This window comes from Arthrobacter sp. ZGTC212 (assembly GCF_002929255.1).
In the GTDB taxonomy this organism is placed as follows: domain Bacteria; phylum Actinomycetota; class Actinomycetes; order Actinomycetales; family Micrococcaceae; genus Arthrobacter_B; species Arthrobacter_B sunyaminii.
Genome location: NZ_PJIJ01000003.1, coordinates 657,240 through 713,670, shown reverse-complemented (window position 1 = coordinate 713,670; position 56,431 = coordinate 657,240). Strand labels below are relative to the sequence as shown.

Genomic DNA, 56,431 nt, shown 5'->3' with positions numbered 1-56,431 from the left:
GCCCTGCGGGGAGATGGTGGTGGCCATCGCGCCGATGACTTCATCCGTGGCCAGGCGCAGCGACACGTCACCGGCCAGATCCGCCAGTTCGGGCAGCCGGTCAAGGCACGTTTGGGTGGCGAAGACTTCTAGCACGACGCCGGCGCCGCCGCTTTCGACGTCGGCCCGGTGGGACAGCAGCGCCTCGCGGACGGCCTGCGGTCCTTCGGCGACAAAGCGGCCGGTCTTTAAACGCGCTGGGCGCCCGGCCAGCTTCGCAACATCCCTGACCCGATCTGCTCGGGGGTTGGACATTAACGGAGCCGGCGGGCGCCCATCGATACTCATGATCGGCTAATAACCGATTTCTAGCCCTGGAACTTCTGGCGGGATTCTCCGCCAGCAGGCTCCAGGCCGGCAGCCTTAGCTGCTTCCACGGAGTTGAACCAGTACTCAGCAACGGTCTGCTCGTACCAGGTGGAACCCGGAACGTGGTACTTGCCGGAGCCCAGGTTGCCCTTGATGACAAAGCCCTCGGGAGCGTCGCCCTCGGAAGCCTTGAAGCCACCCTGAGCGTCGGCAACAGCAGCGGCCGGCTTGGCAGCCTTGGCCGGAGCGGCCTTGGCGGCGGGAGCCGAAGCAGCGGCAACGGCCGGAGCCGAGGTGTCGGACGGCAGAGCGTTCTTGGCGATCTGGACCAGCGTGGCGAACGCGGCGGCGTCGTTGACGGCCAGTTCGGCCAGCATGCGGCGGTCAACCTGGATCTCAGCGGCCTTCAGGCCCTGGATCAGACGGTTGTAGGTCAGGCCGTTGGCGCGGGATGCAGCATTGATGCGCTGGATCCACAGGCGGCGGAAGTCACCCTTGCGCTTGCGGCGGTCGCCGTAGCTGTACACAAACGAGTGCAGCAGCTGCTCTTTGGCCTTGCGGACCAGGCGTGAACGCTGTCCGCGGTAGCCCTTGGCGCGCTCGAGAATAACCCGGCGCTTCTTGTGGGCGTTTACCGCCCGCTTCACACGTGCCACGTGCGTACTCCTTCAGATAAATCTTCCGTGCACCGCGAGGTGCTCTTGCCTGGTACTCAGGCCCGGAAAAGCTTGGTGGGGTGACGGCGGCCCGGACGGGCCGCCTGTCGAGGGGGAAAGACTAGATGCCCAGCATCTTCTTGATGACCTTGGCATCTGCCGGGGCAACAAGCTTGTCACTGGCGAGGCGGCGCGTCAGCGTGGACGGCTTGTGCTCGAGGTAGTGGCGGCGGTTGGCCTGCTGGCGCTTGAGCTTGCCGGTTCCGGTCAGCTTGAAGCGCTTCTTGGCGCCACTGTGGGTCTTCATCTTCGGCATGACTACCGATCTCCTTTAGGTTTCCGCGGGCCTGGACCCGCGGGGCTTTGGGCACCTTTACAGATGCCAGGGGTTGTTACTGGACGCCGGGACGTCCTGCAGGAAAAGCTGAGACTTACTCGGCAGTTCCGGGCTTGTTCTGGCTTGCTGCACCCCGTGAAGGAGCAGCCTTGCCAGCAGGTTTGGGCGCAGCAGCCGGCTTGGGCCGGGCAGCGGGCTTCGGTGCAGGCTTCATTGCCGTGGGCTTGGGCACTGCGGCCGGCTTCGGGGCGGCCGCAGGCTTAGCTTCAGCGGGTGCGGCCGGAGCTGCCGGCGTTTCAGCGGCCGGCTGCGGAGCCGGAGCCTTGGCAGCCTGAGCTGCGCGGCGTGCGTCGGATGCGGCCTTCTCAACTGCTGCCTGTGCCCGCTTCTCGGCCATTTCCTTGTCAGCTTTTTCCTTCTCTGCGCGCGCCTTATCGGCCTCCGCAGCGGAGGAACCCAGCCGCAGGCCGTCCGGCAGAAGATCTGCCAGGCTCTGCGTCAGGGGCGCCTTGTTCTCGGCGGAAGTATCCACCCGAGCAGGAGCCTCGCCGTTCTTGGCGGCCTCGTTGGCGGCCTTGGCGTCAGCGCGCTGCGTTGCACGGCGTGCTTCGGCTTTGGCCTCGGCCTTGTTCTTCAGCGGGCCGATAACCATGACCATGTTGCGGCCGTCGATGCGCGGAGTGGACTCAACCACACCCACCTCGGCGACGTCGGCTGCGAACTTGTTCAGCAGCTTCATGCCCATTTCCGGACGCTGCTGTTCGCGGCCGCGGAACTGGATCATGGCCTTGACCTTGTCACCTGCTGCGAGGAAGCGCATCGCGTGCCCGCGCTTGGTTTCGTAGTCGTGGGTGTCAATCTTCAGACGGAACCGGATTTCCTTCAGGACGGTGTTCGTCTGGTTCTTGCGTGCCTCACGGGCCTTGACGGCGGCTTCGTACTTGTACTTGCCGAAGTCCATTAGTTTGCACACCGGAGGCTTAGCCTGCGGTGCCACCTCAACAAGATCCAGGTCGGATTCGGCAGCGAGACGCAGGGCGTCTTCGATACGGACAACCCCAACTTGCTCTCCAGCCGGTCCTACCAGCCGCACCTCAGGGACGCGGATTCGATCATTGATTCTTGGCTCGCTAATGTTGCAGCTCCTGTTTTATTCAAAACGGCTACCGCCTGCAACTGAAGAAGGCCCCCAATTGCACGCGCAATCGGAGGCCTCGAGGGGTCGGCGGGTGCCGCATCAGCAGCAACCTCCCGGGTTGGTTGGCCAGGCAATGCCTGGCCCCCACCGGGGGCCGACCATACCCGGCAACTCTGCTTCTGCACAGGCGCCCTAGGGCACGTGGACTGAAGATTCAGGCTGACGCGGGTGGGAGGAGTCTCCGCTTGCATACTGGTTGATGTGAGACTCTCAACATCCGCTCGGTGAAGGGCGGTGCCTGCAAAAGGCGCTGAAAGTAACGACAACCAGTCGGTCTGTGACAAGCTTACCAGTATGAGTACCCCACAGAGCAACCCGGCGGGCGAGCACACCCGCCATTCTTTCCCCGGAACCACGGAAGAGGTGCACGCCCCGTCCGCTGAAGAGCAGGAAGTGGCGGCCCAGATGCGCGATATCGCCGAGGTTCCCGCTATCGAAGTTATCACCACCGCTGCCGTTCACCTGATGAGCGCTGCGGCCGTCAAGTGCGGTTTGGCCGACGGCGAGGACGCCGAGGAGCTGAAGGACCTGGATGAGGCCCGCAAGCTGATTACGGCCCTGGCCGGTTTCGTGACTGCGGCCGCACCTGAGATTGGCAGCCAGCACGCCGGACCGTTGCGTGACGGACTGCGTTCGCTCCAGCTGGCTTTCCGCGAGGCCTCCGAAATTCAGGACGCTCCGGGCAAGGGTCCGGGCGAGAAGTTCACCGGTCCCGTCAACTAGTTCCTCCGTTTTCCCCTGAGCCCGGTGGGCCCGCCGTTTCCGGCAGGCCCGCCGGGCTTTTCTGTGCCCGTGCCGGTTGAGTAACCTGAACGGGACGTTCATTGGGACGCATAACGGGAGGCGGTGACGCGCAATGGCCGGCGGCGGTGCGGCAGGTTACCGGAAGCGATTGGAACAGGCGGCACGGCTCAAAGCCGCCGGAACAGCCGAAGCAGCCGGATACAAGCTGCCCGAGGGCCTAGGCGCCTCGGAATCCGGGGAAGCACTCGAGAAACGCCGGAAGTTCAGTGAGGCACAGAAGGCGGATTACCTCATCAGGGACGCCATGGGGCGCGGCGAGTTCGACAATCTGCAGTACGCCGGCAAGCCGATTCCCGGCCTTGATGATCCCGACCCGGATTGGTGGATCAAGCGGCTGATCAAACGCGAGAATATCAGCGGGCTGGGGCCGCCGGCTCTGCTGCTGCGCGTGGAGGACGAGAAATTCGAGGAGCGGCTGGATCAGCTGCCGTCCGAACGCCAGGTGCGCGACGCCGTAGAGGACTTCAACGTCCGCGTCATCGAGGCACGCCGCCAGTTGCAGGGCGGGCCTCCCGTCATCACCAAGCTCCGGAACCTTGACGAAGAGATGCTCGGCTGGCGGGCACGGCGCGGACTGCGGGCAGGCTCGGCCGAGGAGGGCCCCGTAGCCCGATTTGTAGAACCCGGCGGAAGCGGAGTCGCGGGCAAGGCGCAGCAGCCCGGCTTCCGCGGCTGGGTGCACCGTATGGGCGGACGGTTGCGCGGCCGGTTGCGCGGCCCGCAGGGCAATGCCTGACCTCTGAACGCACCGGTACGGGCACGGCTGGATTCGCTCAAGCCGGCGGTGGACACGCCAGGGGAATGTCCACCGCTCCGTCCGCCGGCAGACACGGCAGGATGTACCTCATGCAATTTATCCATGACATCGGCGGCGGCTTTTCGCTAGGACTGCGGACCCTGGACACGGCCGAGGAGATGCATCAGCTGACGCTTCGAAACCTGGACCGGCTCCAACCCTGGGAACACTGGGCTCATGAGGAACAGACCCTGTCAGGGTCGGTGGATTTCACCCGCGCACAGCTTGCGGACTTCGTTGCCGGAACCGTACTTCCCGCCGTAATTATTTGTGGGGACTCGCTGATCGGCGCCGCGTCCGTGCGGCTGAACTCCTACCTGAAAACCGCGGAGCTGGGCTATTGGATCGACGCGGACCATGAAGGCAGGGGCGCCGTGACCCGTTCCTGCCGGGCATTGCTGGAGCACGCCCGGAAAGCCGGCATGCTCCGGGTGGAAATCCGAACGGTTGCCGACAACCAGCGGAGTACGGCAGTGGCCAAGCGGCTGGGCTTCGCTCTGGACGGTGTCCTGCGCGCCGCGCTGCCGGTGGGGAATCGGCGCATGGACGTGGCTGTCTATTCGCGTCTGAACACCGGCGGTTAACTGCGCCCGCCCGAAAGTTTGATGACCCGCCGGGTACTGGGGATTTGCTTCCGGGGCTGCCGTGCAGCTCCCCCGAAGGTCACACCGTTGAGAGCCGCTCGCCGCGCCGGCTGAACTTTCGTACGGTCAGGGTGACCAGCACCAGCAGCGACGCAGAGACCCCGGCGAAGGCAAAGCCTGCCCACGGACCCACAATGTCAATCGCCGCGCCGGCCAGCGGGGCGCCGAGAGCCGTGCCGGACGTCAGGGCGGATCCATACCAGCCCATGGCTTCACCCCGGCGCTCTTCAGAAACCAGGTCGGCCACACGTTCGGACGCGGAGGACAGCACCGGAGCGCAGAGCAGCCCGGCCGGAATGGACAGCAGCGCCAAACTGATCGTGTCCGTGGCCAGGGCCATGGGAAGAGTCAGAACGGCCATCGCCAGCAGGAGCAGCATCGGCGAGATCCGCCGGCGCATTCCCCCGTAGATCAGCCCGCCCACCACGGATGCGGCGCACCAGGCGGCAAAGACGATTCCCACTTCCTGCGGGTTGCCGGAGGATTCCACCAGGGCCACGATGCCGACGTCGGAGCTGGACAGCAGCAGTCCCGCGCCCACCGCCACGGCAAAAACAACGGCCACGCTGAGCGTGAACCAGGAGAAACCCGAGCGCAGCCGCGCCCGCCGGCTCAGCACCGCAAGCGGCTGAAGCTCCGAAGATGCCTCTGCCAGGTGCGCGGGAGCGGCAGCCACGACGGCAGCGTTGGCGGCTTCCCGCTCCTGGACCTCGGTGGCGGCCTTCTGCGGATTCTCGGACCGGGTGGGCGGGTTGAACCAGATCAGGAGCAGGCCGGCGAGCGACGTCGAAATTCCCACCAGGGTAAGTCCCACCACGGAGGAGAGCGAGGTGGCCAGGATGGCGCCCAGCGCCGGTCCGCCCATGAAGACAAGCTCGGTGGCGATGGAGTCCAGGGCAAAGGCCGTTCGGCGCTGCTCTCCCGTTGCCATCACGCCCAGGGACTGCCGCACCACGCTGAAGACCGGAAGCGTGAAGACGCCGCCGATCAGTGCCAGCACCAGCAGCCACTCATAGCTGGCGTGCGGAGCGATGGACCAGATGACCGCCTCGGAAATGACGGAGGGAATCAGGGCCCGGCGCAGGCCCACATTGTCCACCCGGCGGCCGCGCCACGGGGCGCCGAAGGCGATGCCCACCGTGACCACGGCAGCTACGGCGCCGGCCTTGGCATATCCCATGTCCATGGTCATGACCACGTGCAGGGTCAGCAGCACTCCGGCCGCCGAGTGCGGGAACCGGGCAATCATTCCAACCAGCAGCAGCCGGCGGATCGGGGCGACACGGAGCAGCTCCCCGTAGGAGGCAAAATTCACAGCACTTCTCTTCCGGCGGTCCCCCGCCCAACGGGTCAGCGCGTGATCTTGAGTTCCAGGGAATCTACGCGCTCAACAATCAAAGGATCGGCAGCGAGGCGTTGCTGCAGCAATCCGGCGATGCCCTGCACCGCCTGCGCATCCAGTCCCGGTGCCAGGTGAAGAACCATTCTAAGCTCAGGACCGGCACCGCCTCCGGCGATGACCGTTCCGCGCGCCGACCGGGTCGCCGTCCCCGGTCCCTGGACCAGCTCCACACTGGTAACGGACGGTTCGACGTCGACCGCAGCGGACACGGCCCGGGCGACTTCCTGGTCCGCGTAGGACGGAGTCCAGTCCCGCTGCCGGGCCAGGGCCCACATGGCCGGGCGGCGCACCACGAAGGTAATGTCCGCGCCGGGGTCCACCACCAGCAGCTGCGCCTCTTCCGATACGGCTGAGAGCGCCGCACGTGCGGCATACACAGCAACCGGACGGGCCTTCGGATGCCAGTTCTGCAGCGCAGGAACGGACGTGAACACCGGCAGGGCCTTGCGTCCGTCCGGCGCCGTCAGCGTGACCAAAGCCATGTCTGCTTCCTTGTCCGCAACCAGGCCGTGATCGGATTCCGCTTCCTCGGCCAGGCTGGCGACAATGGGGACAAACACCCGGGCGGTGGCCAGCGTGGCCACCACCTGTGCTTCGGTGCCGCTGCCATCCTCCAGCGCAGCCAGCGCTGCTAGGTAGCCGGCATCGGCGCTGCCGTCGTCGGCATCGAAATTATGGAGCGGGTTGCCGTCGCCGGAGAGGTCCCGGCCGGCCCAGGACTGCCCGGCGGAATCGGCCGGACCGCCTGCCCCGGCGAGGGCGGCGGCAATGTGGCCGGGAAGGGCGCGCTCAGCCATGGGTCCTAGCGCTCCGGATGGCCGGCGATGTCGAAGGCCTGCGGCAGGGTGAACGCGCCGGCATAGAGGGCCTTGCCCACAATCGTGCCTTCCAGGCCCAGGGGAACAAGTTCGCGCAGAGCGGCCAGGTCATCCAGGGACGAGATGCCGCCGGAGGCGACCACGGGGCGGTCGGTGCGCTGCAGCACCTCGCGCAGGAGTTCAAGGTTCGGTCCGCGCAGGGTTCCGTCTTTGGTGACGTCGGTGACTACGTAGCGCGGGCAGCCGGCGTCTTCCAGACGGGCCAGGACCTCCCACAGATCGCCGCCTTCCTTGGTCCAGCCGCGGGCTGCCAGGGTGGTGCCGCGGACATCGAGGCCGACGGCGATGGCCTCGCCGTAGCGGGCGATGGCGCTGGCGGTCCACTCCGGGTTTTCCAGTGCGGCGGTGCCCAGATTCACGCGGCTGGCGCCCAGTTCCAGGGCCATGTCCAGGGACGCGTCATCGCGGATGCCGCCGGACAGCTCCACCTTGATGTCCAGCTGGTCAACAACGCGTTTGAGCAGGGGCAGGTTGGAGCCGCGGCCGAAGGCTGCGTCGAGGTCAACCAAATGAACCCAGGCGGCGCCGTCGTTCTGCCAGGCCATGGCCGCATCGAGCGGATCGCCGTAGCTGGTTTCGCTGCCGGCTTCACCCTGAACCAGGCGGACGGCCTGGCCGTCAGCTACGTCAACGGCGGGCAGAAGTTCAAGGACGGGTGTTTCAACAAGTGACATGTTTTGCTTTCCGTGGGAATTCCGGCAGCGGCGATTGGTCAGACGCTGCTGTCGATCAGGAGATAGGCGCCGAGCAGGGACATTCCCGCAAGGACCCAGAAACTAATGGTGATGATTTTGGACATGCCCTGGCGGCGGAAGGAAATGGCGCCGCCGATCAGAATTCCGGCAAGGCCCATCAGGATGACGCTCCACATAGCCCTAACCCAGCGTCTTCAGCCAGTTTTCCAGCAGCGCCGCACCGGCGTCACCGGACTTTTCCGGATGGAACTGTGTTGCGGTCAGCGGACCGTTCTCCACAGCGGCAATGAAGCGGCTGCCGTGCTCGGCCCAGGTGACCTGGGGTGCGCGCATGGCGGGCTGGGTCACGTCAAAGTCCCACTTCTGCACGCCGTAGCTGTGCACAAAGTAGAAACGCTCATCCTCGATGCCGGCGAAAAGCTCGGAACCAGCCGGCGGCTCCACGGTGTTCCACCCCATGTGCGGCACCACTTCGGCGTCCAGGCGCTCCACCACTCCGGGCCACTCCCCCATTCCGGGAGTCCGCACGCCGTGCTCCACGCCCTCGTCGAAGAGGACCTGGAGGCCTACACAGATGCCCATCACGGGACGTCCGCCGGCAATGCGGCGACCAATCAGGCGCAGCGCGTCAACCTCTTTCAGGCCCTGCATCACCGCGGCAAAGGCGCCGACGCCGGGCACCAGCAGCCCGTCGGCGTTCAGGACGTCGGCGGATTTGGAGCTCAGGGTGACATTGGCTCCGACATGTTCCAGGGCGCGGACAGCTGACCGGATGTTTCCGGAGCCATAGTCCAGGACTGTGACATTGCGGCTCACAGGGCACCCTTGGTGGAGGGGATGCCTTCGACGCGGGGATCCGATTCCACGGCAGCACGCAGCGCCCGGGCGAAGGCCTTGAACTGGGCCTCCACGATGTGGTGGGGGTCGCGTCCTCCGAGGACGGTCATGTGCAGGCAGATCTGGGCGTGCAGGGTGATCGCTTCAAAGACATGGCGGGTAAGCGAGCCGGTGAAGTGCCCGCCGATCAGGTGGTATTCCTGTCCTGCCGGCTCCCCCGTGTGCACGAGATAAGGCCTACCGGAGATGTCCACCACTGCATTGGCCAGTGCCTCATCCAGCGGAACCGTTGCTTCGCCGAAGCGTCGGATCCCAGCCTTGTTGCCCAGCGCCGTCTTCAGCGCCTCGCCGATGCTGATGGCGATGTCCTCGACGGTGTGGTGGACATCGATGTGGGTGTCCCCGGTCGCCTGGACCGTGAGATCCATCAGGGAATGCTTGGCCAGGGCTGTCAGCATGTGGTCATAGAAGGGCACGGACGTGCTGATGTTGGACTGGCCGGTTCCATCCAGGTCCAGCTCCACTACCACTGACGATTCACTGGTAACCCGTTCGAGGCGGGCTGTGCGGCCGGTGGTGGTTTCCACGGTCATGGTTTTCCTTTGAAAGAAGATGGTCTCTGCTAACAGTTTAGTGTCTGCCGGCCGGTGCTGTTCCGGCCGCGGCAGCGCGGGCGCCCGGCGCAGCTACCGGATGCCGGCGGCCAGCAGTTCGCGGAGGCGGGCGAGGAAGGCGCTGGTCTCGGGCTCCGTGCCGGCGGTGACACGCAGATGGCCGGGGATCCCGACGTCGCGCACCAGGACGCCTGCCTCCAGCAGGCCTTCCCAGACGGCCCGGGGATCCTCCATTCCGCCGAAAAAGACGAAGTTCGCGTCTGAGGGGGCGGGCTTCAGACCCAGATCCTGCAGCTCGGAGACAATGCGGTCGCGCTGAACCTTGATGTCCTCAACGTTGGCCAGCAAAGCATCTGCGTATTCCAGCGCAGCGTTGGCGGTGGCCTGCGTGATGGCGGACAGGTGGTACGGCAGCCGCACCAGGCGGAGGGCATCGGTAACCTCGGGGGCGGCTGCCATGTAGCCGATCCGGGCTCCGGCGAGCGCAAAGGCTTTACTCATGGTGCGTGAGACGATCAGTCGCTCGCGTCCCGGCAGCAGTTCCAGGGCGCTCGGAGTGCCGGCATGGAAGAACTCGCCGTAGGCCTCATCCACGATCACGATGGCCTCTGACGCGGCCCCCGCCTCGTAGACCGCCTCCACAACATCCAGTGAAAGCGCTGTGCCGGTGGGGTTGTTCGGGGTGCAAAGGAAGACGATGTTTGGCGCCTCGGCGCGAACCTGTTCTGCAGCTGACTCAGCCGTAAGCCCGAAGTCGTCGCTTCGGTGTCCCGTGACGTAGCGGGTGCCGGTGCCGCTGGCGAGCAGCGGATACATGGAATAAGTGGGCGGGAAACTCATGGCCGTCCGTCCGGGACCGCCGAACGCCTGGAGAATCTGCTGCAGGACCTCGTTCGAGCCGTTCCCGGCCCAGATATTTTCGGAGGTCAGTCCGTGGCCGAGGTAAGCGGCAAGCCGGTCCCGCAGTTCCGTGAATTCCCGGTCCGGGTAGCGGTTAAGTCCGGCCACGGCCCGCTCCACGGAGATCGCAATCGCGTCCCGCACGGATTTCGGCAGGCCATGCGTATTCTCGTTGACATTCAGCAGGATGGGCACATCCAGCTGGGGTGCGCCATAGGGCGTCAGTCCTCGGAGGTCATCGCGCAGAGGAAGTCGGTTGAGTCTCGCCAGCTGTTCAGTCACCTGTACAGCTTAAGACTCGAAGGCGGAGCGGGAAGAATCTGCGGGCTGCACGCCCTGCCTTGTTACGTCCCGCGTTGTTGAGCACTGATTTGTTTGGCTCTGGGTGTTTCGTCCTGAGGTGTTGCGGCTCAGCATTGTTGCGGGCTCAGCATTGTTGCGGGCTCAGCGTTTTTGCAGGCTCAGCGTTGTTGCGGGCTCAGCGTTGTTGCAGGCTCAGCGTTGTTGCGGACTCAGCGTTCAACGGGGATGTAAAGCTGAGCACCAACGATGAGGCGGGATTCAGTCAGGTTGTTGAGTTCCATGATGTCTTCCATGACATCCCGCGGGTCACGCTCAGGAGCGAACTCCTGTGCCAGGCCCCACAGGGACTCACCCGCAGCCACACTGACCTGGACGGTTCTTGTCACGTCCGGCCCCCCGCTGGAGGCCATGGCGGGAGCGGTGAAGAAGCCCAGCACAATGAGCGCAGCCGCCGCGGCGAGCATCAGCGGGAGGCCGATGAAAACCAAACGGCCCCTGCGGGTCAGGTGCAGCGAGTTCGTCTTGACCGGCAGGGAAGGATTTGAAGGCCGGGAATCGAGGTGCTGTGAGGGAGATGTGCTTGACGCAACTGTGTCTGAAGCAGCTGTCTGGATTGAAGCAGCTGGATGACTTGAATCAGCTGTTCGAGCTGTCGGGACTGTTTGGGTTGTCATTGCAACGCCTTTCCGGTTCGATGGCTGCGGGAAAATACCCGAAGCCATATTCGAACGATTGGAAGCTGATCGACTTACCCGAACCTCCGCTGAGGGCGGCTGTCGAAAGTATGTTCGATTTCTGCTGAGTTATTTCTAGCACCTATCTACTAATAAAGTCGAGACTCGCTCGAACAAATGTTTGAAAACACCGCACTGCTCGCTTAACGTTGAGGACAAGAGGGAACCTTCAACGGGTTCTGCGGATCGACTCGAAGCCCAGGCGTCGGAGCGGTTCCCCAGGATCACTGAATCAGCTGCCTCTGACATAACCGCCGGAACGGCTTGCACGGCCAATACGTCCCGGCTTGTACCGATTAGACATTTACCGACCAGCCCCGGCATTGCCGGGACCAGCTGACCCGAAGGGAACCCGACGTGGCCCGCAGGACTGCTTCCGAAGACAGCACCAACAAACCAGCTGCCACAGGCACCCGTGCGCGCGCCAAGGGGCTCACCCCCAGGCAGAAGACCGTCCTGGAGATGATTCAGCGGTCCGTGAGCACCAACGGCTATCCGCCCACCATGCGCGAAATCGGCGACACGGTTGGCCTGGCCAGCCTGTCCAGCGTGACCCACCAGCTCATGCAGCTGGAGAAGCTCGGCTACATCCGCCGTGATCCGAAGCGCCCCCGCGCCATGGAAATCCTCATTCCCCTGATGCTCCGTGACGGATCCTCCGGTACGGCAGCCGAAGAGGCGCCGGGACGCCCCGGCTCCGGCACGGACAACAGCCCTTCAGCCGGCGCTTCGGGGCACACCGCAGACCAGCGTGAAGAGGGCGCAGGCTCAACCCCGGCACTGGCCTCGGTAACCGAGCTTGCCACCTCCGTTGATACAGCCATGGTGCCGCTGGTCGGCCGCATCGCTGCCGGCGGACCCATCCTTGCGGAGCAGGTGGTGGAGGACATCATGCCGCTGCCCCGTCAGCTGGTGGGACACGGTGACCTTTTCATGCTGAAGGTTTCGGGAGACTCCATGGTTGATGCCGCCATCTGCGACGGTGACTGGGTGGTTGTGCGCCGCCAGCCGACAGCTGAGAACGGTGACATTGTGGCTGCCCTCCTCGACGATGAAGCCACGGTCAAGACCTTCCGGCAGCGCAACGGCCACACCTGGCTGTTGCCGCAGAACACGCGGTACGAGCCCATTGTGGGCGATCACGCCGTCATCATGGGCAAAGTTGTCTCGGTGATGCGCGCTCTTTAGCCCACGTCCCGGCGGGATCCCTGCAACGGAAAGCACGCAAATGGCGGCCGGAAATCTTCCGGCCGCCATTTGCCTGTCCATGTCTTTGCTGCCCGGCCTCACTGGGCCGCAGAGTGCCGCGGGTTACGTCCGCAGCCCGCCTACCCCGCCGACAGCTCCTCGGCTGCCGACTGCTCTGCGAGCCGGCCCAAAACCGAGAGCACCACGGAGCGGTCCGTGGTGGACCAGAACGGCGGCAGCGCTGCGCGCAGGAAGCCCCCATACCGGGCCGTGGCCAGCCGGGAGTCCAGGACAGCCACCACACCGCGGTCCCCCGCCGCACGAATCAGGCGCCCGGCGCCCTGTGCCAGACGCACGGCGGCATGGGTCGCCGCCACGGACATGAACCCGTTGCCTCCGGCCTTGGCCACTGCTCGGGTGCGGGCGGTCATCAGCGGGTCATCGGGACGGGGAAACGGGATGCGGTCGATGAGGACAAGCCGGCACGCGGCTCCGGGAACGTCCACGCCCTGCCATAGCGACATGGTGCCGAAGAGGCAGGTATCCGGCTCTTCAGAGAACTGCTTGACCAGTGAAGACATGGAAGATTCCCCCTGGCACAGGATGGGGAAATCCACCCGGGTGCGCATGGCATCGGCGGCATCTTCAGCCGCCCGCCGGGAGGAGAATAAGCCCAGCGCGCCGCCGTTGGAGGCCTTAAGCAGCGCTTCGATTTCATCCAGCTGAGCCTCGGAGGTGCCCCGCTCCGGCTTGGGCAGGTCCTTGGCCACATACAGAATCCCCTGGCGCGGATAATCGAAGGGACTGCCGACGTCGGTTCCGGTCCAGGACGGTGCACCCGGACCCAGCAGGCCCAGGGCACCGGCCACCGGCCCGAACTCGGAGCCGATCGCCAGGGTTGCCGAGGTCAGGACAACGGTGTGCCCGTCAAACAATCCTTCACGCAGCCGTCCCGCCACTGACAGCGGGGCAACGTTCAGGGTGGCGGGGGCGGTCTCGTCGGGCGGTGAAAAACCTCCCGACGGGGAGAAGGAACTGGGCCGGGACGCCCAAATCACCTCGCCGGCCGCCGGTGCCGAGATCAGCCGCTCGCAGACAGTCAGCACTGCCATAAGCCGTGAACGGGCCGTCTGCCGGCCGCCGTCTGCGGTTTCCCCGGGCTCGGGCTTGGAATCAGAGAGCGCCACTCGGCACGCCTCGCGAACGCGCCCCACGGCCTGTTCCTGCTCTTCGTTCAGCCCGCTGGCCAGCAGGCCGGAGGGAACACCCTCCATGGACTGCTCAAAGGCACGTGCCGCCTGCGCCAGCTCCTCCACGCTGGCAGAGGTGTGTTTGCGCGCTGCGGTAACAGCGGCAGTAATCACCGTGCCGGAGAGCTGGCCGGTGACAGCACCGGTGACGCGGTCCTGCAGTTCGTGCGCCTCGTCAATGACCACCACGTCATAGTCCGGCAGCACGGCCAGGCCTTCGAAGGCAGCAATCGCCAGCATGGCATGGTTGGTGATCACGACGTCGGCCACCGCGGCCTGTGCACGGGCACGCTCGCTGAAGCACTCAGCGGCGACCGGACACTTCTGTGCTCCCAGGCACTCCATGGAAGTCACCGATACCTGCCGCCAGGCCCGGTCACTCACACCCGGGACCAGATCATCCCGGTCGCCGGTGTCCGTTTCGTCCGCCCATTCACGCAGCCGCACCACTTCCCGGCCCATGGCCGAGGTGGGAGCCGGTGAAGGGTGGGCGACGCCATGGTCATCTCCCAGCGTGAACAGGGCACCGGCGGGATCTTCCTCTTCAGGAAATCCCCCGCCGGTCTTGTGCAGGCAGACGTAATTGCTGCGGCCCTTGAGCAGTGCCACGTCCACTTCGCGGGGGAGCTGCGGCTGAAGGGTCTTGAGCAGCCGAGGCAGGTCCCGGCCCACAATCTGGGACTGCAGCGCCAGCGTTGCAGTGGACACCAGTGTCGGCTTGGTGCTCTCCAGCGAGTGATGGATCAGCGGCACCAGATAGGCCAGCGATTTGCCGGTTCCGGTGCCCGCCTGAACCAGCAGGTGCTTTCCTTCGTCTATGGCCTGCGTGACCTGTCGGGCCATTTCATGCTGGCCCGGGCGGTTTTGTCCGCCCATGCCGGCAACGGCGGTGTCCAGAAGTTCCAGGACTTCGCCGGTGGTGTCTTTACTCATGGGTGACGAACGGCTCCAGTTCAGCAGCAAGGCCTTCGCGGACCATGACATGCAGCCGGGTTCCGGTTTCGGAGTGGTCCACGGACAGGATTTCAGTGTCCGGGCTGTGCAGCCGGGAGACCACGTCTCCGCGGTCGTAGGGAACCATCAGCGTCAGGTCCACCGCGGGGCGGGGAATCCCTTCGGAGATGGCCTGCAGCAGCTCTTCGATGCCTTCACCGGTACGGGCGGAGACCACCACGTGGCGGCGTTCCTTCTGCCGGAGGCGTTCCAGGACAAACGGATCGGCGGCATCGGCCTTGTTCAGGACGATGATTTCCGGAATCTTGCGGGCATCAACATCCGTCAGCACAGTGCGGACGGCGGCTATCTGGCCCTCCGGGTCAGGATGGGAGGCATCCACGACGTGCAGGATCAGGTCAGCGTCCGCCACTTCCTCCAGCGTGGAGCGGAAGGCTTCCACCAGCTGGGTCGGCAGCGACCGGACAAACCCGACGGTGTCCGCCAAGGTGTAGCCGATCCCGTCTTCGGTCTGGGCCTTGCGGATAGTGGGGTCCAGGGTGGCGAACAGCGCATTCTCGACGAGGACACCGGCATCCGTCAGCCGGTTCAGGAGCGACGACTTGCCCGCATTCGTGTACCCGGCGATAGCCACCGAAGGAACCTGGTTGCGCTGCCGGTTGGCCCGCTTGGTTTCGCGTGCAGGTTTCATGCCCGCGATTTCCCGGCGGAGTTTCGCCATCCGGGTGCGGATCTTCCGCCGGTCCAGCTCAATCTTGGTTTCACCGGGTCCGCGCGAACCCATACCGGCACCGGCGCTGCCCACCTGGCCACCGGCCTGCCGGGACATGGATTCGCCCCAGCCGCGCAGTCGCGGCAGCAGGTATTCGAGCTGGGCCAGTTCCACTTGGGCCTTACCTTCGCGGGACTTGGCATGCTGGGCGAAGATGTCCAGGATCAGCGCCGTACGGTCAATGACCTTGACCTTGACGATGTCCTCCAGGCCGCGCCGCTGGGACGGCGAGAGTTCGCTGTCCACAATGACCGTGTCCGCGCCCGTGGCAGCCACAATATCCTTGAGCTCCTGTGCCTTGCCCGAGCCCAGGAACGTTCCCGGATCCGGCTTCAGGCGGCGCTGGATGACGCCGTCGAGCACCTCGGAGCCTGCCGTTTCGGCGAGGGCTGCCAGTTCCTGCAGGGAATTCTCGGCGTCGGCCGCCGTCCCTTCGCTCCACAGTCCGGCCAGTACCACACGCTCCAGGCGAAGCTGGCGGTACTCGACTTCGGTTACGTCTTCGAGTTCGGTGGACAGGCCGGCCACGCGCCGCAGTGCGTGCCGCTCGCGAAGGTCTTCCTGGTCGCCGTCGTGCACTGAATGCCCGGCGTCCTCGGAAGAGAGAGCCTGGGCTCTGCCGCGCGGGACGTCCCGGCCGGGGGCTTTGGCCTCCGCAGCGCTTTCCTTGGCGAGGATCCTGTCAATGACCCCCTGGATGTCTTCGGGGCTCAGCTCCGGTGTGGGCTGAGCGGAACCGGACGTGCCAGGACGGGAATTGTTGATCGTCATATTCTCCTTATAAGCCGTGTTCTCCATGGTAAGTCAGGGCACGGACATTTGGGGGCGTGATTTGCCCGCCGCTGAATCCGGTTTCCGCTGCCTGCCGCAGACCCACTAATCTGGTTTGTTATGGGTTCAGACCATTACTTCAGTTCACAGCCGTCCGGGCCCGAGGTCCGCCGGCCGCTCCGTGTCACGCTCGATGGCCGGGAGCGTACCCTCGTTACCTCCGGCGGCATCTTCAGCCCCGACGGCATCGACAAAGGCACGGTAATTCTGCTGGACGAAGTTCCGTCCCCCTCCCCGGAGGGGAATTTGCTGGACATTGGCTGCGGCTGGGGGCCGGTGGCGCTGACCATGGCCCTGAAATCCCCGGCAGCCCGCGTGTACGCCGTGGATGTGAACGAGCGGTGCCTGGCCCTGACCCGTGACAATGCCGCCGCACTGGGCCTGGACAATGTCACTGCCAGCCGGCCCGAGGACGTCGATCCGCAGCTGCGGTTCGACACCATCTGGTCCAATCCGCCCATCCGCATCGGCAAGGACGAGTTGCATGCGCTCCTGCTTCTGTGGCTGCCGCGGCTGGCACCGGAAGGAACCGCGTGGCTGGTGGTGCAGAAAAACCTGGGAGCGGATTCACTGCAGAAATGGCTGACCGAGCAGTTGGGGTCCGGATACTCGGTGTCCCGGCACAGCACCGCCAAATCCTTCCGGATCCTCAAAATTACCCGCAGTCCCGAAGACAGCTGACTGCTCAGCGGCGGGCCGCACTTACACCGGTCTTGAATTCCATGACAGCTTCAACCGCCCATCGCAGGGGTTTATTCCGGCCGTTCCTAGAGTAGGGTTCCGCGCGCCACAATGACGGCGGGGCCGCTGAGTTCCACGTGCTCGCGGCCGTCTTCAGCAGTCAGGAAACGGACCCCGACGACGCCGCCGGGCACCGTGACCGCCCAGTCGTTCGGGGCATCCCGGCCGGCCCAGAAACGGATGGCAACGGCTGCTGCGCAGGCGCCGGTGCCGCAGGAAAGGGTCTCCCCCACACCGCGCTCATGCACGCGCATGGTCAGCAGACCCACGCCGTTTTCGACCAGAGGCTCGGCGGGGACCACAAATTCCACGTTGGTGCCGTTCTCCGGCTCCGGCTGCACGGTGGGCGGAGTCGTCAGTTGAGTGGCTGCGAGTTCGGACAGCTCGGCCAGGGCCACCACGGTGTGCGGGTTTCCCATGCTGACGGACAGTCCGGGGCGCGGAACTTCCAGGCCTTCGGCGTTGACGACGGCGTCCATGGCCTTCGCGGCGGCATGGTCGGGGTAGATGAACTCCCAGGGACCCATGTCCACGGCGTAGCCGCTGTCCACCCGGGTGATTGTTTTGATGCCGGCGCGGGTGCCGATGGTCAGGGTTTCCCCTTCGGCCAGGTTCACCAGCCCCTCGGCGAGCAGGAAGTGCACGAAGACCCGCACCCCGTTGCCGCACATCTCGGAGATGCTGCCGTCCGCATTGCGGTAGTCCATGAACCACTCCGCAGCGGGATCACTTTGCAGCAGGGCCTGGCCTTCAGGCAGGTGCTCGGAACGCACGGCCCTGATGAATCCGTCTGCGCCAATGCCGCGGTGCCGGTCGCATACCGCCGCCACTTCGGCAGGCGTCACTTCGCGTCCCCCATCGGGGTCGGCCACCAGCACAAAGTCGTTGCCGGTGCCGTGGCCTTTGGCGAAGGGCAAACCGGCAAGAGAAGCGGGTAAGCCGGAAGCGGACAGAGCAGAGGAGAGAGTTGTGTTCACTGTTCAAGGATAGCGGCGGCAGCCTTGCCGGTCAGTTCGGGGTCGTCCCAGTCCAGCCAAGTGATCCGCGGATCTGCGCGGAACCAGGTGAGCTGGCGGCGCGCGAACTGCCGGGTAGCCACCACTGTCTGTTCGACTGCCTCGGCCACTGACGATTCGCCGTCCAGCACGCGCAGGAACTGGGAATACCCCAGGGCGCGGCCGGCAGTCCGGCCCTCGCGCAGGCCGCGGCCGGCGAGGTCTTCCACTTCGGCGAGCAGGCCTCGGTCCACCATCCGGTCCACGCGTGCTGCCAGCCGCTGATGCAGCAGGCTGCGCTCCATGCTCAGGCCGATCTGGACTGCCGGCTGGAAGTACTCCCGGACGGGCATGAAGGAACTGAACGGCCTGCCCGTCAGCTGGTGGACTTCCAGGGCCCGCACCACCCGGCGGCCGTCGCCAAGCCGGTCCGCGGACACCGGGTCCACTGCACGCAGCCTTTCACGCATCTTTTCCAGACCCGTTTCCTCCAGCTCACGTTCCAAGCCCGCCCGCACCTGCGGATCGGTGCCCGGGAAGTCCAGGACATCAAGGGCCGCACGGACGTAAAGCCCGGATCCGCCCACGAGGATCGGATACTTTCCCCGTCCCTGGATCTCGGTGATGAGACTGCGGGCGGATGCCTGGAACGCCGAAACGCTGGCTTCCTCCCGGACATCCATGATGTCCAGCAGGTGGTGTGGAACGCCGCGCCGCTCCGCGACGCTGATCTTCGCGGTACCGATGTCCATGCCCCGGTAGAACTGCATAGCGTCGGCATTGATGACTTCCCCGCCCAGCTGCAGGGCCAGTGACACGCCCAGATCCGATTTGCCGGAGCCGGTGGGGCCGACGACGGCGATGACCGGGCGGGCGCGCGCAGCCTCGGCGGCAGTCACCGGACGCACCCGGGAGACGGGGACAGCACTAGGAGCGCGGGGGCAGTGCCGGCATGCCCAGGGAGACACCGGCTTTGCCGCCGGAAGCACCCGGAGCGGGGACTCCGCACGATTCCGCCTGTGACCGGTCCCAGGCGTCACCGGCGCGTGAACGGCGCAGCGAGTAATCCGCTGCGCTCGCGGGGTCCGAGACGAGGTGGAAAGCAGCTGCGGACGTTACGGGCACGGTGACGAGGTCTCCGGGCCGGGGTACCTCGCAGCCCTCGGGCACCGAGAAGTGCACCAGGCGCTGATCACGGGAACGGCCGGAAAGGCGACCTGTTTCTTCGGACTTGCGGCCGGAACCGGCGGTAACCAGAACTTCCACTGTGGTGCCCACCTGTTTGGCATTCTCTTCGGCCGCGATGCGGTCCTGCAGGGCGGTGAGGCGTTCAAAGCGTTCCTGGACCACTGCCTTGGGCAGCTGGTCCGGCAGCTCTGCGGCGGGGGTGCCCGGGCGCTTGGAGTACTGGAAGGTGAAGGCCGTGGCGAAACGGGACTTCTCCACGACGTCGAGCGTGGCGGCGAAGTCCTCTTCGGTCTCGCCCGGGAAACCCACAATGATGTCAGTGGAGATGGCGGCGTGCGGCATCCGCTCACGGACACTGTCCAGGATGCCGAGGAACTTCTTGGACCGGTAGGACCGGCGCATGTCTTTGAGGACCTTGTCGGAACCGGACTGCAGCGGCATGTGCAGCTGCGGCATCACGTTGGGGGTTTCCGCCATGGCGTCGATGACGTCCTGGGTGAACGCAGCCGGATGCGGGCTGGTGAAGCGCACCCGCTCCAGGCCTTCGATGGTGCCACAGGCCCGCAGCAGCTTGGCGAACGCGCCCCGGTCTCCAAACTCCACGCCGTACGAGTTAACGTTCTGGCCCAGCAGCGTAACCTCAATCGCGCCGTCGTCCACCAGCGCCTGGATTTCGGCGAGGATCTCGCCCGGGCGGCGGTCCCGTTCCTTGCCGCGCAGGGAAGGGACAATGCAGAACGTGCAGGTGTTGTTACAGCCCACGGAAATGGAGACCCAGCCTGCGTAGACGGAGTCGCGCTTGGTGGGCAGTGTGGAGGGGAAAACATCCAGGGATTCCAGGATTTCCAGCTGCGCTTCATCGTTGTGCCGGGCGCGGTCCAGCAGGGCCGGCAATGAGCCGATGTTGTGCGTGCCAAACACGGCATCCACCCACGGCGCCTTGCGCTGGATGGTGTCGCGGTCCTTCTGCGCCAGGCACCCGCCCACGGCAATCTGCATGCCCGGACGAGTTTCCTTGACGTGGGCGAGCATGCCCAGGTTCCCGTACAGCTTGTTGTCCGCGTTCTCCCGCACCGCGCAGGTGTTGAAGACGACGACGTCGGCCTCGTCGCCTTCCGCGGGAACATAACCGGCATTCTCCAGCAGGCCGGAAATGCGCTCGGAATCGTGGACGTTCATTTGGCACCCGAAGGTCCGCACCTGATAGGTGCGGTGATGCTGCTCGGACGGGCTCGGGGAAGATGTCGGGGAAGATACTGTCAAACTCACAGTCCTAGGGTACCTGCCGCGGACCGCCGGAGGAGGCGCCGGCTGATAGCCGGGTTTAGTACCAGTTGTTGGCGTAGTGGAAGTTCAGTGCCGAGCAGGGGCTGCCGTACCGGGATTCGATATAGCCCAGGCCCCAGTTGATCTGGGTCTTGGGATTGGTGAGGTAATCAGCTCCCGATGATGCCATTTTTTCGGCGGGCAGTGACTGGACAATGCCGTAGGCGCCGCTGCTGGCGTTGGTGGCGCTGGTCATCCAGTTGGATTCCTTTTCCCACAGGGTGTTCAGGCAGGTCATTTCCGAGGCTGCCCATCCATGGCCGGCCAGGGCAGAGGCGGCGTACGCTTTCGCCCCGGCGGGATCATCCATGGGAACAGACGCTGCTGCGGCGGCGGCCTCTTCCGCGGCGCGGTCCGCGGCAGCCTGGGCTTCAGCTGCTGCCTTGGCTGCAGCTTCCTGCTCGGCTGCAACCCTGGCCTGCTCGGCCGCGGCAGCCTGAGCTGCTTCTTCGGCTTTCAGCTCTTCGGCAGCTCTAGCTTCCTCCGCTGACTTTTCTTCAGCAGCCTTTTGTTCAGCAGCCTTTTGTTCAGCAGCCCTGGCCTCCTCTGCTTTGGCGTCGGCCGCCTTCTTGGCATCATCGGCGGCAGCGGTGTCAGCTGCCTTCTGCTGCTCGTCGCCGTCGGTATCTCCCGCGGCGCCGGCCTCATCAGCCGGACCGCTCTCAGCGGTGTCCGGGGCGGCGGTGGGAGAAGTCAGACTGACGAGGCTGGCCCGCAGTTGGTCATTTTGTACGGAGGCGCCGGCGATTCCGAAGAAGGCCAGTCCGCCGGCAACCGCCACGGCCCCGATGCGGAGCTTGCGGGTCCGACTGGCCTGCCGGCGTTCCTGGGTAAGGCCGCGCCGGCCGGGAACATCGTTGGATTTGTGGCTGTCGCTCTGGGTGTCTTCGTTGCCGAGGGCATCTTTTTGGAGGGAAGTCATAGAACCGAGACGGTAACGACCGTCCCTGAGCAGCTATCTCAATTGCATAACGATCCACTTGACATGCGTGTCGCTAACGGGTTCAATACCACCCTTTGTCTTCGGAATGCTGCCAAGCGGCACAGGGGCTGCCGTACCGGGAGCTGATGTACCCCAGACCCCACTCGATCTGGGTCCGATAGTTGGTGCGCCAGTCTGCACCAACGCTGGCCATCTTGTCTCCGGGCAGTGACTGGGGAATCCCGTAAGCCCCGCTGTAGGGGTTATTTGCGCTGGTCCGCCAGCCGGACTCCCGCTGCCACAGGTTCACCAGACACCGAAACTGATCCTGTCCCCAGCCATAGCCAGGCAGCCGTCCGGCGGCGTAGGCCTGGGCGGCGGCCGGGTCGTCAACCGGCCCGGGAGAGGGCACGGGCAGCGGATCCGGTGCGGGAGCAGGCTGTGGGACTGGAGGAGCAGATGGTGCAGGAGGTGGCAGCGGTGCTGGTTGGGGTGCTGGGACCTGGGGCAGCGGAGTGGGATTAATCACCGGATCGGGCTCAGTTTTACCGGGCGGCGGAGCCGGATTCCTGCCGCTGCTGTCTCCGGCGTCGTTTTCTTCAGCCTCCCTGGCGGCTTCTTCGGCGGCCCGCGCTTCCTGTTGCGCTCGATAGGTCTCTTCGGCCTGAAGCCCCCTTAGCCGCTGCGCTTCGGCCTGCACACTGCTGTCCCGCAGCTCGGCGAGCTGCTCGAGCAGCACGGTGCTGCGCTCCTGGGCATCTTGTACTGCTTTGTCAGCTGCAGCCGCAGCTGTTTGCGCCTCAGCAGCCAACTGCAGGGACGCGGCAACTGATTCTTCCCGACTGTCCAGGGCGGCAGCTTCACGCTCTTCAAGGCTGCCCAGCACCTGCGCAGCCGAGGCGGCCTGCAGCTGGAGGCTGTCAGTGCGGCCGGAAATGCTCTGCAGCGTGGTGAGCCGGTCCATGGCCCCCACCGCGGCATCGGCATCCAGCAGCAAGAGCAGGCTGGAATCCATTCCGCCCGTCTTGTACGTCTGCGCCGCCAGTGCGCCCATCTGTCCGGTCAGCTCCGAAGCAGTCCGGGACGCTTCCAGCCGCTGGGCAGAAAGTACTTCGACGGCCCGGCTGTTGATCTCTGCCTCGTCCACGGCACGCTGATGATTTGCCGAGGCCTGTACGGCTTTGGTTCCCAGGCTTCCCGCCTCGGCCGACAGTTTGCCCAGGAGAGCTTCAATTTCAGCGGCCTGCGCTGCTTTGGATTCAACGCTGCGCTTGGCCTGCTCCACCTGCTCCCACGAGGGAAACTCTGTACCGGAGGCAGGCACAGCACTGAAGGCCGAGGCGGCAAGCACCCCGACCAGCACGGCGGAACCCAGGGAAAGACGAGTGAACTTCTTGCCCGGCAGCAACAGAGTCAACATCGTGGCCCAGCATACGGCACCGCCTCAGGATTCCCGCAGGTTTCCTACCACTCGTCCTCGGGGCGCTCTTCAAGGACGTCACCGATGATCTCGTTGACCACGCGGTACCCCACCGACGGCGAGTACCCCTTGCGGGCGAGCATGGAGACCAGCCGCTTTGCCTGCTTGTCCCGGGCTGCCCGATCCGTCAGGTCCACTGACGGCTGCAGCTTCCTGCGCGCCAGCGTCCGGGCAGCTTCCAACTCATCCTCATCGCTGACCTGCTCCAGGGCTTCTGCTGCCAGCTCCCCCGAAATGCCCTTCTCGGCAAGTTCACGCTTCAGCGCACCACGTGCGAGGGACTTGGAACGCGACCGGCTGTCCACCCACATGCGGGCAAACTCAGCATCGTCCACGAGCCGAACTTCCTCAAAACGGTCCAGTACCGCCTGTGCAACGTCCTGGGGGATGTCCTTTTCGGCCAGCTTCACCGCCAGCTGGTGCCGGCTCTTCGGGGCACTGGTCAGCTGCCGCAGGACAATGGTGCGCGCAGCACCGTACGGGTCACGCGCTTGCTCCCGCGGCGCCGCGGCAGGCTCCCCCGGCGAACCGCCTGCCGGGGGAAATCCACTGGTTTGCTGCTGCATGACTGCCTAGGAGTTCTTCGGAACGGCCTTGAGCTTCGCTTCCGCTGCAGGAGCTTCCTCGGTAGCCGGTCCGTCAATGCCCAGCTTTTCACGCAGGCGGCGCTCCAGCTCATCGGTCAGTTCCGGGTTGTCGCGCAGGAACTTGCGGGCATTTTCCTTGCCCTGGCCCAGCTGATCACCGTCGTACGTGAACCAGGCGCCGGACTTCTTCACGAAGCCGTGCTCCACGCCCATGTCGATCAGTCCACCCTCACGGGAGATTCCCGTGCCGTAGATGATGTCGAACTCAGCCTGTTTGAACGGCGGGGCCATTTTGTTCTTGACGATCTTGGCGCGGGTTCGATTGCCCACCGGAACCGTACCTTCCTTGAGCGTCTCGATGCGCCGGACATCGATGCGCACGGAGGCATAGAACTTCAGCGCCTTACCACCCGTGGTGGTTTCCGGGCTGCCGAACATGACACCGATTTTTTCGCGGAGCTGGTTGATGAAGATGGCCGTGGTGTTGGTGTGGCTCAACCGTCCGGCGATCTTGCGCAGTGCCTGGCTCATGAGCCGGGCCTGCAGGCCCACATGGCTGTCGCCCATGTCGCCCTCAATTTCCGCACGCGGAACCAGTGCGGCCACGGAGTCGATAACCACCACGTCAACCGAACCGGAACCGATCAGCATGTCCATGATTTCCAGTGCCTGCTCACCGGTGTCCGGCTGGGACACCAGCAGCGAGTCCGTATCCACGCCGAGCCGTGCAGCGTAGATGGGATCCAGGGCATGCTCGGCATCGATGAACGCGGCAATGCCGCCGTTCTTCTGTGCGTTGGCAACAACGTGCAGCGCCAGGGTTGTCTTACCCGAGGATTCCGGGCCGTAGATCTCCACGACGCGGCCGCGGGGAAGCCCGCCTATGCCAAGTGCCAGGTCCAAGGCGATCGAACTGGTGGAGATGGTCTCTGCCGGAGCGCGGACCTCGTCTCCAAGCCGCATGATCGAGCCCTTGCCGTACTGCTTATCGATTTGGGCCAGCGCTGCTTCAAGTGCCTTTGCGCGGTCGACTGCTGCTGCCATTCTTCACCTCGGTTGTTGTGGTTTTACGTGGCCCGGAGGCCGGTTGTCCTGCTCACCTACGACCATAAGCGGCGGCACTGACAAAACAGCGGAGCGGACTGCCGTGGGGATATCAGGGGCGGTTTTGCGGTCGTGTCGCCCCTGTGTAGGAGCTTATCCTCATCCGAACAGGTATTCGAATATCCGCTTCGGCGTGTCCCGCCTTTAACGCGGCCAGCCTCATTTCTTGGGCTGGATGTCCCGCCCCAGGCGTCGGTCCGCCGGGACATCCTGGACATCACAGACCGCCAGCCAGACGGCCTTCGGTTCGATACCCCCGCTGAGGGCTTCCGTTGCCGTCCTGCCGCCAAGGGAGCCGAGCACGAGGTCCGCGGCAAGCACCCTGGAGTAAGCCGGCCCAAACTCATCATCCATGAGCCGCCAGAAATCACTGAGTCGCATCGCTTAATCTTCTCACGTCCATGCGCCTCTAGAATGGAGACCATGACCGAGCAGGAATCTTCCCCAGAAGCACGGCACCATGAAGCGGCCATCGACACCTTGGAGCAAGCCCTCTCGGTGTTGTGGCGCCGGGCGCGGTCCAACTCCTACAAGGTGGCCCGCGAGGTGCATCCGGATATGGAACCGGCAGCCTACGGGCTGTTGGTCCTGCTGCAGAAGCAGCAGGACATGCGGCTAACGGACATTGCCGCCAGCATCGGCATCGGCAAGCCGTCCGTGAGCCGCCAGATTGTCATGCTGGAATCGCTTGGCCTGGTCCAGAAGCACGCTGACCCGCTGGACGGCCGCGCCCAGTCCATCTCCCTCACGCCTGCAGGCTCAGAGGCGCTGGCCAAGACGCAGGCGGCCCGCAAAGAGTTGTTCCGGACACTGCTGGAGGATTGGGATGATGAGGAGCTGGAGCAGCTGGGGTCACTGCTGACCAAGCTCAACCACTCCTACGCCCGCGAACGGTAATGGCTGCCCGGAAACCGAGCCAGTGCAGGCTAAACGGCAAAAAAGACCCCGCCGAAACGGCGGGGTCTTTTTCTTGGCACCGGGCAGGCTGCCCGATGGAGCGGCAGCACTGCGGATGTAGGTCTACGGAGTGCGGGCCAGGTCCCGAGCCATGTCCTCCGGGAAATCGCGGGCAAACTCGCGCGAGAATTCCGACGGCACGGTATCGGGTATGGCGACGCCTTCTGCAGTCGCCACCCGGTCACTGACCTCACGAAGCATCAGGGACAAGGGCACATCAAGCGCGGTGCAAATAGAGGACAGAAGTTCTGATGATGCTTCCTTTTGGCCTCGCTCCACCTCGCTGAGGTAACCAAGTGAAACGCGTGCGCTGTGTGACACCTCGCGCAGGGTACGGCCCTGACGCTGGCGGACATCGCGCAGTACGTCGCCAATTTCATGACGAAGAACAACCATTTTGCGCTCCTTTGGTTCCCGGTGTGCATCTTCCGCCAACCCTACATCCCGCCAGCGAATAACGCCGTTCACGGATACGGGTTGCTTAACCATCTGTATCGTCCTGCTCCCTATGTGTGGTCCGACTGCGGGTGTACCGCAGATATCTAAAGATCGTAATCGGGAAACCTTGGTGGTTCCTGATACTAACAACTCAGCTCCCCCGGGTTTTGTTCCCGGCACCGATTGCCCTGTGTCAGATCCCCATCATGGCCGGTCCGACAGAACCCGGGCAAGCAGTAACAGTGCTTCGTCACGTGTTTGCCGTCGGATGGCTGCTCTGTCGCCTAAAAACAAATATTCTTCGACCAGGGTCCGTTCAGCGGATACGACGGCGATGAACACACAGCCCACAGGCTTCCCGTCGTGCGGTTCGGGCCCCGCAACTCCAGTGGTGGACACTGCCACGTCCGCCTCCAGGGCGCGGCGCACGCCGTCGGCCATTTGGCGGGCAACCTCGGCGTCGACCGAACCTGCGGCAGCCAAAAGCTCAGCGTCGACCCCCAGGGCCTTGTGCTTCACGGCGTTCGAGTAAGCCACCACTCCGCCGGCCAGAACGGCGGACACCCCGGGGACGGTGCCGAGTTCGGCGGCCACCATGCCGGCAGTCAGTGACTCGGCGGTGGCCAGGGTCAGTCCTGCCGCCGAGGCGGCGCGCACCACCGCTGCAGCATCGGCGGTTCCAGCCGTGCCGGCGGGCAGCGTCACCGGCCGCCCGGGTTCTGCAGTGCGCTCCGGCGCAACTGGATGGCCTTGATGACGTAATCGATGCCCGTGACCACTGTGACCACCAGAGCGGCGGCCATCACGACGGCGCTGATCCACCAGGCCCAGCTGCCGAGCCACGTTGTCAGCGGCAGCAGGTACAGGAAGATCGCGAGAGTCTGGATCACGGTTTTCAGCTTGCCTCCGCGCGACGCCGCCATGACGCCGTAACGGATCACCACGAACCGCATCAGCGTGATGCCGATTTCGCGGACCAGGATCACAATGGTGACCCACCACCAGAGCTCACCCAGCGCCGACAGCATGACCAGGGCCGAGCCGATCAGCAGTTTGTCCGCAATCGGGTCTGCGATCTTGCCGAAGTCGGTGATCAGGCCCCGGCTGCGGGCGAGATCGCCGTCCAGCTTGTCGGTGTAGATGGCGACGGCGAATGTGGCCACCGCCAGCCAGCGGTACAGACCATGGCGGCCGTCATCCGCCAGCAGCAGCCAGATGAAAAGCGGAACCATCAGGATCCGCACGACCGTCAGTACGTTGGCGATGTTCAGAAGGGGGGCGTTCCCGGTAGAAGAGTTGCTCACGCTTCCAGCCTAGCGGGGATTCAGCGCCCGGTCAGACTCCACGCGTCCTCGGATCCGCCGTCTTCGTCGCCGCCTTCGCCGTCGTAATACTCGGTGGCCTGCTGCCGGCCCTCCAGATCCTGGGCCACCAGGTCAACCGGGCCGTCCGGAGAGCCGGGTTCGAAGCCGTGGTTGACGTTGGCGTTTTCCGCCAGCGCTGCGGTTTCAGCGGCCCCGGGGCCGCCGGCGGCCTCTCCCCCGCTGATGGCTGCCAGCGTGGCGGCCAGATCATCGGGCTTGACCAGCACGTCGCGGGCCTTGGAGCCCTCGGAGGGCCCGACGACGCCGCGCGACTCCAGCAGGTCCATCAGGCGCCCGGCCTTGGCGAAACCGACACGCAGCTTGCGCTGAAGCATGGAGGTTGAACCGAACTGCGTGGTGACCACCAGTTCCGTGGCCTGCAGCAGCACATCCATGTCGTCGCCAATGTCGTCTTCGATCTGCTTTTTGGGCGCGCTGACGGTGACGTCTTCGCGGTAGACCGCGCCCAGCTGACCCTTGACATGCTCCACCACCCGGTGGATTTCCGATTCGGTGACCCAGGCACCCTGGACGCGGATGGGCTTGTTGGCGCCCATGGGCAGGAACAGGGCGTCACCCTGGCCCAGCAGCTTTTCAGCACCGGGCTGGTCCAGGACCACGCGGGAGTCGGTGACCGACGACGTGGCAAAGGCCATGCGCGAAGGTACGTTCGCCTTGATCAGTCCGGTGACCACGTCCACGGACGGGCGCTGCGTTGCGAGCACCAGGTGGATGCCGGCTGCACGGGCAAGCTGGGTGATGCGCACGATGGAATCTTCAACGTCGCGCGGGGCAACCATCATCAGGTCAGCGAGCTCGTCCACGATCACCAGCAGGTACGGGTAAGCCTTGACCACACGCTTGGACCCGGCCGGCGGAATGACCTTCCCGAGCTTGACGGCCTTGTTGAAGTCATCAATGTGCTTGAAGCCGAAGTTGGCAAGGTCGTCATAACGGGTGTCCATTTCCCGGACCACCCATTGCAGTGCCTCGGCGGCCTTCTTGGGATTGGTGATGATCGGAGTGATCAGGTGCGGCACGCCCTCGTAGGCGGTCAGTTCCACGCGCTTGGGGTCCACCATCACCATGCGCACTTCGTCCGGGGTGGAGCGCATGAGAATGGAGGTGATCATGGAGTTCACGAAGGAGGACTTGCCGGCACCGGTGGCACCGGCCACCAGCAGGTGCGGCATCTTCGCGAGGTTGGCAACCACGAAGCCGCCCTCCACGTCCTTGCCCACACCCATGACCATCGGGTGTTCGGTCTTGCGGGCGGCATTGGAGCGCAGCACGTCGCCCAGGGCCACCACTTCCTTGTCCGCGTTCGGAATTTCGATGCCGATGGCGGACTTGCCGGGAATCGGAGACAGGATGCGCACGTCCGAAGAGGCGACGGCGTAGGAAATATTCTTGGACAGGGCGGTGACCCGCTCCACCTTGGTGCCCGGGGACAGCTCGATTTCGTAGCGGGTGACCGTGGGTCCGCGGCTGAAACCGGTAACGTGCGCTTCGACCTTGAACTGGTCCAGCGTGTTGGTCAGGGCGTCGACGACGGCGTCATTGGCTTCGGAGCGCTCCTTCGCCGGCGGACCGGCCGGCAGGAACTCGGACGGCGGAAGCGTGTAGGTCACGTCACCCGAGAGCTGCAGCTGCTCAGTGCGCTGCGGGATGGGCGTGGCCGGGGTAAGGTTCCGGACCGTGCGTGCCGGAACCGGCGGCACCGCGGGCAGTACGGGGGCGGCAAGGGTCTCGGCAGCTTCGGGGACCATGGCAATGGCTTCGGTGGGCGGCTCGGCGCCGTCGAACACGTTGTCCACGGGGAGTCCCTGCTCGCGGCGGATCTTCTGCGTGGCCAGTTCGGACCGGGTGGGGCGGCGGACTCCCGGCGGGACGGCAGGCTCGGCTTTGGCCGCTGCTGCCGCTTCCTCGTCTTCGTCGGCCAGGACGGCACGTTCGAATGCCTCGTCCCCGGCGAAGCCTTCCACGGGGATCTCTTCACCGGCTTCGGCATTGCGGCCGAACATCCGTGACTTCTTTTTCGGTGCCTTCGCCGGGCGGCGGTCCCGTTCGTAGAGGTAGCTCTGGTCGTGCGCCTCGGGATCATCCGGGGCGAGGTCCTGACCCATGAGGTGCTCATACAGGCCCCGCAGGCGCAGCGGAATATGCCGGAAGGGCGTGGCGGTGATGATGAGCAGGCCCACGAACACCAGGAAGCCGAGCAGGATCGCCACCGGCCAGGCAGTCAGCGCGGCAGAGAGCGGTCCGGCCACCAGGAAGCCGACAATGCCGCCCGAAGCCCACAGCCGGTCAAATCCGTCCGAAAGCGCGGGAGAACCGCCCACAATGTGAGTGATGCCGGAGCCGGCGAAAAGAATAAGGGTCAAACCGATGCTGATCCGGCTGTTGGCGCGGTGGCGTTCCGGGTAGCGGAAGAGCCTGACGGCACCGGTAAGGAGCAGAAAGGGCACGACGACGGCCATCCAGCCGAAGGTGCCGGCCGCGCCGGCATGGATGATGTCGGCCACCGGACCGCGCAGGGCCCACCACTCAACCGTGGCAACGGCCAGCGCCGTGAGGATCAGGAAGAATCCGGTGCCGTCGCGGCGGATGTCGCGGTCAGGACTGACGTCGGCACCGAGTTTGCGGATGCCCGCACCGGCGAGCCTGGCCACTGCCATCCAGGCGCCCTGAACGGCGCGCAGCGGAAGCGGCACCTGTTCGGCGTCGGCCTGCGCTTTGCCGGCGGTACCGGAGCGGCCGGTCGCCTTGCCCCGGGGCTGGGTTTTGCCGGAGCTTTTTCCTGAGGTGCCCCCGGCGTTCCGGCTGGTGGTCCGGCCGGAAGCACCGCCGCGCGCGGCAGGGGAAGTACGAGTGGCCATACGCTCCACCGTACCCGATGGGGCCGGGCAATCCGCGGATTTGCGCGTCTGCCCGACCCCGTCGAAGTTGATCCCGGCTGCATTCCGGGACGATTCGGAGCTAGGCTTCCAGGACCACCGGAACGATCATCGGGCGCCGGCGCAGGCGCCGGTTGACCCAGGTGCCCACCACACGGCGGACCACCTGCTGCAGCTGGTACGTGGTGTGGTCCTTGTTGGAGGTCACCGCTTCTTCCAGCGCCTGGCTGATCTTGGGCTTGATTTCGTCGAACACCGCGTCGCCTTCCGCGAAGCCCCGGGCGTGGATCTCCGGACCCGAGACAATGGTGCCGGTGCTGCGGTTGACCACGGTGATAACGGAGATGAAGCCTTCCTCGCCCAGGATGACACGGTCCTTGATGTCGGTGTCGGTGATCTCGCCGACGCTGGAGCCGTCCACATAGACGAAGCCGCACTCCACGGCGCCCACCACGCTGGCTTTCCCGTCGCGCAGGTCCACCACTGTTCCGTCATCGGCCAGGATTACGTTCTCCGCCGGCACGCCCGTTGCTTCGGCGAGCTTGCCGTTGGCGATCAGGTGCCGGGTCTCCCCGTGGACGGGCATGGCGTTTTTCGGCTTGAGAATGTTGTAGGTGTACAGCAGTTCGCCGGCCGAGGCGTGTCCTGAAACGTGGATCTTGGCGTTGCCCTTGTGCACCACGTCGGCGCCGAGCTTCATCAGGCCGTTGATGACCCGGAAGACGGCATTCTCATTGCCGGGTATCAGGGACGAGGCCAGGATGACGGTGTCTCCCCTTCCCACCCGGATCCGGTGATCGCCGTTGGCCATGCGGGACAGGGCCGCCATGGGCTCCCCCTGGGATCCGGTGGACATCAGCACGAGCCGGTCATCGGGCAAGTCATCAACATTCTTAAGATCCACCAGGATGCCGTCCGGGACGTTGAGGTACCCGAGTTTCTCGGCGATGGCCATGTTGCGCACCATGGACCGGCCCACGAAGCAGACTTTGCGGTTATGCACGGCTGCCGCGTCCAGGACCTGCTGGACCCGGTGGATATGCGAAGAGAAGGACGCAACAATGATGCGTTTCTTCACCTTGCCGAACAGGGCCTCGAGCACCGGGCCGATTTCCCGCTCAGCCGTGGTGAACCCCGGAACATCGGCGTTGGTGGAGTCCGCCATGTAAAGGTCCACGCCCTCCTGTCCCAGCCGGGCAAAGGCCCGCAGGTCAGTGATCCGGCCGTCCAGCGGCAGCTGGTCCATCTTGAAGTCGCCGGTGTGCAGGACCGTTCCGCCGGCGGTGCGGATGAACACGGCCAGGGCATCCGGAATGGAGTGGTTCACGGCCACGAATTCGCACTCGAACGGCCCGAACTGTTCCACCTGCCCCTCGGTAACGGTGAAGCTGAACGGCTTGATGCGGTGTTCCTGCAGCTTTGCCTCCACCAGGGCCAGGGTCAGCTGGGAACCAATGAGCGGAATGTCCTGCTTCAGCCGCAGCAGGTACGGAACCGCTCCGATGTGGTCCTCGTGGCCGTGGGTAAGAACCACGCCCACGACGTCGTCCAGCCGGTCTTCTATGTAGGAGAAGTCCGGCAGGATCAGGTCCACGCCCGGCTGGTTCTCTTCCGGAAAGAGGACGCCGCAGTCCACGATCAGCAGCTTGCCGTTGATCTCAAAGACGGCCATGTTGCGGCCGATCTCGCCAAGGCCGCCCAGCGGAACGATCCGCAGTGTGTCCTCTGCCAGGGCCGGCGGGGTTCTCAGGACGGAATCCGCTGTTTCGATCATGGTGCCCTACGCCTTGCTCTCGGAGCGGGCACGGGAGAAGTCCCAGCCGGCTTCGGCCAGGTCTGTCAGGATCGTCTCCATTTCGACGGCGTCCGGGCCCACGAGCGGCAGCCGGACGGTTGCATTGGGAATGACTCCCTGCATTTTCAGGATCTGCTTGGCGGACACGGCGCCGGGAATGTGGGTCATGACAGCGCGGATCACGGGATCCAGTTCGAAATGGATCCGCCGGGCGGTGGCGAAATCCCCCGCGGCGGCGGCATCCACGAGTGCGCGGAACTGGGCGGTGGCCACGTGGGCGCTCACGCTGACCACGCCCACGGCGCCGGCGGCCATCCACGGCAGGGTCAGGCCGTCGTCGCCGGCGTAGACATCGAGGGTGGTGTTGGCCAGGACGCGGGTGACGGCGGCGAAGTCCGCCTTTGCGTCCTTCAGTGCCAGGACCGAGGGAATGTTGGCGAGCCGGACCAGGGTATCCGTGGAAAGCGCGATGCCGGCACGGCCGGGAATGTCGTAGATCATGATCGGCAGGTCGGTGGCGGCGGCAACCGCTTCAAAATGCGCGACGACACCGGCCTGGGTGGGCTTGTTGTAATACGGCGTCACGACAAGCTGGCCGTCGGCCCCTGCCCGGAGCGCCCGCTGGGCCATTTCCACGGAGTGGGACGTGTGGTTGGTTCCGGTTCCGGCAATAACCTTCGCGCGGCCGCCCACGGTTTCGGCGACGACCCGGAACAGGTCTTCCTTTTCGCTGTCCTCCAGGGTGGAGGTTTCACCCGTGGTTCCGGAAACCACCAGGCCGTCACAGCCGTCTTCCACCAGCTTGTTGGCAAGTTGGGCCGTGGCGTCGAAGTCCACGGCTCCGTCCTCGGTGAACGGTGTCACCATTGCGGTGACGAGGGTTCCAAACGGAAGTGCACGAATATCAGAGTCAGCCATGGGTAAAACGTTACCCGGTGCACGCATCCTTGGGACAATGCGCACCCTGTTCGCGGCGCCCGTGAAGCCATCCCGGCGGCGCTGCGGAAGTTGAGGGCCGTTGTGAGACGATCGGATCATGATCGGACGGCGCCTTACGGGTATCGACGCGGCCCGGGGCGTTGCGCTTCTGGGCATGATGGCGACGCATATCTTTTCCCTGTACAACGAGCAGACCGGCGAGCCGAGCTGGACGGGACTGGTGTTTTCCGGCCGTTCCTCGGCCCTGTTTGCGGTAGTGGCCGGGATTGGCCTGGCGCTGCTCACCGGGGGCAGCCAGCCGCGCTCCGGCCGGGCATTGTCAGCGGACCGCCGCGGCATCGCTATGCGTGCCCTGATCATCGCCCTGGTCGGATTGACACTCGGCGGGCTGGACACCTCCATCGCCGTCATCCTGTTCCATTACGGTGTCCTGTTCCTGCTGGCCCTGCCCTTTGTAGGCATGCGCGCCCCAAAGCTGGCGCTGTGGGCCGGCGGCTGGCTGCTGCTCTCCCCCGCCGTCGCCTATCTGGCCCGGCCCTGGATCTACACCCATGTTTCTCCCGCCACGCTGGGCAGCAATATCGGCTGGGAGGCGTTCCTGGAGCCGGGAACGCTGGCCGCGGATGTCTTCTTCACCGGTTTTTATCCGGTGTTCCAGTGGTTGAGCTACCTGTTGATCGGACTGCTCATCGGCCGGTTGAAGCTGGCGGAACTGACGGTTCAGGCGGGTCTGGTTGCGGCCGGGATTGTTGCCGCCGCCGGAGCGAAGTTCCTCAGCTATTACCTGCTGCTGGAGCAGGGCGGGCTGGACGCCATCCTGGACACCAATTCCGGACGCATCTGGCCCCTGGCGCGGATGATGGAAGTCAACCTGGCGGGTGTGGAACAGACCGGATCCTGGTGGTGGCTCGCGGTCAGCGGCCCCCACTCGGGAACTCCGCTGGATCTGCTGCACACAGCCGGGACCTCGGCCGCCGTCGTCGGCGTCTGCCTGCTGCTGACCCGGGCCCGGCCCAACCTGCTGCTGCCGCTGTCCGCCGCCGGGGCCATGACGCTGACCCTGTACAGCCTGCATGTGTGGGTCATGTCCGTCACCGACGCCTCCCCAACGCCGCCGGATCCGGTGCTGCTGTTCTGGCTTTCAGCCGTCGCGGCTGCCGGCATCGGTATCGGTTTTCTCAAACTCGGTTCCCGCGGACCCCTGGAACTGGTGACCCACGGTGCCTCACAGCTGGTCCGGCAGGGCTCCCGGACCGGCACGTAGCTCTATCCCCGTGCCGGAGGAAGCGTTCCGGAACCGCTATTTATACAGGCTTCCGGCGCGGCGCATGGCGCTGCGGGCGCGTTTGCGGTCCCCGGCGGCGTCGTACGCGCAGGACAGCCGGAACCACGCGCGCCAGGAGGCGGGCTGAGCCTCAACCTCGGCCTGGTACTTCGGGAATTCGGCGTCGGCAGCCTCCCGGATGATCCGGCCGCCGGGCGTGCGCGGAAGATTGTCCACCGGCAACCCGCCCTCGTCAGCGAGAATGTGCGCCATTTTTTCGGTCTTGGCACCGAACTGGAGTTCGCGGATCAGTGCCCAGGCTCCCACGATGGGGAGCACCAAATAGGCTGCACCGAGTGCCTTGGCACTGAGTTCGTCAGCGGTCAGCAGCGTCCAGCCGCGCTGGAACGCGACCACCATGTAAAACACCAGCAGGAGGGTGACCAGCAAAACGCCGATCTTGGCTTTGTTCGTGAAAAGCCCGGAGAAGAAAGACAACGTGTTCCTTAAGCGATCAGGGGTGCGGCGTTCAGGAGTTGGACGCGCTGAGATTGAGATAACCGTCAAGGCCGACGGTCAGTCCCGGGTGGGCTGCGGCTTCGCGAACCCCCAGCAGGACTCCGGGCATGAAGGATGCCCGGTCGAAGGAATCGTGGCGGATGGTGAGCTGCTCCCCTGCGCCTCCAAAGAGCACTTCCTGGTGTGCCACCAGTCCGCGCAGCCGGACGGAGTGCACACGGACGCCGTCAATGTCCGCGCCGCGCGCGCCGGGAACCTCCTTGGTGGTGGCATCCGGTGACGGTTCCACTCCGGCTTCGGCACGGGCCTGCGCAATCAGTGCTGCGGTGCGCACCGCTGTTCCGGACGGCGCGTCGATCTTGTCCGGGTGATGCAGCTCAATGACTTCCACCGACTCGAAGTACCGGGCAGCCTGGGCTGCAAACGCCGTGGCCAGGACTGAGCCAAGGGCAAAGTTCGGAGCAATCAGGACGGCAGTGCCGGGATGCTCCTCCAGGAGAGCGGAGAGGCGTTCCAGCCGGTCCGCGTCCCAGCCGGTGGTGCCGACCACGGCATGCATGCCGTGCTCGACGGCGAAGCGGACGTTGGCTTCGGTGCTGTCCGGAACAGTGAGGTCAATGACGTACTGCGCACCGGAAGAGACGAGGGTGTCCAGCGAATCCCCGCGGCCCAGTGCCGCCACCAGCTTGAGGTCCGGCGCAGCTTCAACGGCTTTCACGGCTTCGGATCCCATGCGGCCGGCGGCCCCGAGGACGGCTACGGCTAGTTGCTCAGTCATGCCTCCAGATTACCGGTCACAGCGAAGCCCCGTGACACCGGCCGGGTCAGCCGCTGACGCCCACCCACTCGGTTGTTCCGTCCTGGAATCCCTGCTCCTTCCAGATAGGCACCCGTTCCTTCACGGTGTCCACCAGTTCGGAGCAGGCGGCGAACGCCACGCCCCGGTGCGCGGAGGCGACGGCGGCCACCAGGGCGGCGTCGCCGATCTGCAGCGGACCGGTCCGGTGCCCCACCCAAATCCGGACGCCGTCATATTTCGCCGCAATGTCGGCTGCCACCGCGGCAATGACCTCTTCGGCGCTGGGATGCGCGCTGTAGGACAGGCTGGCGACGCCTCGGCCGCCGTCGTGGTTGCGGACAATTCCGCTGAACCCCACCACGGCGCCACAGGCCGGCGACCAGGCTGCGCCGTTTGCATGCTCGGCGTTCAGGGGCAGGTCCGAGACCGTGGCGTTGACGACCTCGGAGGCGCTTTCCGTCCCGTTGCCGCCTGTGCTGTCAGTGCTCATTGTGTCCTTCCAACTGTCCGCAGATATGTCCGATGACCGGTTCCAGCACGGCCAGGCCGTCCGCCACGGCCCCGGGCGAGCCGGGCAGGTTCACGATGAGCGTCCGTCCGGCGGTTCCGGCGTGGCCGCGGCTGATGGCGGCCATGGGGGTTTTGGTGCGGCCGTCCGCACGCAGCGCTTCCATGATCCCGGGTACTTCCCGGTCCAGCAGCGGGAGCGTCTGTTCAGGGGTGCGGTCGTCGGGGCTGAGCCCGGTCCCGCCGCTGGTAAGGATCACTGCCGGCTCCAGTGCGAGCATCCGCTGCAGCGCCTCCCCCACCGCGTCGCCGTCGGGCACCACCTCGGCGAGCACAACATCGAACCCGAGGGCATAGAGCCAGTCCGCGGCCAGGGGACCGCATTCATCCTCATAGATGCCGCGGGCGGCGCGGGTGGAAGCAATGAGAACGGCCGCGGTGCGGCGCGGCTGCTGATGCGGGTGCTGCGGGACGTTGGGCAGGGTGCTCACAGGCTCCAGTCTCCGCTCTTGCCGCCGGATTTGGCGAGCACCCGGATGTCGCTGATGGAGGCGTGCTTGTCCACCGCTTTGATCATGTCGTAGAGGGTCAGGGCCGCCACCGTCGCGGCGGTCAGCGCTTCCATTTCCACGCCGGTGAGGGCCTTGGTCTTCGCTGTGGCACGGATGACGACGTCGGCTTCCCCGGCTTCGAAGTCCACCGTCACCTTGGTCAGGGGCAGCGGATGGCACAGCGGGATCAGGGTGGAGGTCTGTTTGGCGCCCATGATTCCGGCGATGCGGGACACGGCCAGGGCGTCCCCCTTGGGCAGTCCGCCCTCGGACACCAGCTGCACCACCTCGGCGGTGGTGCGCAGCCGGGCCTGCGCCGTGGCCTCGCGCGTGGTTTCGGACTTGGCGGAGACATCCACCATGTGGGCGGAGCCGTCTTCGCGGACATGGGTGAGCCCGAGCTGCTGCTCGTCGCTGCCGGCCATGAGTATTTCCCTTCGTGTGTGAAGCTGGGCTCCACGCCTGGTTTTGGTGCTGGTTTATACAGTCTTGGTTGGTCTTGGTGCCGGGTCGGAATCCGGGTTTGGGCTAGCGGTCCAACAGCCATACTGTCACTTCGGTGCCGGCGGGGAAGGAATCCCGCCCCGCGGGCAGATGGACGAGGGCATTGGATGAGGCCAGGGCGTGGACGAGATGGGAGCTGGTTCCGCCCAGCAGTTCCACCTGCCCGGTGCCGCCGGGTTCGGCGGGGGGCCGGTACCGGCCGCGCCGGACCTGGTGCTTGCCTGCGGGGCTGTGAACGTCGCCGGTCAGCAGCGCGGGCAGTTCCGGGCGCGGACGGGGCAGCCCGGTCACCGAGCCCAGCGCCGGGCGCAGGAACATTTCAAAGGACACCACACAGCTGACCGGGTTGCCGGGAAACGCCAGAAACGGAATGCCGGCAACCCGGCCGATCCCCTGCGGGCCGCCGGGCTGCATCGCCACCGACAGGAACCGCACATCCTGATCGGCCAGCCCCTGCTTGACCACTTCGTAGGCACCCTTGCTGATGCCGCCGGAGGTGATGACGAGATCAGGCTGCAGGGAGGTGAGGTCCGTCTGGAGCCGGGTCCGGAACTCCTCCGGCGAGTCGGCCAGTACCCGGGTGAGCAGCACTGTGGTTCCGGCTTCCTCCAGCAGGGCCCGCAGCAGGGTGGTGTTGGCATCGTGGATCTGTCCAGGCTGCAGCGGCCGGCCCGGTTCCACCACCTCGTCGCCTGTGGTCAGCAGCAGGATCCGGGGCCGGGTCCTCACCGCCACCCGCGCCAGCCCCAGCGCTGCCAGCAGGCCCAGCTGCCCGGGACCCAGGACTGTTCCGGCCGGCAGGGCCTCAGCTCCGGCGCGGATGTCGCTGCCGGCGCCGCGCACATACTGTCCGGCGGGAACTTCGGCCGGGAGCGCAACGGTGGGCCGGGCCGCCGCTCCGGCCGTGGTCTCGACCGCAGGGCTCGATGCTGCGGGCGGAAACGAGTCCGGTACCGCCTGCTCAATGGGCACGACGGCGTCCGCTCCGGACGGGAGCATGGCCCCGGTCATGATGGGCGCGGCTGTGCCCGGTGCCAGGGCAGCCGGCTCGGAGCCGGCAGGAATGGCTGCCGCCACCGCCAGTTCAACGCGCTTCCCCGGCCCGGCCAGATCCGCGGAGGAAACGGCGTAGCCGTCCATCTGCGAGTTCGCGAAGGGCGGCAGGTTTCCGGGGGCAGCGACGTCAGCTGCCAGGATCCGTCCCCGGGCGCTGATCAGGTCAGTGTCTTCCTGACCCGGCGGGCGCTCGCGGAATCCGGCCGCGAGCAGATCAAGCACGGCCTCCTGGTGCCCGGCCACGCTGCGCGGCGCGCCCGGACCGGCTGGACGAGCCCCCGGCTCATCGGCTGGCGTGGTGGTGGGTGTGGACACCGGACTCCTAGGGGCGGGCGGATTTAGCGAGACGGGGACAGCGGGTGTTACTTGGCATTCACTCGAATTGTATGCAGGCCGGTGGCACCGTCGGGTACAACCGGCCGCTGTGTTTCATCCTGTTCGGTGCCGTTGGAGTCGATGGCCCGGACGGTGACTGTGTGTTCGCCCGGGCTCAGATCAACGCCGGCGGACCACTGCACCCAGGTGTCGGCAGAGATCGCGGGAGCCAGGTCAGCGTCCTGCCAGCCGCCGTCGTCGACCCTTACCTGCACCCCGCGGATGCCGGTGTGCTGAGCCCAGGCCATGCCGGCCACGGTGGTTTTTCCGGCGTCCGGCGAAGCACCCCGGGAGGGTGTGTCGATGCGGGAGGACAGCTTGACCGGCCCGCGTTCGGTCCAGCCGCGCTGGGTCCAGTAGGCCACTTCGTCGCTGAACCGGGTGACCTTCAGTTCCGTGACCCACTTGGTCGCCGACACGTACCCGTACAGGCCCGGCACCACCAGGCGCACCGGAAAGCCGTGTTCCAGCGGCAGCGGTTCACCGTTCATGCCGACGGCCAACAGAGCGTCACGGTTGTCCGTCAGGGCTTCGAGCGGAGTGGAAGCTGTCCACCCGTCCCGGCTGGTGGACAGCACCATGTCGGCGCCGTTCTGAACACCGGCTTCGGCAAGCAGGTTCCGGACCGGCCAGCCCAGCCATTTGGCGTTGCCGACCAGGCTGCCGCCCACTTCGTTGGAAACGCACGCGAGCGTGACATGGCTTTCCTGCAGCGGCTTGGCGAGCAACTCGGCAAAGCTGATCTCCACCTCCCGGTCCACCAGGCCCGTGACCTTGAGGGTCCATTCGCCGGCATCGACCAGCGGAACGCTCAGCGCGGTGTCGATGCGGTAAAAATCTGCGGCCGGTGTAATCACGGGGTCCAGCCCGGTGATCCCGAGATCCGCTCCGGCGGGGACCGGCGCTGCCGGGGTCACCGCAGCGGGCAGGACCACACCGTCGCGCAGAGCCACCGCGTTCACCTGTCCCGCGCGTGAACCGCCGGCCAGTGCGCCCGCCACCACGCCCACCGCTGCCCCTCCGCCGATGGTCATTAGAACATCGCGCCGCCTGGCACCGGCTTCTTCGGGGAGCGAATCGCGCCACCGCCCGAGTCGGGTGGTCAGCGCCCGCAGCACCAGGATTCCCACCGCGGCGGCCAGGAGCGGGGGCAGCAGGGACAGCACGCTCATCTGTGCCCTGGTCAGTACGGCGGCCAGGCCGGCCGCACCCAAAAGACCGATCACGACGGCGCCCGCCGGCGGGCGGCGCAGCTGCAGGACACCGGCAGCCGCACCGCACAGCGCGATGACCGCAGACATGGCCACCAGGAACGCCGCCTTGTCCGCCGTTCCGAACAGGCCGATGGCCCAGTCCTTCACCGGTCCGGGCATCCCGTCGATGACCACGGAACCCACCGCGCTCACCGGCGAAAGCGACGGGCTCATCAGCGCTGCCGAAAGCTCCCCGGCAACCACGCCAAGGCCCGCCGCCACGATGCCCCCAGCGGCGGCCCACAGGGAGAGTTTCGAGGCCGTGCGTATCATGCCGCTCGCTTCTGTTGATGTTCCGCCGCCGACGGGTTGTCCATCGCGGTTTTGTTTTCCCGCTGGTCTCCTGCTGGTCTGTTCTATCGGTACCGGCTGGGCGGATGCTGAGAAGCCCGGTGCGGCCGGTCAGCGCGGCAGCAGCAGTGCCACCCCGAAGCGTGCCAGCGCCAGCAGCACCAGATAGAGCGAGATCAGGATCAGGCAGATCCCCAGCGCGATTTCCGGCTGGTTGGAGTTGAGGCTGAGCTCGATCTGCAGCGGCAGGGTCCGGGTGCGGCCCTCGATGCTGCCGGCGAAGGTGATGGTGGCGCCGTACTCGCCCAGGGAACGGGCGAAAGCGAGCAGCGCTCCGACAATGATGCCGGGCAGTGCCAGCGGCACGGTGATGTAGCGCAGGATTGCGGTGGGCCCGGCTCCGGAGGTGGCGGCGGCCATTTCCAGGTCATGGTCAACGGCCCGCAGGCTGCTCAGCGATGCCACCACAAAGAACGGAAGCGAGACAAACACCTGCACAATCAGGACCGCGGCCGGCGAGTAACCCACGCCCAGGCCAGCGGATTCCAGCAGCCGGCCGGCGATTCCCTGCCGTCCCCAGAAGTACAGCAGGGCAATGCCGGACACCACCGGGGACAGCACCAGCGGAATGAGCAGGATGCCGCGCAGCAACTGCATCCACGGCCCGGACAGCTTGCTGAAGAGCACCGCGAGCGGCAGGCCCAGCGCTACGCAGATCAGCGTGGAGCCCACGGACGTGGCCAGCGACAGTCCCAGCGCCGTGCGGGCTTCGGAGGCGGTCAGCAGTGAGCCCAGCGAGGTCCAGGGGACGTTGAGCAGGAGCGCCGCCACCGGGCCGGCGCAGAACAGCAGCGCCAGCGAAGCAGGAACCCATAGCCATGCCGGCGTGGTGGCTCGTGCTTCACGGTTCATTGCGCTGCCCCGTTCCGGCTCACGGTCATTGCCTCTCCCACTGCCCCGGTCACTGCCCCGGAGGAAGGAAGCCTGCCTCGCGGAAGATCCGGGCGGCGTCCTCACCTGTAAGCCACTCATAGAATCGGACAGCTGCCTCATGCTTCGCTCCCTCCGCAGTCAGCGCCGCGGGGTACTGGTTCGGTTCGGGATCATTCAGTTCAACATACGTCACCCCTTGGCTCGCAGCCGAGAGCGCGTCGGTTTGGTACACCAGCCCGGCATCCGCCTGTCCCGTTGTCACCTTGGTCAGGACCGCCCGGGCGCTGTCCTCCCGGCTTTCCCCGTCCAGCGCCACGCCGGCACTTTCCAGCACGCGCGCCGCAGCCCGGCCGCACGGCACTGAGGCTGCGCAGACGGCAGTCTGCACTTCTTCCGAAGACAAATCGGCAAGTGACCTCACCTTCCCTGGATTCCCCGGGGCCAGCGCCAGGACAGTGGCATTTCCGGCGACCACCCGGCCGGACGCAGTCAGCCCCTCCTCCCGGACCGCGTCCATGGCCTCCAGATCCGCAGTGATGACGATGTCGGCCTTAGCACCGGACAAAAGCTGTCCACTGAGCTGGGCGCTTGAGCCGAGGTTGATGCGCAGCCGGCCACCGCCGTCGTAGGCTTCATCCATGGCTTCGATCACGTCGGTGAGGGAAGCAGCGGCGAATACCGTGATGTCGGGTGCCTGCGTCCCCGCGCCGCTGTCCGCGGGCGCGGAACAGCCGGCCGCAACAGCCAGCAGGGCAGCGGAGGCAGCCAGAAGTGGCCGGTTATGACGGATAAAACGCATTGATAGAGCCTAACCGTGAAAGGGCGTAACCTCGACCCATGGGTATCCAGCTGGGAATGCCGTCCATCGGCTCGCCTCCAAGCGCGGCCGGCTCCGCCGGGTGCGCCCCCGTTTCGAGTGACTCCGTCGTTCCTGACGGCGGACCCGTTGCCTACGGCTCCGCGGCGGCAGCCGGCGTCCGCAGCGCCGACGGGCTGCTGGACCGGTACGGACGCCGGGCCACCGATATGCGGCTTTCCCTAACAGACAAGTGCAATCTGCGCTGCACCTACTGCATGCCCGCCGAGGGTTTGGACTGGCTGGCCAAGGACAGGGTCCTCAGTGCCGCAGAGATTATCCGGCTGGTGCGGATCGGCGTGGACGTGCTCGGAGTCCGGGAACTGCGCCTGACCGGTGGCGAACCCCTCGTGCGCGCCGATCTGGTGGACATTGTCGCGGGAATCCGCAGCAACCATCCGGACCTTCCCATCTCGCTGACCACCAACGGTCTGGGCCTGGACAAAAAAGCGCAGGCGCTCAAGGACGCCGGTCTGACCCGTATCAATGTGTCGCTGGATTCGCTGCATCCGGATACCTTCGCCCAGCTGACCCGCCGGCCGTTCCTGCCCCGGGTGCTGGCCGGTGTGGAGGAAGCGGCGCGCGTGGGGCTGGGACTGATCAAGATCAATGCGGTCCTGATGCGCGGCATCAACGACGTCGAATCACCGGACCTGCTCGAATGGGCCGTCAGCCACGGCTTTGAGCTGCGGTTTATTGAGCAGATGCCCCTGGACGCAGACCACGGCTGGACCCGGGAGGGAATGATTTCCGCGGCGGAGATCCGCGGCTGGCTGGAACGGGACTTCATCCTCACTCCTGATCCGCGGCAGCGCGACGGCGCGCCCGCTGAACGCTGGGAAGTCCGGCGACGCAGCGCTCCCGATGTTGTTGCCGGCATCGTGGGCATCATTGCCTCGGTCACCGAACCGTTCTGCGCGGACTGTCGGCGAACGCGGATCACGGCCGAGGGCAAGGTGCGCAGCTGCCTGTTTTCGCACGAGGAAACCGACCTGATGGAACTTCTCCGGACCGGAACCGGCGATGACGAGGTGGCGGCCCGCTGGCAGGACGCCATGTGGGGCAAGCCCAAAGCCCACGGAATGGACCATGCAGGTCTGGGAGACGCTGACTACGTGCAGCCGGACCGGACCATGAGCGCGATAGGCGGCTAAGTGCAGATTCGATATTTTGGAGCCGCGAAGGCGGCGGCCGGCGTGGAAGAAGAAATCCTGGCCGGTTTGGAGCCCGGCGTGGACGGCGTTGCCGAGGGTGCCCCGCTGAGTGACCTGCTGGACTTTCTGGCCACCCGGCATGATTCGGCCCCCGGGGGCACTCCCCCGCTGAAGAGTGTGATTTCGCGCAGCACGTTCCTGGTCAACGGGTTTGCTGCCCGGGACCGGTCCCTGCCGCTGGCTGCGTCAGACACTGTGGACATTCTGCCGCCCTTCGCCGGCGGCTGAGCCTGCACCTGCCACAACACCACGCGGCAACACAACAGGAGCACGTCCCCTTCGAGGGAACGTGCTCCTGTTGTGCTGCTGGGGAAAGCCTAGAAGCCCAGTTCCGCCGCGGACTTGAACGGGCCCACCACGGTGATAGTGCGCGGGGCGGCGGCCAGTTCGGCTGCCAGCGCCTGCACTTCCTCCGCAGTGACGGCACCGATCCGCGCGAGGGATTCGTCGATGTCGATGAACTCTCCGCTGACCAATTCCGCCCGGCCCAGGCGTGACATGCGCGAGCTGGAGTCTTCCAGCGCCATGACCATGCCGCCGGCGATCTGGCCGCGGGCCTTCTTCAGCTCGGCTTCGTCCACGCCCTCGGCCGCCAGTCGTTCCAGCTCGCTGCCCATCAGGTCGATGACCTGGCGGGTTTTGGCCGGTGAGCAGCCTGCGTACATGCCGAAGTAACCGGCGTCGGCGTAGGACGCGGAGAAGGAGTACGTGGAGTACACGAGACCGCGCTTTTCACGGATCTCCTGGAACAGGCGCGAGGACATGCCCCCGCCCAGAATGGTGTTCAGGACGCTCATGGCAAAGCGGCGGTCGTCGGTGGCCGTCAGCGACGGGCAGCCCATGACCACGTTCGCCTGTTCAACCGGGCGGTTGATGACCTGGACACCGGCGGTGCCGGTGATGACGGCAGGTTCGGTGTTCCGCCGGGGAGCCGGAACGGCGTCCTCGGACAGATCCCAGCCTGCCTTCTTCAGGGCGTCGAGCACCATGGCGCAGACGTCGTCGTGCTCCAGTCCGCCGGCGGCGGTGACCACCAGTTCCGAGGGGCGGTAGTAGCGCCGGTAGTGTTCCAGCACGGCTTCGCGCGGAACACTCTTAATGGCTTCGGGGGTGCCGCCGATGGGCCGGCCCAGGGCATGATCGCCCAGCACGGCTTCGGCAAACTTTTCGTGGCACAGGTCGGCGGGGTCATCGGCATCCATGGCGATTTCTTCCAGGATGACGTCGCGTTCCTGTTCCAGTTCCTCCGGGTCCAGGACCGCGGAGGTGATCATGTCCGTGATGACGTCAATGGCCATCGGCAGATCGGTGTCCAGCACCCGTGCGTAGTAGCAGGTGCTTTCCTTGGCGGTGGCCGCGTTGGATTCTCCGCCAACCTCGTCAAAGGCCAGCGCAATGTCCAGCGCGGAACGGCGTGTGGTGCCCTTGAACAGCAGGTGTTCAAGGAAGTGGGTTGAGCCGTGCCGGCCCGCGGCTTCATCCCGCGAGCCGACACCAACCCAAAAACCGATGGTCGCACTTCGCTGGCCGGGCATGGCCTCGGTCAGTACGCGCACGCCGCCCGGAAGGACGGAACGGTGCACGACGGCGCCTCCCGGAGTTCCCATCACCAGGGAGGGTTCGCCGGGAAGAGTGGTCAGCGGAAGGCGGACAACCGTCCCGGATGCCGGAGCATGTCCGGCATCGGGACGGTTTCCATCAGCAAGGTGTGACATTTACTCTGCGGACTCGGCTTCCGCTGCTTCTTCGCCTTCGGCGTCGTCAGCAACAACCGGAGACAGGGAGAGCTTTCCGCGGTCGTCGATCTTGGTGATTTCCACCTGGATCTTCTGGCCGACGGAGACAACCTCGTCAACGTTGTCAACGCGCTTGCCGCCGGCGAGCTTGCGCAGCTCGGAGATGTGCAGCAGTCCGTCCTTGCCCGGGGTCAGGGAAACGAAGGCACCGAACGTGGTGGTCTTCACAACCGTACCCAGGTAACGCTCGCCGATCTCGGGGACCTGCGGGTTGGCGATCGCGTTGACCGCCGCACGGGCAGCCTCGGCGGAAGTGCCGTCGGTTGCACCGATCAGGACCGTGCCGTCATCTTCGATGGAGATGTCAGCGCCGGTGTCTTCCTGGATCTGGTTGATCATCTTGCCCTTCGGGCCAATGACCTCGCCGATCTTGTCCACGGGGATCTTCACCGAGATGATGCGCGGGGCGAACTCGGAGAGTTCGTCCGGCGTGTCGATCGCGGCGTCCATGACGCCCAGGATGTGCAGGCGGGCTTCGCGGGCCTGCTTCAGTGCTGCTGCCAGCACGGAAGCGGGGATGCCGTCGAGCTTCGTGTCCAGCTGGATGGCCGTGACGAACTCGGAGGTACCGGCAACCTTGAAGTCCATGTCGCCGAAAGCATCTTCGGCGCCGAGGATATCGGTCAGGGCGGCGTAGCGGGTTTCGCCGTCAACCTGGTCGGAGACCAGGCCCATGGCGATGCCGGCAACCGGAGCGCGCAGCGGAACACCGGCGTTGAGCATGGACAGCGTCGAGGCGCAGACCGAACCCATGGAGGTGGAACCGTTGGAGCTCAGGGCTTCGGAGACCTGGCGGATGGCGTACGGGAATTCTTCACGCGACGGCAGCACCGGCATGAGCGCGCGCTCAGCCAGGGCACCGTGGCCGATTTCGCGGCGCTTGGGCGAACCCACGCGGCCGGTTTCACCGGTGGAGTACGGCGGGAAGTTGTAGTTGTGCATGTAGCGCTTGCGCGTTACCGGCGACAGCGAGTCGATCTGCTGTTCCATCTTCAGCATGTTCAGCGTGGTGACACCCAGGATCTGGGTTTCGCCGCGCTCGAAGATGGCCGAACCGTGCACGCGGGGCAGAACCTCAACCTCGGCCGTGAGCTGGCGGATGTCCGTCAGGCCGCGGCCGTCAATGCGGACCTGGTCCTTCAGGATGCGCTGGCGCACAACCTGCTTGGTGACGGAGCGGAATGCTGCGGAGATTTCCTTCTCGCGGCCTTCGAACTGCTCGGAGAGCGAAGCAACAACTTCGTCCTTGAGCTCGTCGGCGGCAATGTCGCGCTCCTGCTTGTCAGCGATCGAGAAGACCTTGGCCAGCTTGTCAGCGGCTGCGGCTTCCACGGCTTCGTAGACATCGTCCTGGTAGTCCAGGAAGATCGGGAATTCGACGGTGGGCTTGGCGGCGCGGGCAGCCAGGTCCGACTGTGCCTCGCACAGAACCTTGATGAAGGGCTTGGCAGCTTCCAGGCCCTCGGCGACAACCTCTTCGGTCGGGGCGGTGGCGCCCTCTTCCTTGATGAGGTTCCAGGCGGCGTCGGTGGCTTCGGCTTCCACCATCATGATGGCAACGTCGTCACCGGCGATGCGGCCGGCAACCACCATGGAGAAGACTGCGCGCTCCAGTTCGGAGTGCTTCGGGAAGGCAACCCACTGGTCATCGATCAGGGCAACGCGGACGCCGCCGATCGGACCGGAGAACGGCAGGCCGCTCAGCTGGGTGGACATGGAGGAGGCGTTGATCGCGACGACGTCGTACAGCACGTCCGGGTTGATCGCCAGGACGGTGACCACAATCTGGACCTCGTTGCGCAGGCCCTTGACGAAGGCGGGGCGCAGCGGGCGGTCCATCAGGCGGCAGGCCAGGATGGCTTCGGTGGACGGGCGGCCTTCGCGGCGGAAGAACGAGCCCGGGATGCGGCCGGCGGCGTACATGCGCTCTTCCACGTCCACGGTCAGCGGGAAGAAGTCAAAGCCTTCACGCGGGGACTTGCCGGCGGACGTTGCCGAGAGCAGGACGGTGTCATCGTCGATGTACACAGTGGCTGCACCTGCAGCCTGCTGGGCCAGACGGCCGGTTTCGAAGCGGATGACGCGCTGGCCGTATTTGCCGTTGTCAATGACGGCTTCTGAGAACTGAATTTCGGGACCCTCCATAGAGAGTCACCTCCGTTTCTTCGTTGGCGGAGGCATCCAGCATCGTCCCAATAAACGCGTGCACCGCTCATGAAGCGGGTCGGTTCAACACCCGGTCTTCGATCGAGGTCCACGGGCGAAAACTCCCGGAGACCACTACCGAGGACCGCGAATGCTGCGATGCTGGCTGACTCCTGTTGATGTGACTGTTACTGCCGTGGTGCTGTTAATGCTGTAGTGCCTGGATCATTCGAGGGCAGGTGCGCTTCCGGTCGGGCCGGTGTCCATGCCTGCCTGAAAAAGGGCGGCTCCCACGAAACGCAGGGGCCGCCCTCTCCAAAGACTACTTGCGCAGGCCAAGGCGCTCGATGAGCGCACGGTAGCGGGTGATGTCCGTATCCTTGAGGTACGAAAGCATACGACGACGGCGACCAACCATGGCCATCAGGCCGCGGCGGGTGTGGTGGTCGTGCTTGTGCGTCTTCAGGTGTTCAGTCAAGTCGAGGATGCGGCGCGACAGCACTGCAACCTGAACCTCGGGCGAACCGGTGTCGCCTTCGGCCCGAGCGTATTCCTTGATGATTTCCTGCTTGACTACGGGATCAAGTGCCAATGTAACTCTCCTAGAGTTGTGCCGTGAGGCCCGAGTCAGCACTGCGCTGCCGGGGATCTTGGCGCCTTAGGATAAATCCTGAAAGACACAAAGAAATTCAGCCGCCACGGACCGCAGCCGAATTTGATTCCAGTTTACCTGTCCCCGCTGCTATCTGTCGAAAGCACCGCCCTGGTGCGCGCCACGTCAAGGCGCATCTGCTCAATCAGTGCCTCGGGGCCGGTATATGCCACCATGCCGCGGAGCCGTTCCACGAATTCCACCACCACATGCTGTCCGTACAGATCAAAATCAGTGATCTTTTCGTCGGGGCGGTCGATCACGTGGGCTTCCACCTGCCGGCTCACACCGTCGAAGGTGGGGTTGGACCCAACGGAGATGGCTGCGGGCCAGCGCGTGCCCGCTTCGTCCACCAGCCACCCGGCATAGATGCCGTCTGCGGGAATGAGGCCGGTGGATTCAGGAGCCAGGTTTGCGGTCGGGAACCCGAGTTCGCGGCCGCGGGCAGCGCCGTGGACGACTTCGCCGCGCATGCGGTGGGTGCGGCCGAGCAGGCGGGACGCCGTGCGCACGTCGCCGCTGCGCAGGGCTTCACGGATCCAGGTGGAGGAGCAGCGCCGGCCGCCGGACGCTGCAGGACCGTCGGGCAGGGCACCGAAGTCCTCCACGGCCTGAACGTCAAAGCCCAGTTCCTTCCCCAGCCGGCGCATCGTCTCGAGGTCACCGGAGTTGCCGCGCCCAAAGCGTACGTCGTGGCCAATGACGACGGCACACACCTGCAGTCCGTCCACAAAGACCTGCCGGACAAATTCCTCGGGGGTCAGGGAAGCCAGCTGCAGGTTGTAGTGCAGCATCAGCAGCCCGTCCAGGCCGGTGGCTGCCAGCGCCTCGCGGCGGTCCAGCGGGCCCATGATCAGTTCGGGAGCCGTTTCGGGGCGATGCACCTGTGCCGGATGCGGATCGAAGGAGATAGCAACGGCTGCGGCACCCTTTTCGCGGGCCACCTTCACCAGCCGGTCCAGGACATGCTGATGCCCCAAGTGGACGCCGTCGAAGTTGCCGATGGTGACTACTGTCGGACCGATCCCGGCAGGAACCTCGGCCAGGCCATTCCAGTAGTGCACGCAAACTCCTTTTTAAACTGACGGATCGGGGCGCGGCAGCAGCCGCGAAAAACGTCCGGCACAACTCTTCGCCGCACCGGACGTCTCCATTATTGCTGAAAAAGAATCAGCTCTGCGCCCCGCCGGCGGACGCCGCGCTCCCGCGGGCTGCTCCGCCTTCGCTGTACTCGCGCTTGAGCTCGCTCGTCTTGGCGATGAAACGGTGCCAAACCAGCAGCGCAGGCGGGAAGGCCAGTTCCAGGATCATCAGGATGATCATGGTGAAGTGCGGGGTTCCGCTGAACGCCCAGGACAGCACACGCCCAATGCCGCCGAGGAAGACCATCAGGCAGACCAGCCACAGCATGTTGGCCCACTGGAACTTTACGGCTATGGCGATGAAGGCGGCGCCAACGCCCACCATCATGGCCGAGAAGAAGCGGAACTGGGACTCCAGGGAGGCATTGACCTCTCCCCCGCCGGTGTCCGCTACGCCTGCCGTTCCCGTGACCAGGTAATAGACGCCGACGCCGGCAACGAGGATCCCGACCCCAATCACCACGGCCCGGAAAACACCCCAGTCGTCACTGCTTTTGTACGGCTTGTTCTTGGACTTGGCCGCGTCCCGTCCACCGGAAGCGGAGGAGGTCCCCGTGCGCTTTCCGGCAGGCGGAACCTGCAGCTTCTCGGTGGGCCGCGCCGTCTGGCCGGTGGCCGGCACATGGGGCTTCCGTCCCGCCGCGGCGGGCTGAACCGGGGACTGCTGGCCGGCCGGCTGGGCTGCAGGAGCCTGGGCAGGTTGTGAGGGGCCGTTTCCCTCTTGGCGGTCGCCTGGTGTCGAAGCCGGGTTGCTCATTTTTCCCCCTGAAGGAATGGAAAAGGTGAAGGAACACATTCTCCTGCCATCGTCTCACGCATCACCCCGCGTCAGCGGGCACCCGGCCTGCGGGTTTCAGCCGGACCCGGATCAGGGGCGGACGGCGGCATCCGCACGGTGGCGGTACAGCCACCAAAGGCCCAGCACGGGAAGGATCAGCGGAACGTAGCCGTAGCCCGCACCGAAGCCGGACCAGACAGTGTCATCGGGCAGTGCGGCCGGGTCCACCAGTCCGAAGATGCCTACGGCCAGCACCCCCACCATTTCAATGCCCACGGCGGCAACGGAAACCTTGTAGGAGCCGGATCCGGATTTCGCCAGCCCCACCGTTGCGACAATGTAGACAACGGCAGCGAAGGCGGACAGGAGGTACGCCACCGGCGCCTGGTCAAACTTGGTGGCAATCTGGAAGACGGCGCGTGCGGTGGAGGACAGCGCAAAGACAGCGTAAACGGCTACCAGCAGGCGGCCGGGTCCGGCGTTGCGGGCACCCGGCTGTTCTGTTTCCGCTGCAGCGCTGCCGTTCTCGGGCTTGTTCGTTTTCATGCGGGGATTACTCCGTCCCAAATCTGCTCCATCCGGAACAGCATGACAAATACGGTGATGCCCACGGCGCCAAGGACCAGGTTGGACCAGCGGCTGCGGTCCATGAGTGACCACCACACTGCTCCCACGGGAATCAGCAGGGCGGTGAAGAGGTATCCCCAGAATTCCCACACCTCTCCGGCTACGCCCTCCCCGCCGACCTGGCGGATGATGGCCGCCACTCCGTAGACAAGCAGGAAAAGCTCCACGGCTGCGGCGGACAGAATGGTGAGGTCGTTGGGGCCGTGTTTGAGAATTGCTGCACCTATGCACAGCACTACGGACACCAGGCACACGATGGTGCCCACAATGAACAGCGGATCGACAACCACTTAGACTGCCTCGTTCCCCGGTGCGAAAACCAGCAGTGCCTTGGCATAAGCTGCCGGGAAGGCTGCGCCCGCCTGGCCCCTGTTTTCCAGCAGGCCAACAAGGGTCCCGGACGGCGCAAACGCCGCGACCGGGGTGGCGGCATCGATTCCTGCGATTTCGGACGGCGGGATCCGGCGTCCGTGGGACAGGTCAAGGGCCTCTTCGGCACTCAGCTCACGGACCGGGAACAGTGCCCGGGCGGCGTCGTCGAGGTCCAGTACCTGCAGATCAGAGGCCAGCTGCTCCAGCGTGGCGGCCTGGTCCAGGCTGTACGGGCCCACGCAGGTGCGGCGCAGTGCGGTCAGATGCCCGCCGACGCCGAGGGCGGCGCCAAGGTCGCGTGCCAGGGCGCGGATGTAGGTGCCGGAGGAACAATCAACGGTGACGTCGACGTCGCGCAGCCGTCCGCCGCTTTCCCGCCGGATGTCGTGGACCTCAAAGCGGGACACGGTCACCGGCCGGGCGGGCAGGTTCACTTCCCCGCCCGCACGCACTTTGGCGTAGGAACGCTCTCCGTTGACCTTGATGGCGCTGACGCTGCTGGGAACCTGCTGGATATCCCCGGTCAGGTCCGCGACGGCTGCCATAATGTCTTCGTCAGTGACCGCGGCGGCAATGGTCTCCGCGGTAATCTCGCCCTCGGCATCGTCCGTAACGGTGGACTGGCCCAGGCGGATCGTGGCTTCATAGGTCTTGGAGGTGCCCACGATGTAGGTCAGCAGCCGGGTGGCCTTATTGATGCCCACCACCAGCACTCCGGTAGCCATGGGGTCCAGTGTCCCCGCATGCCCCACTTTTCGGGTTCCCGCTAGTTTCCGCAGGCGGCCAACCACATCGTGGCTGGTCCATCCCTGCGGCTTGTCCACAATAATCAGCCCTGAACGGACCTGCCCGGAATTCACGCCTTTCAGTATATGCGGCCTTGGCCTGCGGTTCCTGACCGTGCTCCGCCCGGAAGCGGCTCCCCGGAGGTCAAGGGAACGATACGATGCGGATATGCCTGAGCTCTCGCCCCACGTCCGCAACGCTCCGCCCAACCAGATCCGTGAGATCACGCAGTCAGCCTGGGCCCAGCCGAATTCGATTGTGCTGAGCATCGGTGAGCCGGGTTTCCCCACTCCCGCACACATCCTCGAAGCTGCCGGGGCCACCCTGGCCCGGGACGAGACCGGTTATACGCCCAATGCCGGCATCATGCCCCTGCGTGCAGCGTTTGCCGAGCGGGCCGGCCGGCAGAACGGGGTGGAGGTAGCCCCCGGGCGGGCCTTCGTGACGTCCGGGGCGCAGCAGGGCCTGCATTTGGCGATGAGCATGCTTCTGGACGCCGGGGATGAGATCCTGATTCCCAATCCCGGTTACCCGACCTTCGCTATGACCGCAGGGCTGCTGCACGCCGTTCCGGTGGAGTATCCGCTGTATCCCGAGCATGACTTCCAGCCGCGGATCGCGGACATTGAGGCACTGATTACCCCGCGGACCCGGGTCCTGCTGCTGAACTCACCGTCCAATCCGCTGGGGGCCGTCTTTAGCGAGGATCTGGTGCAGGAACTGGTCCTGCTGGCCCGGCGGCGGGACCTGTGGATCCTTTCCGACGAGTGCTACGAGGCCTTCACCTACGACGTGCCGCACGTCAGCCCGCTGAAGTACGACGGCGGAGGGGCTGGTTCCCCGGCCATCGCCGGCGGGGAACGCGTCATTGTGTCCGTGACGCTCTCCAAGACCTACGGCCTGACCGGACTGCGGATTGGCGCCCTGATCACGCCGGCCGGCCTGGAGAAGCAGATGAGCACGGTCATGGAGTCGATCGTGTCCTGCGTGGCCTCGCCGTCGCAGTACGCAGCGCTCTCCGCGCTCACCGGCCCGCAGGACTACGTCACGGAGGCAGCGGCGCACTACCGGGCCAACCGTGACGCCGCCGCGGCAGTGCTGGACGGCAAGGGAATTCCCTACCTGAAGGCACAGGGTGCGTTCTACCTCTGGGCCGACGTCTCACACGCCACCGGCGGCGACGTGCGGTCCTGGACGCAGAAGTTTCTCGCCGAGCGGGGCGTTGCCGTGGCACCGGGCACAGCGTTTGGTTCCATCGGCGAGGGCTGGATCCGGATTGCACTGTGCGGCGACAGCGGTGAGCTGGTCGCCGGACTCGAGCGCCTTCCATCCCGTCCGCTGGAGTAACGGCCGCCGCTTTACGGACCAAATACTCGTCTCCGTCCGGAGGGGAAAAATCCCTTCATCCTGATGTTTACCTGCCAACAAGCCGGACTTAGGCTGTGAATGCCTCGGCCGGGGGCGTGGCTGGGAACCGCGGAGGCCTCGGGGAAAGTCTCGCATTGCACCTGACCAATGCTGAGGAGATCACCGTGAAGAAATCATCGCCCGCCCTTGCCTCCCTGGCCGCAATAGCGGCTCTGGGACTCGTTGCCTCGCCGGCTTCCGCCGGAGGAGGGCACCACCCCAAACCGCCGGCCCCGGCCACTCCCGTCGCCGGAGAGGTCACAACCGTCGCCGAAGGGCTGCTCACTCCCCTGAGCTTTGCCGTCGGTAAGAGAGGAACACTGGATGTAACCCAGGATTTCGCCGGGCTGCTCACCCGAATCATGCCCGACGGCACCACCGAAATCCTTGATGCCGCGGAGCCCGGCTCCGGCTATTCTTTCGGGGCAGTATCCAAGTCATCGAAGCAGCGCGGCATCACCTACTACACCACGGTCATCGGCGCCGCCACGAACGATCCTGCACAGAACATGTCCGCGCTGAAGTCGATCGATCGGAACGGCAACATTAGGACCGTCGCAGACATCGCCGGCTATGAGTTTTCGCAGAACCCTGACGGCGTCAACCACTACGGATTCGACAGCATCGATGCGGCTTGCGCTGCACAGATACCCGCAGGCATTCCGGTGTCCTATACAGGGCTGGAGGATTCCAACCCTTACGCTTCCCTCCCGGTGCGCCGCGGTGTGATCGTTGCTGACGCCGGCATGAACTCCCTGATTCGGGTGGACCGCAATGGCGGCATCTCAACGGTTGCAGTGTTGCCTCCTATTCCCCTCGTCCTGACCGCGGAGATAGCGGAAGGACTCGGCCTGCCGCAGTGCACCGCGGGACTCACCTACAACTTGGAACCGGTACCGACCGACGTCGAACGAGGTCCGGACGGCTATCTGTATGTGACATCGCTGCCCGGGGGCGGCGGGCTGAACAACGGGTCCGTGTTCAGGGTGAACGAACGCAGCGGCGAGTCAGAACTGGTAGCCACCGGATTCGCAGGGGCAACAGGACTGGCAGTGACCAACGACGGCGATCTTTTCGTCGCCGAGCTGCTGGGCAACCGGATTTCGGTGGTGCCCGCCGGATCCGACACTCCGGAGCTCTTCTATGAAGTGAACCAGCCCGCAGCCCTGGAGCTTCATGACGGCGCTCTCTACGCCTCGGTGGATGCGCTTCCCCCCGGCGGGGTTGAGGAGCCGGACGCTGAGGAGCCGCCTGTCGTTGAACCGCCCGTTGACCCGGGTCCCCCGGCTGGACGAATTATCCGCATTGGCTTCGAGGACAACTGCGGCGGCGGTCGCGGCCACCACGGCCACCACGGCCACCACGGATCCGTTGCTGACTCGCTGGACGCTGACACGCTGGATGAGGAGCAGGAAGACGAGTAGAACCGCAGACAGACACGAAGAGGGCGGTTCCCCCGCAGGGGAACCGCCCTCTTCACTTCAATTCACTGCAAAGAACTACTTGGCGTCGGAGCCGGCCGGAGTTTCCTCGTCAGCTTCGTCCTCTTCCTCATCGAAGTCCTCGTCCTTGCGGTACGGATCAGCGTCACCGGCGTAGGTGGCGCCCTTCTTGAGGGCTTCGAGCTCTGCATCGCGGGCCTTGGCGGCACGGATCAGTTCTTCCAGGTGGCTGGCGTTCACGGGGATTTCGTCAGGAACGAATTCCAGCGTGGGCGTCAGGCGCACCGTGATGTTCTTGCCCACCTCGGCGCGCAGGACGCCGCGGGCGGACTCCAGTGCTGCCTTGGTGTCGGCCTGCTGCGCTTCGTCACCAAAAACGGTGTAGTACAACGTCGCATGCTGCAGGTCATTGGTGACGCGGGCATCGGTGAGGGTCACAAACCCCAGCCGGGGATCCTTGATCCGCCGTTCCAGCGCCTGGGCAACCACAACCTTGATTCGGTCAGCGAGCTTTGCAGCGCGTGCTGGATCTGCCATTACCTCTCCTTAACTCTGATTCTTGGGATCGCACACGACGACGGCGCAGGCCGGCTCATCGTGTACGTCAGGTGTCGGTCAGGGCGCCGGGATACCAGCGGGCCGGGCCGACAGGCCTCAGCGGAGGCCGGCACCGTGGTGCCGGCCCAACCGCCGGGGGCGGGGCCGCCGGAATACCGACGGCCCCGCCGGGTTACTGCTAGACGCGCGGCTTCTCCCGCATTTCGAAGGTTTCGATGATGTCGCCTTCCTTGACGTCGTTGAACGAGCCGAGGCCGATACCACACTCGAAGTCCGTGCGGACCTCAGTGGCGTCGTCCTTGAACCGCTTGAGCGAGTCAACGGTGAGGTTGTCACCGATAACCTTGCCGTCGCGGGTGACCCGTGCCTTGGCGTTGCGCCGGATAACACCGGAACGGACGATCGAGCCGGCAATGTTTCCGAACTTGGAGGAACGGAACACTTCGCGGACCTCGGCGGTACCGAGCTGAACCTCTTCGTACTCCGGCTTGAGCATGCCCTTCAGTGCAAGCTCAATGTCATCGATTGCTGCGTAGATGACGGAGTAGAAGCGCATGTCCACGCCTTCACGCTCGGCCAGGTCGGCAACGCGCTCGGCCGGCTTGACGTTGAAGCCAATGATGACGGCGTTGTCCACCGTCGCCAGGTTGACGTCGTTCTGCGTGATGGCACCGACGCCGCGGTGGATGACGCGCAGCTGCACGCCTTCGCCAACGTCGATCTTGAGCAGCGAGTCTTCCAGGGCTTCCACGGCACCGGAAACGTCACCCTTGAGGATGAGGTTAAGGGTGTCAACCTTGCCGTCGGCGACGGCCTGGTCGAAGTCCTCGAGGCTGATGCGCTTGCGGCGCTTGGCCAGCGCGGCGTTGCGGTCCGCAGCTTCACGCTTCTCAGCGATCTGGCGGGCGGTGCGCTCGTCGTCGGTAACGAAGAACGTGTCACCGGCGCGGGGAACGTTGGACAGACCCAGCACCTGGACCGGACGGGAAGGTCCGGCTTCGGTAACGTTTGCGCCGTTCTCGTCGAACATGGCGCGGACGCGGCCGTGGGCCGTTCCGGCAACGATCGTGTCGCCGACCTTCAGGGTTCCGGACTGGACCAGGACGGTTGCAACTGCACCGCGGCCCTTGTCCAGGTTGGCTTCGATCGCGATACCGCGGGCGTCCTTGTTCGGGTTGGCGCGCATGTCCAGGGCAGCGTCCGCGGTGAGCAGCACGGCCTCGAGCAGGGCGTCAATGTTGAGGTTCTGGCGTGCAGAGACCTCCACGAACATGGTGTCGCCACCGTATTCTTCGGGAACCAGTCCGTATTCGGTCAGCTGGCCGCGGACCTTCTCCGGGTTGGCGCCTTCCTTGTCGATCTTGTTCACTGCGACCACGATCGGCACATCTGCTGCCTGGGCGTGGTTCAGCGCTTCAATCGTCTGCGGCATGACGCCGTCATCGGCTGCGACAACCAGGACCGCGATGTCGGTTACCTTGGCACCTCGTGCACGCATGGCGGTGAACGCCTCGTGGCCCGGGGTGTCAATGAAGGTGATCGGACGCGTGGTGCCCTCGTGATCGAACTGGATCTGGTAGGCACCGATGTGCTGGGTGATGCCGCCGGCTTCACCTTCAACAACCTTGGTGTTGCGGATGGCATCCAGCAGGCGGGTCTTACCGTGGTCAACGTGACCCATGATGGTGACTACCGGAGGACGTGCTTCCAGCTGGTCGTCGCCTTCGGCT

At 65.4% G+C, this 56,431-nt stretch carries 59 protein-coding genes (2 of these 59 only partly in view); 12 read left to right on the top strand and 47 right to left on the bottom strand.

From position 1 onward, the window contains the following. The 4 genes from CXQ89_RS15450 to infC all read right to left on the bottom strand — a co-directional run. Nucleotides 1–327, bottom strand: partial view of an RNA methyltransferase gene (locus CXQ89_RS15450; RefSeq protein WP_104161867.1) — the 5' end (the start) only. The gene continues 603 nt to the left of window position 1, outside the view; only the first 327 of its 930 coding nucleotides appear in the window; its start codon is at nt 325–327; the stop codon falls past the left edge of the window. Between the two features lie 20 nt (nt 328–347). Next, nucleotides 348–1,004 carry a 50S ribosomal protein L20 gene (rplT, locus tag CXQ89_RS15445; protein WP_104161866.1) on the bottom strand — a complete coding sequence of 219 codons (657 nt, stop codon included), beginning with the start codon at nt 1,002–1,004 and terminating at the stop codon, nt 348–350. Nucleotides 1,005–1,125: 121 nt separating this feature from the next. After that, the gene (rpmI, locus tag CXQ89_RS15440) at nt 1,126–1,320 is read right to left on the bottom strand and encodes a 50S ribosomal protein L35 (protein ID WP_104055427.1); all 195 of its coding nucleotides are present in this window, start codon (nt 1,318–1,320) and stop codon (nt 1,126–1,128) included. A 115-nt stretch (nt 1,321–1,435) separates the two neighbouring features. Further along, nucleotides 1,436–2,434, bottom strand: coding sequence for a translation initiation factor IF-3 (gene infC / locus CXQ89_RS15435; protein WP_374952992.1), 999 nt, complete (start codon nt 2,432–2,434; stop codon nt 1,436–1,438). 399 nt (nt 2,435–2,833) lie between these two features. On the opposite strand from infC, the gene CXQ89_RS15430 reads away from it, so the two are divergent. From CXQ89_RS15430 to CXQ89_RS15420, 3 genes are all read left to right on the top strand, one after another. Then, entirely contained in the window at nt 2,834–3,262 is a 429-nt protein-coding gene (locus tag CXQ89_RS15430; protein ID WP_104055425.1) for a DUF1844 domain-containing protein, read from the top strand. A 133-nt stretch (nt 3,263–3,395) separates the two neighbouring features. Further along, nucleotides 3,396–4,079 (top strand): DUF1992 domain-containing protein, encoded by a 684-nt coding sequence (locus tag CXQ89_RS15425; RefSeq protein ID WP_104161864.1) that lies wholly within the window; start codon nt 3,396–3,398, stop codon nt 4,077–4,079. Between the two features lie 110 nt (nt 4,080–4,189). Further along, nucleotides 4,190–4,723, top strand: a complete 534-nt coding sequence (locus CXQ89_RS15420) for a GNAT family N-acetyltransferase (RefSeq protein ID WP_181032387.1) — start codon at nt 4,190–4,192, stop codon at nt 4,721–4,723. Between the two features lie 79 nt (nt 4,724–4,802). On the opposite strand, the gene CXQ89_RS15415 is transcribed toward CXQ89_RS15420, so the two are convergent. The 8 genes from CXQ89_RS15415 to CXQ89_RS18975 form a co-directional block, all read right to left on the bottom strand. Then, nucleotides 4,803–6,098 carry an MFS transporter gene (locus CXQ89_RS15415; protein WP_104161862.1) on the bottom strand — a complete coding sequence of 432 codons (1,296 nt, stop codon included), beginning with the start codon at nt 6,096–6,098 and terminating at the stop codon, nt 4,803–4,805. Nucleotides 6,099–6,133: 35 nt separating this feature from the next. Next, a complete protein-coding gene (locus CXQ89_RS15410; protein WP_104161861.1) occupies nt 6,134–6,982 on the bottom strand; it encodes an SseB family protein in 849 nt (282 codons plus the stop codon). A gap of 5 nt (nt 6,983–6,987) precedes the next feature. Continuing rightward, nucleotides 6,988–7,737, bottom strand: coding sequence for a bifunctional 1-(5-phosphoribosyl)-5-((5-phosphoribosylamino)methylideneamino)imidazole-4-carboxamide isomerase/phosphoribosylanthranilate isomerase PriA (gene priA, locus CXQ89_RS15405; protein WP_104055420.1), 750 nt, complete (start codon nt 7,735–7,737; stop codon nt 6,988–6,990). A gap of 38 nt (nt 7,738–7,775) precedes the next feature. Next, nucleotides 7,776–7,934: a hypothetical protein gene (locus CXQ89_RS18455; protein ID WP_181032386.1), complete on the bottom strand. Its 159-nt coding sequence runs from the start codon at nt 7,932–7,934 to the stop codon at nt 7,776–7,778. A gap of 4 nt (nt 7,935–7,938) precedes the next feature. Further along, nucleotides 7,939–8,574, bottom strand: a complete 636-nt coding sequence (gene hisH, locus CXQ89_RS15400) for an imidazole glycerol phosphate synthase subunit HisH (protein ID WP_104161860.1) — start codon at nt 8,572–8,574, stop codon at nt 7,939–7,941. Then, a complete protein-coding gene (hisB, locus tag CXQ89_RS15395; RefSeq protein WP_104055418.1) occupies nt 8,571–9,188 on the bottom strand; it encodes an imidazoleglycerol-phosphate dehydratase HisB in 618 nt (205 codons plus the stop codon). The genes hisH and hisB overlap by 4 nt, the downstream gene beginning before the upstream one ends. Nucleotides 9,189–9,281: 93 nt before the next feature. Continuing rightward, nucleotides 9,282–10,391 (bottom strand): histidinol-phosphate transaminase, encoded by a 1,110-nt coding sequence (locus tag CXQ89_RS15390; RefSeq protein ID WP_104161859.1) that lies wholly within the window; start codon nt 10,389–10,391, stop codon nt 9,282–9,284. A gap of 230 nt (nt 10,392–10,621) precedes the next feature. Then, nucleotides 10,622–10,900, bottom strand: coding sequence for a LysM peptidoglycan-binding domain-containing protein (locus CXQ89_RS18975; RefSeq protein ID WP_237687004.1), 279 nt, complete (start codon nt 10,898–10,900; stop codon nt 10,622–10,624). Between the two features lie 92 nt (nt 10,901–10,992). On the opposite strand from CXQ89_RS18975, the gene CXQ89_RS18450 reads away from it, so the two are divergent. Further along, complete coding sequence (locus CXQ89_RS18450) at nt 10,993–11,214, top strand: hypothetical protein (RefSeq protein ID WP_181032403.1); 222 nt, start codon at nt 10,993–10,995, stop codon at nt 11,212–11,214. Nucleotides 11,215–11,608: 394 nt separating this feature from the next. Beyond that, entirely contained in the window at nt 11,609–12,334 is a 726-nt protein-coding gene (gene lexA, locus CXQ89_RS15380; protein WP_374952994.1) for a transcriptional repressor LexA, read from the top strand. A 140-nt stretch (nt 12,335–12,474) separates the two neighbouring features. Here the strand turns inward: lexA and CXQ89_RS15375 are convergent, their stop codons facing one another. Beyond that, nucleotides 12,475–14,517, bottom strand: coding sequence for an ATP-dependent DNA helicase (locus CXQ89_RS15375; protein ID WP_104161856.1), 2,043 nt, complete (start codon nt 14,515–14,517; stop codon nt 12,475–12,477). Then, a complete protein-coding gene (hflX, locus tag CXQ89_RS15370) occupies nt 14,510–16,081 on the bottom strand; it encodes a GTPase HflX (protein WP_104161855.1) in 1,572 nt (523 codons plus the stop codon). The genes CXQ89_RS15375 and hflX overlap by 8 nt, the downstream gene beginning before the upstream one ends. A 120-nt stretch (nt 16,082–16,201) precedes the next feature. On the opposite strand from hflX, the gene CXQ89_RS15365 reads away from it, so the two are divergent. Next, nucleotides 16,202–16,822, top strand: a complete 621-nt coding sequence (locus CXQ89_RS15365; RefSeq protein ID WP_104161854.1) for a class I SAM-dependent methyltransferase — start codon at nt 16,202–16,204, stop codon at nt 16,820–16,822. Nucleotides 16,823–16,908: 86 nt separating this feature from the next. Here CXQ89_RS15365 and dapF read toward each other — a convergent pair whose 3' ends face one another. From dapF to CXQ89_RS15325, 8 genes are all read right to left on the bottom strand, one after another. Continuing rightward, nucleotides 16,909–17,859: a diaminopimelate epimerase gene (dapF, locus tag CXQ89_RS15360; protein ID WP_181032385.1), complete on the bottom strand. Its 951-nt coding sequence runs from the start codon at nt 17,857–17,859 to the stop codon at nt 16,909–16,911. Then, nucleotides 17,856–18,776: a tRNA (adenosine(37)-N6)-dimethylallyltransferase MiaA gene (gene miaA, locus CXQ89_RS15355; protein WP_104161853.1), complete on the bottom strand. Its 921-nt coding sequence runs from the start codon at nt 18,774–18,776 to the stop codon at nt 17,856–17,858. Before miaA ends, dapF begins: the two co-directional genes overlap by 4 nt. A gap of 28 nt (nt 18,777–18,804) precedes the next feature. After that, nucleotides 18,805–20,334: a tRNA (N6-isopentenyl adenosine(37)-C2)-methylthiotransferase MiaB gene (gene miaB / locus CXQ89_RS15350; RefSeq protein ID WP_104161852.1), complete on the bottom strand. Its 1,530-nt coding sequence runs from the start codon at nt 20,332–20,334 to the stop codon at nt 18,805–18,807. Nucleotides 20,335–20,389: 55 nt separating this feature from the next. Beyond that, nucleotides 20,390–21,313 (bottom strand): hypothetical protein, encoded by a 924-nt coding sequence (locus CXQ89_RS18970; protein WP_258060130.1) that lies wholly within the window; start codon nt 21,311–21,313, stop codon nt 20,390–20,392. A gap of 82 nt (nt 21,314–21,395) precedes the next feature. Continuing rightward, nucleotides 21,396–22,733: a lytic transglycosylase domain-containing protein gene (locus CXQ89_RS18965; protein WP_258060129.1), complete on the bottom strand. Its 1,338-nt coding sequence runs from the start codon at nt 22,731–22,733 to the stop codon at nt 21,396–21,398. A gap of 44 nt (nt 22,734–22,777) precedes the next feature. Continuing rightward, a complete protein-coding gene (locus tag CXQ89_RS15335; protein WP_104161851.1) occupies nt 22,778–23,359 on the bottom strand; it encodes a regulatory protein RecX in 582 nt (193 codons plus the stop codon). Between the two features lie 6 nt (nt 23,360–23,365). Further along, a complete protein-coding gene (recA, locus tag CXQ89_RS15330) occupies nt 23,366–24,424 on the bottom strand; it encodes a recombinase RecA (protein ID WP_104055407.1) in 1,059 nt (352 codons plus the stop codon). 219 nt (nt 24,425–24,643) lie between these two features. Further along, nucleotides 24,644–24,865: a DUF3046 domain-containing protein gene (locus tag CXQ89_RS15325; RefSeq protein ID WP_104161850.1), complete on the bottom strand. Its 222-nt coding sequence runs from the start codon at nt 24,863–24,865 to the stop codon at nt 24,644–24,646. Nucleotides 24,866–24,907: 42 nt separating this feature from the next. On the opposite strand from CXQ89_RS15325, the gene CXQ89_RS15320 reads away from it, so the two are divergent. Next, nucleotides 24,908–25,381 carry a MarR family winged helix-turn-helix transcriptional regulator gene (locus CXQ89_RS15320; protein WP_104161849.1) on the top strand — a complete coding sequence of 158 codons (474 nt, stop codon included), beginning with the start codon at nt 24,908–24,910 and terminating at the stop codon, nt 25,379–25,381. A gap of 123 nt (nt 25,382–25,504) precedes the next feature. Here the strand turns inward: CXQ89_RS15320 and CXQ89_RS15315 are convergent, their stop codons facing one another. From CXQ89_RS15315 to dapA, 6 genes are all read right to left on the bottom strand, one after another. After that, complete coding sequence (locus tag CXQ89_RS15315; protein WP_104055404.1) at nt 25,505–25,930, bottom strand: helix-turn-helix domain-containing protein; 426 nt, start codon at nt 25,928–25,930, stop codon at nt 25,505–25,507. A 153-nt stretch (nt 25,931–26,083) separates the two neighbouring features. Continuing rightward, nucleotides 26,084–26,584 carry a CinA family protein gene (locus CXQ89_RS15310; RefSeq protein ID WP_258060128.1) on the bottom strand — a complete coding sequence of 167 codons (501 nt, stop codon included), beginning with the start codon at nt 26,582–26,584 and terminating at the stop codon, nt 26,084–26,086. Next, nucleotides 26,581–27,183 (bottom strand): CDP-diacylglycerol--glycerol-3-phosphate 3-phosphatidyltransferase, encoded by a 603-nt coding sequence (pgsA, locus tag CXQ89_RS15305; protein WP_258060127.1) that lies wholly within the window; start codon nt 27,181–27,183, stop codon nt 26,581–26,583. Before pgsA ends, CXQ89_RS15310 begins: the two co-directional genes overlap by 4 nt. Before the next feature lie 20 nt (nt 27,184–27,203). Next, a complete protein-coding gene (locus CXQ89_RS15300; protein WP_104161848.1) occupies nt 27,204–30,122 on the bottom strand; it encodes a DNA translocase FtsK in 2,919 nt (972 codons plus the stop codon). Between the two features lie 100 nt (nt 30,123–30,222). After that, the gene (locus tag CXQ89_RS15295) at nt 30,223–31,914 is read right to left on the bottom strand and encodes a ribonuclease J (protein WP_104055402.1); all 1,692 of its coding nucleotides are present in this window, start codon (nt 31,912–31,914) and stop codon (nt 30,223–30,225) included. A gap of 6 nt (nt 31,915–31,920) precedes the next feature. Next, nucleotides 31,921–32,853 (bottom strand): 4-hydroxy-tetrahydrodipicolinate synthase, encoded by a 933-nt coding sequence (dapA, locus tag CXQ89_RS15290; protein ID WP_104161847.1) that lies wholly within the window; start codon nt 32,851–32,853, stop codon nt 31,921–31,923. Between the two features lie 118 nt (nt 32,854–32,971). Between dapA and CXQ89_RS15285 the strand changes: the two genes are divergently transcribed. After that, nucleotides 32,972–34,138 (top strand): heparan-alpha-glucosaminide N-acetyltransferase domain-containing protein, encoded by a 1,167-nt coding sequence (locus tag CXQ89_RS15285; protein WP_104161846.1) that lies wholly within the window; start codon nt 32,972–32,974, stop codon nt 34,136–34,138. Nucleotides 34,139–34,174: 36 nt separating this feature from the next. On the opposite strand, the gene CXQ89_RS15280 is transcribed toward CXQ89_RS15285, so the two are convergent. The 9 genes from CXQ89_RS15280 to modA form a co-directional block, all read right to left on the bottom strand. Then, nucleotides 34,175–34,636, bottom strand: coding sequence for a hypothetical protein (locus CXQ89_RS15280; RefSeq protein WP_104161845.1), 462 nt, complete (start codon nt 34,634–34,636; stop codon nt 34,175–34,177). A gap of 31 nt (nt 34,637–34,667) precedes the next feature. Further along, entirely contained in the window at nt 34,668–35,435 is a 768-nt protein-coding gene (dapB, locus tag CXQ89_RS15275) for a 4-hydroxy-tetrahydrodipicolinate reductase (protein ID WP_104161844.1), read from the bottom strand. A 46-nt stretch (nt 35,436–35,481) separates the two neighbouring features. Continuing rightward, on the bottom strand, nt 35,482–35,946 hold the full coding sequence (locus CXQ89_RS15270) for a molybdenum cofactor biosynthesis protein MoaE (protein WP_104161843.1): 465 nt from the start codon (nt 35,944–35,946) through the stop codon (nt 35,482–35,484). Then, on the bottom strand, nt 35,936–36,454 hold the full coding sequence (locus CXQ89_RS15265) for a molybdenum cofactor biosynthesis protein B (RefSeq protein ID WP_104161842.1): 519 nt from the start codon (nt 36,452–36,454) through the stop codon (nt 35,936–35,938). Before CXQ89_RS15265 ends, CXQ89_RS15270 begins: the two co-directional genes overlap by 11 nt. After that, entirely contained in the window at nt 36,451–36,939 is a 489-nt protein-coding gene (gene moaC, locus CXQ89_RS15260) for a cyclic pyranopterin monophosphate synthase MoaC (RefSeq protein ID WP_104055395.1), read from the bottom strand. Before moaC ends, CXQ89_RS15265 begins: the two co-directional genes overlap by 4 nt. Before the next feature lie 103 nt (nt 36,940–37,042). Next, nucleotides 37,043–38,389 carry a gephyrin-like molybdotransferase Glp gene (gene glp / locus CXQ89_RS15255; RefSeq protein ID WP_104161841.1) on the bottom strand — a complete coding sequence of 449 codons (1,347 nt, stop codon included), beginning with the start codon at nt 38,387–38,389 and terminating at the stop codon, nt 37,043–37,045. Nucleotides 38,390–38,436: 47 nt separating this feature from the next. Beyond that, nucleotides 38,437–39,975 carry a molybdopterin-dependent oxidoreductase gene (locus CXQ89_RS15250; RefSeq protein ID WP_104161840.1) on the bottom strand — a complete coding sequence of 513 codons (1,539 nt, stop codon included), beginning with the start codon at nt 39,973–39,975 and terminating at the stop codon, nt 38,437–38,439. A 129-nt stretch (nt 39,976–40,104) separates the two neighbouring features. After that, entirely contained in the window at nt 40,105–40,905 is an 801-nt protein-coding gene (locus CXQ89_RS15245) for a molybdenum ABC transporter permease (protein WP_104055392.1), read from the bottom strand. 49 nt (nt 40,906–40,954) lie between these two features. Next, on the bottom strand, nt 40,955–41,725 hold the full coding sequence (gene modA / locus CXQ89_RS15240) for a molybdate ABC transporter substrate-binding protein (RefSeq protein ID WP_104055391.1): 771 nt from the start codon (nt 41,723–41,725) through the stop codon (nt 40,955–40,957). A 38-nt stretch (nt 41,726–41,763) separates the two neighbouring features. On the opposite strand from modA, the gene moaA reads away from it, so the two are divergent. Beyond that, entirely contained in the window at nt 41,764–42,936 is a 1,173-nt protein-coding gene (moaA, locus tag CXQ89_RS15235; protein ID WP_237685412.1) for a GTP 3',8-cyclase MoaA, read from the top strand. Then, nucleotides 42,937–43,224, top strand: coding sequence for a MoaD/ThiS family protein (locus CXQ89_RS15230; RefSeq protein WP_104104586.1), 288 nt, complete (start codon nt 42,937–42,939; stop codon nt 43,222–43,224). It begins immediately after the preceding gene. A gap of 89 nt (nt 43,225–43,313) precedes the next feature. Here the strand turns inward: CXQ89_RS15230 and CXQ89_RS15225 are convergent, their stop codons facing one another. The 8 genes from CXQ89_RS15225 to truB all read right to left on the bottom strand — a co-directional run bounded on the left by CXQ89_RS15225 (nt 43,314) and on the right by truB (nt 51,368). Further along, entirely contained in the window at nt 43,314–44,711 is a 1,398-nt protein-coding gene (locus CXQ89_RS15225; RefSeq protein ID WP_104161839.1) for a pitrilysin family protein, read from the bottom strand. Next, nucleotides 44,712–46,937 (bottom strand): polyribonucleotide nucleotidyltransferase, encoded by a 2,226-nt coding sequence (locus CXQ89_RS15220; protein ID WP_104055388.1) that lies wholly within the window; start codon nt 46,935–46,937, stop codon nt 44,712–44,714. A 322-nt stretch (nt 46,938–47,259) separates the two neighbouring features. Next, nucleotides 47,260–47,529 carry a 30S ribosomal protein S15 gene (rpsO, locus tag CXQ89_RS15215; protein ID WP_104055387.1) on the bottom strand — a complete coding sequence of 90 codons (270 nt, stop codon included), beginning with the start codon at nt 47,527–47,529 and terminating at the stop codon, nt 47,260–47,262. A gap of 134 nt (nt 47,530–47,663) precedes the next feature. Beyond that, nucleotides 47,664–48,653, bottom strand: coding sequence for a bifunctional riboflavin kinase/FAD synthetase (locus CXQ89_RS15210; protein WP_104055386.1), 990 nt, complete (start codon nt 48,651–48,653; stop codon nt 47,664–47,666). Nucleotides 48,654–48,759: 106 nt separating this feature from the next. Continuing rightward, nucleotides 48,760–49,488, bottom strand: a complete 729-nt coding sequence (locus CXQ89_RS15205) for a DUF4345 domain-containing protein (protein ID WP_181032384.1) — start codon at nt 49,486–49,488, stop codon at nt 48,760–48,762. A 111-nt stretch (nt 49,489–49,599) separates the two neighbouring features. Beyond that, nucleotides 49,600–50,055 (bottom strand): hypothetical protein, encoded by a 456-nt coding sequence (locus CXQ89_RS15200; protein ID WP_104055384.1) that lies wholly within the window; start codon nt 50,053–50,055, stop codon nt 49,600–49,602. Next, complete coding sequence (locus CXQ89_RS15195) at nt 50,052–50,390, bottom strand: hypothetical protein (RefSeq protein WP_372434156.1); 339 nt, start codon at nt 50,388–50,390, stop codon at nt 50,052–50,054. Before CXQ89_RS15195 ends, CXQ89_RS15200 begins: the two co-directional genes overlap by 4 nt. A gap of 36 nt (nt 50,391–50,426) precedes the next feature. Next, the gene (truB, locus tag CXQ89_RS15190; RefSeq protein WP_258060126.1) at nt 50,427–51,368 is read right to left on the bottom strand and encodes a tRNA pseudouridine(55) synthase TruB; all 942 of its coding nucleotides are present in this window, start codon (nt 51,366–51,368) and stop codon (nt 50,427–50,429) included. Between the two features lie 94 nt (nt 51,369–51,462). Here truB and CXQ89_RS15185 point away from each other — a divergent pair, with 94 nt between their 5' ends. Together CXQ89_RS15185 and CXQ89_RS15180 are read left to right on the top strand one after the other, a co-directional pair. Then, nucleotides 51,463–52,641, top strand: coding sequence for a pyridoxal phosphate-dependent aminotransferase (locus tag CXQ89_RS15185; RefSeq protein WP_104161838.1), 1,179 nt, complete (start codon nt 51,463–51,465; stop codon nt 52,639–52,641). 185 nt (nt 52,642–52,826) lie between these two features. Continuing rightward, on the top strand, nt 52,827–54,125 hold the full coding sequence (locus CXQ89_RS15180; RefSeq protein WP_181032383.1) for a ScyD/ScyE family protein: 1,299 nt from the start codon (nt 52,827–52,829) through the stop codon (nt 54,123–54,125). Nucleotides 54,126–54,200: 75 nt separating this feature from the next. Here CXQ89_RS15180 and rbfA read toward each other — a convergent pair whose 3' ends face one another. Beyond that, nucleotides 54,201–54,680 carry a 30S ribosome-binding factor RbfA gene (gene rbfA, locus CXQ89_RS15175; protein WP_104055380.1) on the bottom strand — a complete coding sequence of 160 codons (480 nt, stop codon included), beginning with the start codon at nt 54,678–54,680 and terminating at the stop codon, nt 54,201–54,203. A 199-nt stretch (nt 54,681–54,879) separates the two neighbouring features. Then, nucleotides 54,880–56,431: the 3' portion of a translation initiation factor IF-2 gene (infB, locus tag CXQ89_RS15170; protein WP_104161836.1), read on the bottom strand. 1,388 nt of this gene lie beyond the right edge of the window; the window shows 1,552 of its 2,940 coding nt (coding positions 1,389–2,940); the start codon falls outside the window, past its right edge; it ends in the stop codon at nt 54,880–54,882.

Coding starts and splice junctions, on each gene's coding strand:
- rpmI (WP_104055427.1), bottom strand. CDS start 1,320: ATGCCGAAGATGAAGACCCACAGTGGCGCCAAGAAGCGCTTCAAGCTG.
- CXQ89_RS15430 (WP_104055425.1), top strand. CDS start 2,834: ATGAGTACCCCACAGAGCAACCCGGCGGGCGAGCACACCCGCCATTCT.
- CXQ89_RS15425 (WP_104161864.1), top strand. CDS start 3,396: ATGGCCGGCGGCGGTGCGGCAGGTTACCGGAAGCGATTGGAACAGGCG.
- CXQ89_RS15420 (WP_181032387.1), top strand. CDS start 4,190: ATGCAATTTATCCATGACATCGGCGGCGGCTTTTCGCTAGGACTGCGG.
- CXQ89_RS15410 (WP_104161861.1), bottom strand. CDS start 6,982: ATGGCTGAGCGCGCCCTTCCCGGCCACATTGCCGCCGCCCTCGCCGGG.
- priA (WP_104055420.1), bottom strand. CDS start 7,737: ATGTCACTTGTTGAAACACCCGTCCTTGAACTTCTGCCCGCCGTTGAC.
- CXQ89_RS18455 (WP_181032386.1), bottom strand. CDS start 7,934: ATGTGGAGCGTCATCCTGATGGGCCTTGCCGGAATTCTGATCGGCGGC.
- hisB (WP_104055418.1), bottom strand. CDS start 9,188: ATGACCGTGGAAACCACCACCGGCCGCACAGCCCGCCTCGAACGGGTT.
- lexA (WP_374952994.1), top strand. CDS start 11,609: ATGATTCAGCGGTCCGTGAGCACCAACGGCTATCCGCCCACCATGCGC.
- CXQ89_RS15375 (WP_104161856.1), bottom strand. CDS start 14,517: ATGAGTAAAGACACCACCGGCGAAGTCCTGGAACTTCTGGACACCGCC.
- hflX (WP_104161855.1), bottom strand. CDS start 16,081: ATGACGATCAACAATTCCCGTCCTGGCACGTCCGGTTCCGCTCAGCCC.
- CXQ89_RS15365 (WP_104161854.1), top strand. CDS start 16,202: ATGGGTTCAGACCATTACTTCAGTTCACAGCCGTCCGGGCCCGAGGTC.
- CXQ89_RS18970 (WP_258060130.1), bottom strand. CDS start 21,313: ATGACTTCCCTCCAAAAAGATGCCCTCGGCAACGAAGACACCCAGAGC.
- CXQ89_RS18965 (WP_258060129.1), bottom strand. CDS start 22,733: ATGTTGACTCTGTTGCTGCCGGGCAAGAAGTTCACTCGTCTTTCCCTG.
- CXQ89_RS15335 (WP_104161851.1), bottom strand. CDS start 23,359: ATGCAGCAGCAAACCAGTGGATTTCCCCCGGCAGGCGGTTCGCCGGGG.
- recA (WP_104055407.1), bottom strand. CDS start 24,424: ATGGCAGCAGCAGTCGACCGCGCAAAGGCACTTGAAGCAGCGCTGGCC.
- CXQ89_RS15325 (WP_104161850.1), bottom strand. CDS start 24,865: ATGCGACTCAGTGATTTCTGGCGGCTCATGGATGATGAGTTTGGGCCG.
- CXQ89_RS15320 (WP_104161849.1), top strand. CDS start 24,908: ATGACCGAGCAGGAATCTTCCCCAGAAGCACGGCACCATGAAGCGGCC.
- CXQ89_RS15315 (WP_104055404.1), bottom strand. CDS start 25,930: ATGGTTAAGCAACCCGTATCCGTGAACGGCGTTATTCGCTGGCGGGAT.
- CXQ89_RS15300 (WP_104161848.1), bottom strand. CDS start 30,122: ATGGCCACTCGTACTTCCCCTGCCGCGCGCGGCGGTGCTTCCGGCCGG.
- CXQ89_RS15295 (WP_104055402.1), bottom strand. CDS start 31,914: ATGATCGAAACAGCGGATTCCGTCCTGAGAACCCCGCCGGCCCTGGCA.
- dapA (WP_104161847.1), bottom strand. CDS start 32,853: ATGGCTGACTCTGATATTCGTGCACTTCCGTTTGGAACCCTCGTCACC.
- CXQ89_RS15285 (WP_104161846.1), top strand. CDS start 32,972: ATGATCGGACGGCGCCTTACGGGTATCGACGCGGCCCGGGGCGTTGCG.
- dapB (WP_104161844.1), bottom strand. CDS start 35,435: ATGACTGAGCAACTAGCCGTAGCCGTCCTCGGGGCCGCCGGCCGCATG.
- CXQ89_RS15270 (WP_104161843.1), bottom strand. CDS start 35,946: ATGAGCACTGACAGCACAGGCGGCAACGGGACGGAAAGCGCCTCCGAG.
- moaC (WP_104055395.1), bottom strand. CDS start 36,939: ATGGCCGGCAGCGACGAGCAGCAGCTCGGGCTCACCCATGTCCGCGAA.
- CXQ89_RS15250 (WP_104161840.1), bottom strand. CDS start 39,975: ATGATACGCACGGCCTCGAAACTCTCCCTGTGGGCCGCCGCTGGGGGC.
- CXQ89_RS15245 (WP_104055392.1), bottom strand. CDS start 40,905: ATGAACCGTGAAGCACGAGCCACCACGCCGGCATGGCTATGGGTTCCT.
- modA (WP_104055391.1), bottom strand. CDS start 41,725: ATGCGTTTTATCCGTCATAACCGGCCACTTCTGGCTGCCTCCGCTGCC.
- moaA (WP_237685412.1), top strand. CDS start 41,764: ATGGGTATCCAGCTGGGAATGCCGTCCATCGGCTCGCCTCCAAGCGCG.
- CXQ89_RS15225 (WP_104161839.1), bottom strand. CDS start 44,711: ATGTCACACCTTGCTGATGGAAACCGTCCCGATGCCGGACATGCTCCG.
- CXQ89_RS15220 (WP_104055388.1), bottom strand. CDS start 46,937: ATGGAGGGTCCCGAAATTCAGTTCTCAGAAGCCGTCATTGACAACGGC.
- CXQ89_RS15205 (WP_181032384.1), bottom strand. CDS start 49,488: ATGAGCAACCCGGCTTCGACACCAGGCGACCGCCAAGAGGGAAACGGC.
- CXQ89_RS15200 (WP_104055384.1), bottom strand. CDS start 50,055: ATGAAAACGAACAAGCCCGAGAACGGCAGCGCTGCAGCGGAAACAGAA.
- CXQ89_RS15185 (WP_104161838.1), top strand. CDS start 51,463: ATGCCTGAGCTCTCGCCCCACGTCCGCAACGCTCCGCCCAACCAGATC.
- rbfA (WP_104055380.1), bottom strand. CDS start 54,680: ATGGCAGATCCAGCACGCGCTGCAAAGCTCGCTGACCGAATCAAGGTT.